Annotated in this window: 45 protein-coding genes; 25 read left to right on the top strand and 20 right to left on the bottom strand. The window is 71.4% G+C overall.

All coding sequences use genetic code 11. The features are described 5' to 3' along the window. Positions 1 to 39: 39 nt before the first annotated feature. A complete protein-coding gene (thrS, locus tag AB0J36_RS20665) occupies positions 40 to 2,049 on the top strand; it encodes a threonine--tRNA ligase (RefSeq protein WP_357173479.1) in 2,010 nt (669 codons plus the stop codon). Positions 2,050 to 2,073: 24 nt separating this feature from the next. Here thrS and AB0J36_RS20660 read toward each other — a convergent pair whose 3' ends face one another. Continuing rightward, on the bottom strand, positions 2,074 to 2,904 hold the full coding sequence (locus AB0J36_RS20660) for a D-Ala-D-Ala carboxypeptidase family metallohydrolase (RefSeq protein WP_357173482.1): 831 nt from the start codon (positions 2,902 to 2,904) through the stop codon (positions 2,074 to 2,076). A 176-nt stretch (positions 2,905 to 3,080) separates the two neighbouring features. On the opposite strand from AB0J36_RS20660, the gene AB0J36_RS20655 reads away from it, so the two are divergent. After that, positions 3,081 to 3,593: an HIT domain-containing protein gene (locus AB0J36_RS20655; RefSeq protein WP_357120750.1), complete on the top strand. Its 513-nt coding sequence runs from the start codon at positions 3,081 to 3,083 to the stop codon at positions 3,591 to 3,593. Positions 3,594 to 3,627: 34 nt separating this feature from the next. On the opposite strand, the gene AB0J36_RS20650 is transcribed toward AB0J36_RS20655, so the two are convergent. After that, entirely contained in the window at positions 3,628 to 4,110 is a 483-nt protein-coding gene (locus AB0J36_RS20650; protein WP_357173485.1) for a hypothetical protein, read from the bottom strand. Positions 4,111 to 4,207: 97 nt separating this feature from the next. On the opposite strand from AB0J36_RS20650, the gene AB0J36_RS20645 reads away from it, so the two are divergent. Further along, the gene (locus tag AB0J36_RS20645; RefSeq protein WP_357173488.1) at positions 4,208 to 5,266 is read left to right on the top strand and encodes an aldo/keto reductase; all 1,059 of its coding nucleotides are present in this window, start codon (positions 4,208 to 4,210) and stop codon (positions 5,264 to 5,266) included. A gap of 510 nt (positions 5,267 to 5,776) precedes the next feature. Here AB0J36_RS20645 and AB0J36_RS20640 read toward each other — a convergent pair. Beyond that, on the bottom strand, positions 5,777 to 7,933 hold the full coding sequence (locus tag AB0J36_RS20640) for an elongation factor G-like protein EF-G2 (protein ID WP_357173491.1): 2,157 nt from the start codon (positions 7,931 to 7,933) through the stop codon (positions 5,777 to 5,779). 251 nt (positions 7,934 to 8,184) lie between these two features. Between AB0J36_RS20640 and pgsA the strand changes: the two genes are divergently transcribed. The 7 genes from pgsA to AB0J36_RS20605 all read left to right on the top strand — a co-directional run bounded on the left by pgsA (position 8,185) and on the right by AB0J36_RS20605 (position 14,321). Then, positions 8,185 to 8,814, top strand: a complete 630-nt coding sequence (gene pgsA / locus AB0J36_RS20635; RefSeq protein ID WP_355053455.1) for a phosphatidylinositol phosphate synthase — start codon at positions 8,185 to 8,187, stop codon at positions 8,812 to 8,814. Between the two features lie 22 nt (positions 8,815 to 8,836). After that, positions 8,837 to 9,766 carry a phosphatidylinositol mannoside acyltransferase gene (locus AB0J36_RS20630; RefSeq protein ID WP_357120747.1) on the top strand — a complete coding sequence of 310 codons (930 nt, stop codon included), beginning with the start codon at positions 8,837 to 8,839 and terminating at the stop codon, positions 9,764 to 9,766. A 16-nt stretch (positions 9,767 to 9,782) separates the two neighbouring features. After that, complete coding sequence (locus tag AB0J36_RS20625; protein WP_357119619.1) at positions 9,783 to 10,943, top strand: glycosyltransferase family 4 protein; 1,161 nt, start codon at positions 9,783 to 9,785, stop codon at positions 10,941 to 10,943. A gap of 83 nt (positions 10,944 to 11,026) precedes the next feature. Beyond that, a complete protein-coding gene (locus tag AB0J36_RS20620; protein ID WP_357119615.1) occupies positions 11,027 to 11,530 on the top strand; it encodes a hypothetical protein in 504 nt (167 codons plus the stop codon). A gap of 143 nt (positions 11,531 to 11,673) precedes the next feature. Continuing rightward, the gene (pdxS, locus tag AB0J36_RS20615) at positions 11,674 to 12,591 is read left to right on the top strand and encodes a pyridoxal 5'-phosphate synthase lyase subunit PdxS (protein WP_357173494.1); all 918 of its coding nucleotides are present in this window, start codon (positions 11,674 to 11,676) and stop codon (positions 12,589 to 12,591) included. 116 nt (positions 12,592 to 12,707) lie between these two features. Further along, complete coding sequence (pdxT, locus tag AB0J36_RS20610) at positions 12,708 to 13,310, top strand: pyridoxal 5'-phosphate synthase glutaminase subunit PdxT (RefSeq protein WP_363661001.1); 603 nt, start codon at positions 12,708 to 12,710, stop codon at positions 13,308 to 13,310. A 258-nt stretch (positions 13,311 to 13,568) separates the two neighbouring features. Then, complete coding sequence (locus AB0J36_RS20605; RefSeq protein WP_139587604.1) at positions 13,569 to 14,321, top strand: YebC/PmpR family DNA-binding transcriptional regulator; 753 nt, start codon at positions 13,569 to 13,571, stop codon at positions 14,319 to 14,321. Positions 14,322 to 14,442: 121 nt separating this feature from the next. On the opposite strand, the gene AB0J36_RS20600 is transcribed toward AB0J36_RS20605, so the two are convergent. Continuing rightward, on the bottom strand, positions 14,443 to 15,459 hold the full coding sequence (locus AB0J36_RS20600) for a helix-turn-helix domain-containing protein (protein ID WP_363661000.1): 1,017 nt from the start codon (positions 15,457 to 15,459) through the stop codon (positions 14,443 to 14,445). A 252-nt stretch (positions 15,460 to 15,711) separates the two neighbouring features. Here AB0J36_RS20600 and AB0J36_RS20595 point away from each other — a divergent pair, with 252 nt between their 5' ends. Continuing rightward, positions 15,712 to 16,752 (top strand): peptidoglycan-binding protein, encoded by a 1,041-nt coding sequence (locus AB0J36_RS20595; protein ID WP_357119602.1) that lies wholly within the window; start codon positions 15,712 to 15,714, stop codon positions 16,750 to 16,752. Positions 16,753 to 16,845: 93 nt separating this feature from the next. Here the strand turns inward: AB0J36_RS20595 and AB0J36_RS20590 are convergent, their stop codons facing one another. From AB0J36_RS20590 to AB0J36_RS20575, 4 genes are all read right to left on the bottom strand, one after another. Continuing rightward, the gene (locus tag AB0J36_RS20590) at positions 16,846 to 17,793 is read right to left on the bottom strand and encodes a permease prefix domain 1-containing protein (protein ID WP_357119599.1); all 948 of its coding nucleotides are present in this window, start codon (positions 17,791 to 17,793) and stop codon (positions 16,846 to 16,848) included. After that, the gene (locus tag AB0J36_RS20585) at positions 17,790 to 18,131 is read right to left on the bottom strand and encodes a PadR family transcriptional regulator (RefSeq protein ID WP_110564981.1); all 342 of its coding nucleotides are present in this window, start codon (positions 18,129 to 18,131) and stop codon (positions 17,790 to 17,792) included. Before AB0J36_RS20585 ends, AB0J36_RS20590 begins: the two co-directional genes overlap by 4 nt. Before the next feature lie 131 nt (positions 18,132 to 18,262). Then, positions 18,263 to 19,282, bottom strand: coding sequence for an RNA polymerase sigma factor (locus AB0J36_RS20580; protein ID WP_357392890.1), 1,020 nt, complete (start codon positions 19,280 to 19,282; stop codon positions 18,263 to 18,265). Positions 19,283 to 19,360: 78 nt separating this feature from the next. Further along, the gene (locus AB0J36_RS20575) at positions 19,361 to 19,981 is read right to left on the bottom strand and encodes an L-threonylcarbamoyladenylate synthase (RefSeq protein WP_357392860.1); all 621 of its coding nucleotides are present in this window, start codon (positions 19,979 to 19,981) and stop codon (positions 19,361 to 19,363) included. A gap of 143 nt (positions 19,982 to 20,124) precedes the next feature. Between AB0J36_RS20575 and dnaE the strand changes: the two genes are divergently transcribed. Next, positions 20,125 to 23,655 carry a DNA polymerase III subunit alpha gene (gene dnaE / locus AB0J36_RS20570; protein WP_357392859.1) on the top strand — a complete coding sequence of 1,177 codons (3,531 nt, stop codon included), beginning with the start codon at positions 20,125 to 20,127 and terminating at the stop codon, positions 23,653 to 23,655. 168 nt (positions 23,656 to 23,823) lie between these two features. Here the strand turns inward: dnaE and abc-f are convergent, their stop codons facing one another. From abc-f to AB0J36_RS20545, 5 genes are all read right to left on the bottom strand, one after another. After that, complete coding sequence (gene abc-f, locus AB0J36_RS20565; protein ID WP_357392858.1) at positions 23,824 to 25,461, bottom strand: ribosomal protection-like ABC-F family protein; 1,638 nt, start codon at positions 25,459 to 25,461, stop codon at positions 23,824 to 23,826. 337 nt (positions 25,462 to 25,798) lie between these two features. Then, on the bottom strand, positions 25,799 to 26,182 hold the full coding sequence (locus AB0J36_RS20560; protein ID WP_357119585.1) for a hypothetical protein: 384 nt from the start codon (positions 26,180 to 26,182) through the stop codon (positions 25,799 to 25,801). Next, positions 26,179 to 26,625 carry a hypothetical protein gene (locus tag AB0J36_RS20555; RefSeq protein WP_357392857.1) on the bottom strand — a complete coding sequence of 149 codons (447 nt, stop codon included), beginning with the start codon at positions 26,623 to 26,625 and terminating at the stop codon, positions 26,179 to 26,181. Before AB0J36_RS20555 ends, AB0J36_RS20560 begins: the two co-directional genes overlap by 4 nt. An 88-nt stretch (positions 26,626 to 26,713) precedes the next feature. After that, on the bottom strand, positions 26,714 to 27,409 hold the full coding sequence (locus AB0J36_RS20550; protein ID WP_357119579.1) for a response regulator: 696 nt from the start codon (positions 27,407 to 27,409) through the stop codon (positions 26,714 to 26,716). After that, the gene (locus tag AB0J36_RS20545; protein WP_357173508.1) at positions 27,406 to 28,986 is read right to left on the bottom strand and encodes a sensor histidine kinase; all 1,581 of its coding nucleotides are present in this window, start codon (positions 28,984 to 28,986) and stop codon (positions 27,406 to 27,408) included. Before AB0J36_RS20545 ends, AB0J36_RS20550 begins: the two co-directional genes overlap by 4 nt. 90 nt (positions 28,987 to 29,076) lie before the next feature. On the opposite strand from AB0J36_RS20545, the gene AB0J36_RS20540 reads away from it, so the two are divergent. After that, positions 29,077 to 30,474 carry a cation:dicarboxylase symporter family transporter gene (locus AB0J36_RS20540; RefSeq protein WP_357392856.1) on the top strand — a complete coding sequence of 466 codons (1,398 nt, stop codon included), beginning with the start codon at positions 29,077 to 29,079 and terminating at the stop codon, positions 30,472 to 30,474. A 108-nt stretch (positions 30,475 to 30,582) separates the two neighbouring features. On the opposite strand, the gene AB0J36_RS20535 is transcribed toward AB0J36_RS20540, so the two are convergent. Further along, positions 30,583 to 33,756 (bottom strand): hypothetical protein, encoded by a 3,174-nt coding sequence (locus AB0J36_RS20535; RefSeq protein WP_363660999.1) that lies wholly within the window; start codon positions 33,754 to 33,756, stop codon positions 30,583 to 30,585. 431 nt (positions 33,757 to 34,187) lie between these two features. Here AB0J36_RS20535 and AB0J36_RS20530 point away from each other — a divergent pair, with 431 nt between their 5' ends. Together AB0J36_RS20530 and AB0J36_RS20525 are read left to right on the top strand one after the other, a co-directional pair. Next, entirely contained in the window at positions 34,188 to 36,407 is a 2,220-nt protein-coding gene (locus tag AB0J36_RS20530; protein ID WP_363660998.1) for a serine/threonine protein kinase, read from the top strand. A 112-nt stretch (positions 36,408 to 36,519) separates the two neighbouring features. Beyond that, on the top strand, positions 36,520 to 38,667 hold the full coding sequence (locus AB0J36_RS20525; protein WP_363660997.1) for an FUSC family protein: 2,148 nt from the start codon (positions 36,520 to 36,522) through the stop codon (positions 38,665 to 38,667). A gap of 10 nt (positions 38,668 to 38,677) precedes the next feature. Here the strand turns inward: AB0J36_RS20525 and AB0J36_RS20520 are convergent, their stop codons facing one another. Beyond that, a complete protein-coding gene (locus AB0J36_RS20520; protein ID WP_363660996.1) occupies positions 38,678 to 42,565 on the bottom strand; it encodes a COR domain-containing protein in 3,888 nt (1,295 codons plus the stop codon). Between the two features lie 152 nt (positions 42,566 to 42,717). Here AB0J36_RS20520 and AB0J36_RS20515 point away from each other — a divergent pair, with 152 nt between their 5' ends. After that, the gene (locus AB0J36_RS20515; protein WP_357119558.1) at positions 42,718 to 43,755 is read left to right on the top strand and encodes an aminotransferase class V-fold PLP-dependent enzyme; all 1,038 of its coding nucleotides are present in this window, start codon (positions 42,718 to 42,720) and stop codon (positions 43,753 to 43,755) included. Between the two features lie 75 nt (positions 43,756 to 43,830). On the opposite strand, the gene AB0J36_RS20510 is transcribed toward AB0J36_RS20515, so the two are convergent. Continuing rightward, positions 43,831 to 45,003 carry an acyl-CoA dehydrogenase family protein gene (locus tag AB0J36_RS20510; RefSeq protein ID WP_357119555.1) on the bottom strand — a complete coding sequence of 391 codons (1,173 nt, stop codon included), beginning with the start codon at positions 45,001 to 45,003 and terminating at the stop codon, positions 43,831 to 43,833. Positions 45,004 to 45,087: 84 nt separating this feature from the next. On the opposite strand from AB0J36_RS20510, the gene AB0J36_RS20505 reads away from it, so the two are divergent. The 3 genes from AB0J36_RS20505 (at position 45,088) to AB0J36_RS20495 (ending at position 48,423) form a co-directional block, all read left to right on the top strand. Beyond that, positions 45,088 to 45,753 carry a TetR/AcrR family transcriptional regulator C-terminal domain-containing protein gene (locus tag AB0J36_RS20505; protein WP_357119552.1) on the top strand — a complete coding sequence of 222 codons (666 nt, stop codon included), beginning with the start codon at positions 45,088 to 45,090 and terminating at the stop codon, positions 45,751 to 45,753. Positions 45,754 to 45,829: 76 nt separating this feature from the next. Continuing rightward, the gene (locus AB0J36_RS20500) at positions 45,830 to 47,284 is read left to right on the top strand and encodes an aldehyde dehydrogenase family protein (RefSeq protein ID WP_357119549.1); all 1,455 of its coding nucleotides are present in this window, start codon (positions 45,830 to 45,832) and stop codon (positions 47,282 to 47,284) included. Next, positions 47,281 to 48,423 carry a zinc-binding dehydrogenase gene (locus AB0J36_RS20495; RefSeq protein ID WP_357173517.1) on the top strand — a complete coding sequence of 381 codons (1,143 nt, stop codon included), beginning with the start codon at positions 47,281 to 47,283 and terminating at the stop codon, positions 48,421 to 48,423. The genes AB0J36_RS20500 and AB0J36_RS20495 overlap by 4 nt, the downstream gene beginning before the upstream one ends. A gap of 62 nt (positions 48,424 to 48,485) precedes the next feature. On the opposite strand, the gene AB0J36_RS20490 is transcribed toward AB0J36_RS20495, so the two are convergent. Together AB0J36_RS20490 and AB0J36_RS20485 are read right to left on the bottom strand one after the other, a co-directional pair. Beyond that, entirely contained in the window at positions 48,486 to 48,773 is a 288-nt protein-coding gene (locus tag AB0J36_RS20490) for a hypothetical protein (protein WP_355053485.1), read from the bottom strand. 109 nt (positions 48,774 to 48,882) lie between these two features. Next, positions 48,883 to 49,875, bottom strand: a complete 993-nt coding sequence (locus AB0J36_RS20485) for an aldo/keto reductase (RefSeq protein ID WP_357119541.1) — start codon at positions 49,873 to 49,875, stop codon at positions 48,883 to 48,885. A 180-nt stretch (positions 49,876 to 50,055) separates the two neighbouring features. On the opposite strand from AB0J36_RS20485, the gene AB0J36_RS20480 reads away from it, so the two are divergent. Further along, positions 50,056 to 50,724, top strand: coding sequence for a TetR/AcrR family transcriptional regulator (locus AB0J36_RS20480; protein WP_357120743.1), 669 nt, complete (start codon positions 50,056 to 50,058; stop codon positions 50,722 to 50,724). Positions 50,725 to 50,751: 27 nt separating this feature from the next. Then, on the top strand, positions 50,752 to 51,288 hold the full coding sequence (locus AB0J36_RS20475; RefSeq protein WP_357173520.1) for an alpha/beta hydrolase: 537 nt from the start codon (positions 50,752 to 50,754) through the stop codon (positions 51,286 to 51,288). Positions 51,289 to 51,294: 6 nt separating this feature from the next. Here AB0J36_RS20475 and AB0J36_RS20470 read toward each other — a convergent pair whose 3' ends face one another. Beyond that, positions 51,295 to 52,041 (bottom strand): aminoglycoside phosphotransferase family protein, encoded by a 747-nt coding sequence (locus AB0J36_RS20470; protein ID WP_357173523.1) that lies wholly within the window; start codon positions 52,039 to 52,041, stop codon positions 51,295 to 51,297. A gap of 112 nt (positions 52,042 to 52,153) precedes the next feature. On the opposite strand from AB0J36_RS20470, the gene AB0J36_RS20465 reads away from it, so the two are divergent. Both AB0J36_RS20465 and AB0J36_RS20460 read left to right on the top strand, forming a co-directional pair. Continuing rightward, complete coding sequence (locus tag AB0J36_RS20465) at positions 52,154 to 52,519, top strand: PadR family transcriptional regulator (RefSeq protein WP_357119532.1); 366 nt, start codon at positions 52,154 to 52,156, stop codon at positions 52,517 to 52,519. Then, positions 52,516 to 53,910 (top strand): permease prefix domain 1-containing protein, encoded by a 1,395-nt coding sequence (locus tag AB0J36_RS20460; RefSeq protein WP_357119529.1) that lies wholly within the window; start codon positions 52,516 to 52,518, stop codon positions 53,908 to 53,910. Before AB0J36_RS20465 ends, AB0J36_RS20460 begins: the two co-directional genes overlap by 4 nt. A 237-nt stretch (positions 53,911 to 54,147) precedes the next feature. Here AB0J36_RS20460 and AB0J36_RS20455 read toward each other — a convergent pair whose 3' ends face one another. Then, complete coding sequence (locus AB0J36_RS20455) at positions 54,148 to 55,005, bottom strand: SPFH domain-containing protein (protein ID WP_357119525.1); 858 nt, start codon at positions 55,003 to 55,005, stop codon at positions 54,148 to 54,150. A 186-nt stretch (positions 55,006 to 55,191) separates the two neighbouring features. Between AB0J36_RS20455 and AB0J36_RS20450 the strand changes: the two genes are divergently transcribed. Together AB0J36_RS20450 and AB0J36_RS20445 are read left to right on the top strand one after the other, a co-directional pair. Then, positions 55,192 to 55,854 carry a transcriptional regulator gene (locus AB0J36_RS20450; RefSeq protein WP_357120740.1) on the top strand — a complete coding sequence of 221 codons (663 nt, stop codon included), beginning with the start codon at positions 55,192 to 55,194 and terminating at the stop codon, positions 55,852 to 55,854. Positions 55,855 to 55,976: 122 nt separating this feature from the next. Then, positions 55,977 to 57,545: an MFS transporter gene (locus AB0J36_RS20445; RefSeq protein WP_357119522.1), complete on the top strand. Its 1,569-nt coding sequence runs from the start codon at positions 55,977 to 55,979 to the stop codon at positions 57,543 to 57,545. Positions 57,546 to 57,671: the final 126 nt, after the last annotated feature.

Raw genomic sequence — 57,671 nt, 5'->3', positions numbered from 1 at the left:
GACTGCCGGCACCGTTTCGTACTGCTTGGAGGAATCACCGTGTCCGCACCCCGTACCCCCGCCGTGGCCGACCCCGTCGTCGTCGCCGCCGGGACGACGGCGGCCGACGCGGTGGCCGCGGCCGGACTGCCCGCGAACGGCCCCAAGGCGATCGTCGTGGTCCGCGACCCGCAGGGCCAGCTCCGCGACCTGGACTGGTCACCGGCCGAGGAGACCGTCGTCGAGCCGGTCAGCCTGGACTCGCCGGACGGGCTGAACGTGCTGCGGCACTCCACCGCGCACGTGCTCGCCCAGGCCGTGCAGGACGTCTTCCCCGAGGCCAAGCTGGGCATCGGGCCGCCCATCGAGAACGGCTTCTACTACGACTTCGACGTCGACAAGCCGTTCCAGCCCGATGACCTCAGCAAGCTCGAGAAGCGCATGCAGGAGATCATCAAGTCCGGGCAGCGGTTCCGTCGCCGCCGCTTCGGCAGCCTCGACGAGGCGCGCGCCGAGCTGGCCGACGAGCCGTTCAAGCTGGAGTTGATCGAGGTCAAGGGCGAGGGCCTGGACACCGACGAGGTGATGGAGGTCGGCGGCGGCGAGCTGACGATCTACGACAACCTCGACGCCAAGGAGGACAAGGTCTGCTGGTCGGACCTGTGCCGGGGCCCGCACCTGCCGACCACCCGACTGATCGGCGCGTTCAAGCTGATGCGCTCGGCCGCCGCGTACTGGCGCGGGTCGGAGAAGAACCCCCAACTGCAGCGGGTGTACGGCACCGCGTGGCCGACCCGGGACGAGCTGAAGGCGTACCTGAAGCTGTTGGAGGAGGCCGCCCGGCGCGACCACCGCAAACTCGGCGCGGACCTGGACCTGTTCAGCTTCCCCGACGAGATCGGCTCGGGCCTCGCGGTCTTCCACCCCAAGGGCGGCATCATCCGCCGCGAGATGGAGCAGTACTCGCGGCGGCGGCACGAGGAGGCGGGGTACGAGTTCGTCAACACCCCGCACATCACCAAGGCGCAGCTCTTCCAGACCTCCGGTCACCTGCCGTACTACGCGGACACCATGTTCCCGCCCATGCAGCTCGAGGGCGCGGACTACTACCTCAAGGCGATGAACTGCCCGATGCACAACCTGATCTTCAGGGCGCGCGGGCGGTCGTACCGGGAGCTGCCGCTGCGGATGTTCGAGTTCGGCACGGTCTACCGGTACGAGAAGTCCGGCGTCGTGCACGGCCTCACCCGGGTCCGGGGCCTAACCCAGGACGATTCGCACATCTACTGCACCCGCGAGCAGATGGCCGGCGAGCTGACCACGCTGCTCAGCTTCGTGCTGGACCTGCTGCGCGACTACGGCCTGGACGACTTCTACCTGGAGCTGTCGACCCGGGACGACTCGCCCAAGTTCATCGGGGCCGAGGAAGACTGGGCCGAGGCCACCGAGGCGCTGCGGACCGCCGCCGAGACCTCCGGCCTCGACCTGGTGCCCGACCCGGGTGGCGCGGCGTTCTACGGGCCGAAGATCTCCGTGCAGGCCCGCGACGCGATCGGCCGGACCTGGCAGCTGTCCACCCTCCAGGTCGACTTCAACCAGCCGGAGCGGTTCGGGTTGGAGTACCAGGCCGCCGACGGCACCCGGCAGCGGCCCGTGATGATCCACCGGGCGCTGTTCGGGTCGATCGAGCGGTTCTTCGGGGTGCTCACCGAGCACTACGCTGGCGCGTTCCCGGCCTGGCTGGCTCCGGTGCAGGTGGTGGGCATCCCGATCCGCGAGGACCACACCGACTACCTGCACGGCTTCGTCGCGGCGCTGCGCGCCGAGGGCACCCGGGCCCAGGTGGACGCGGGTGACGACCGGATGCAGAAGAAGATCCGTACGGCGCAGCAGCAGAAGATCCCGTTCATGGTGATCGCCGGTGACGACGACGTGGCCGCCGGTACGGTCTCCTTCCGCTACCGCGACGGCTCGCAGCGCAACGGCGTGCCGATCGCCGAGGCGGTGACCCACATCCTTGACGTGGTCAGCTCCCGCACCAACATCGGCCCGTCCGCCGCCGCGGAGTAGCGCCCGCTTGTCGCACGCCGCGCGTCATGATCGTGCTCGATCCAGGATGTAGTGGCCTCCCGCGCCAGGGAGGCCACTACATCCATGGTCGAGCGCGATCTTCAGCCGGGAGGCGGGCTTCCCGTCGTCAGATGCCGCAGTTCGGCGCTGACCAGCCGCCGACCGCCGCCACGTGGGTGTGGTCGTTGTGGTCCGGTAGCCGGGGCCGAGGATCTGGCCGAAGCCGTGGTAGCGGGCCTGCTGGGCGAGCCGGCAGAACGAGGGTGAGCCGACCAGGTCGACCGCGTCGCCGTACAGGTGCCGGCTGTTCGACGCCCCGCCGACCGCGCTGTTGCAGGCGTAGCTGCGGAAGCTGCTGCTGATCGCGATGGGTACGTCGCCGAGGGCGTGCCGCAGCGCCTGGAGCTTCCACATCGAGACGAGCGCGTTGGCGCGGGCGGTGCTGGCCGAGACCGCGCCGCCGGACCAGGTGCTGTTGCAGTTGTTCAGCTCGGCATAGCTGAAGTTGGCGGGTGTGCAGTCGTCGTCCTGGAGCGCGTAGAGCCGGTTGAAGGTCTGCGGGCCGGCGATCCCGTCCGCGCCCAGCCCGTACGCCTGCTGGAAGCGGATCACCGCCGATCGCGTGGCCGGGCCGAACGCGCCGTCGATGGTGAGCACGGCGGCGTAACCGGGGTAGCCGGCGACGCGGATCTGCAGTTGCCGGACGTCCTCGCCGGACATCCCCTGGGACAGCGTGCGACCCCAGGTGTAGCAGCCGTCGGCGTGCGCGGCGCTGGAGGTGAGGGTGACCCCGGGAACCGTGGTGACGGCGGCCAGCGCGAGCGCCGCGAGGATTCTGCCGAGCTGACGGATCATGAAGCTCACCTTCCATCGATCTAATGAAATGGATGAATGGAAGTTTCACGGCTGAGTCTCGACTCCGTCAAGAAGTTGCAGCAGCGAGTTTCCGGTCACGGGTGTCGCGGCCCGCCGGCCCGGCTCCGTAGGATCGGCTCGTGACAGGGGCGGAGCGACACACGGAAAGCGGCGGCATGGCGGACGGCCTGGAACGGCTCTGGACGCCGCACCGGATGACCTACATCTCGGGTGAGGACCGCCCCGCCGAGGGCTACGAGAAGCCGACCGGCTGCCCGTTCTGTCTCGCCCCCGGGCTGCCCGCCGAGGAGAGCCTCGTGGTGGCCCGGGGCGAGCACGTCTTCGTCGTGCTCAACCTCTACCCGTACAACCCGGGACACCTGCTGGTCTGCCCGTACCGGCACGTCGCCGACTACACCGACCTCGACGAGGCGGAGACCGTCGAGCTGGCGTCCCACACGCAGACCGCGATGCGGGTGATCCGCAAGGTGAGCAACGCGCACGGCTTCAACCTCGGCATGAACCAGGGCGGCGTCGCCGGCGCCGGCATCGCCGCCCACCTGCACCAGCACGTGGTGCCGCGTTGGGGCGGCGACGCGAACTTCATGCCGGTGATCGGCCGCACCAAGGTGCTGCCGCAGCTGCTGCACGACACCCGCGACCTGTTCGCCCGCGCCTGGCCGTCCTGACCGCGCCGCCCACGCGGCGTCCGCGCCGGTCCGGCTAGTCGGCGCGCAGCAGCGGCAGCAGCTCCGGCCAGCTCTCCACCCGGTGTACGAGCGGCAGCAGCGCGGCGTACTCGGCTACCTGCGCCGGGCGGGGTCGGAATAGGAACCGGTGCGGCACCGAGTCGAGGTAGCCGAGCACCTCGAGCTTGTCGTCCACGAAGTGGGTCAGGCCGAGCCGCCGGGCGATCGGCGCCTTGGCCGGACGGGTCCGGCAGAAGTGCATCCGCTCGACCGGGATCCCGGTGCGGGCCGTGAAGTCGTGGTGCGCCAACCACTGGAGGGTCCGCCGCTCGGTGGACTCGCCGCACTTGGAGACCAGGTGCACCTCGTCGAACGCCGGCCCGAGCGCCGCGAGCGCGTCGAACGCGCCGTCGACCATGGGCGTACGCAGGTAGTGCGCGCCGAAGAAGGAGGTGTCGGCGTCGTCGTCGGCCGGCTCGATGAGCACCCCGCCGATGTCCACGCCCAGTCGTCGCATGGCGACGATCATGCCGTACGCCGTCGGCGCAGGCGTACCGCGTTTCCGCGTCCGTGGTTGCTACACCCCGGCCCGTGGAAGGTGGCACGATCGGCCGATGGCAGTCACGACACGGATGTTGGGGCGCAGCGGCATCGAGGTCAGCGCCCTCGGCATGGGGTGCTGGGCGATCGCCGGCCCCTGGGCGGAGGGCAGCCAGCCGCTGGGCTGGGGCGCGGTCGACGACGACGAATCGGTGCGGGCCGTACGCCGCGCGCTTGAGCTGGGCGTGACCCTCTTCGACACCGCCGACACGTACGGCGCGGGGCACGGCGAGCGGGTGCTGGGCCGGGCGCTCGCCGGCCACCGGGACGACGCCGTGATCGCCACCAAGTGGGGTTACACGTTCGACGAGGCGACCCGGCAGGCCACCGGCGAGGACGCGTCACCGGCGTACCTGCGGCGGGCCGTTATCGCCTCGCTGCGCCGGTTGGGCACCGACCGGATCGACCTCTACCAGCTCCACCTGGCCGACCTGCCCGTGCACCGGGCGGAGGCGTTGTTCGCCGCCTGCGAGGACCTCGTCGCCGAGGGCCTGATCCGGGCGTACGGGTGGAGCACCGACCGCGCCGACCGGGCCGCCGCGCTCGGGCCGGCCGCCCCGGGCGCCGCCGCCGTGCAGCACGCCCTGTCGGTGCTGCGTGACGCCCCCGAGGTGCTCGCCGTCTGCGACAAGTACGACCTGGCCAGCATCGACCAGGGGCCCCTCGGGATGGGACTGCTCACCGGCAAGTACACCGCCGCGTCCACGCTGCCCCGCGACGACGTACGCGGGTTGACGCCGGGCTGGCTGGAGTGGTTCCGCGGCGGCCGGCCGGCGCCGGAGTGGCTGCGCCGGGTCGGAGCGGTCCGTGCCGCGCTGACCGCCGACGGTCGTACCCTCGCCCAGGGCGCGTTGGGCTGGATCTGGGCCCGCAGCGGGCGGGCCATCCCGATCCCGGGTTGCCGTACCGTCGCCCAGGTCGAAGAGAACGCGGCGGCACTGCACCGCGGCCCGCTACCGGCGGAGCAGTTCGTCGAGGTGGAACGCCAACTCGCCGCCCTGCGCACCGCCGCCCTCCGCGACGCCGACCGCCCCCACTGGCCCCGCCCCACCCACCCCCAGACCCACCCCTGACCCACCCACCGAGCCCAGAGCGCACACCTGCCCAGCCTTCGCGGCGTGCCGCCACGTGCCGCCATGTGCCGCCGCCTGCGGCGTCGTGACAGCCCGCGCCGGCCTGGTCTGGTCCTGTACTGGTCGGGTCTGGTGCCGGCCTGGCTCTGTGTTGGCCTGGCCCTGTGCTGGTGTCGTCCTGTCGAGCTGCCCCGAATATGGGACAACCGAACAGCTCCTCGGCCCACCGCGGCCCACCCGCCATGTGCGCGCGGATGCGCGCGTCTTTGGCCGCCCTCCTCGGCTGCGATGCCCCGAATATGGGGCAGCTCGACAGGACGCGAACACCTAGGGCGCCCCTCCGCCCGGGCCCGTGGCCGCGCAGCAGTCAGGGACGGCCCGTGGCCGCGCAGCAGTCAGGGACGGCCCGCGGCCGCGCAGCCGTCAGGGACGGCCCGCGGCCGCGCAGCCGTCAGGGACGGAGCGCGGGCGATCGGGCCAGCCGAAACGCGGGTCGGCGGGAGCGGAGTGTTACGGGGTTTGCTCCTTGCGGGTCTGGTCGGCCAGGTGGGTGGGCATCGGGTCGTGGCGGACGAAGTGGCGGCGGAAGGTGCCGGTGCCACCGGTCATCGAACGCAGCTCGACGGCGTAGCGCAGCAGTTCCAGGGCCGGCACCTCGGCGCGGACCAGGGTGCGGCCGTCGGCGTCCGGGTCCGGCTCGGTGCCGAGCACCCGGCCGCGCCGGCCGGACAGGTCGCCCAGCACAGCGCCCACCGAGCCGTCCGGCACCCGGATGGTCACCTCGTCGATGGGCTCCAGGAGGGCCGGCTGGCCGCGCTCGGCCGCGTCGCGCAGCGCCAGCGCTCCGGCGGTCTGGAAGGCCGCGTCGGAGGAGTCGACGCTGTGCGCCTTGCCGTCGACCAGGGTGACCCGCAGGTCGACCACCGGGTGGCCGGCGACCAGTCCGCGTTCCAGCTGGGCGCGGACGCCCTTCTCCACCGACGGGATGTAGTTGTGCGGGACGGCGCCGCCGACGACCCGGTCGACGAACTCGAAGCCGGCGCCCCGGGGTAGTGGCTCGACCTCGATGTCGCAGACCGCGTACTGGCCGTGGCCGCCGGACTGCTTGACGTGCCGGCCGTGCCCCCGTGCCGGGGCGGTCAGCGTCTCGCGCAGCGACACCCGCACCGGTTCGGTGTCCAGCTCGACGCCCCCGGAGCGCAGCCGGTCCAGCAGGACGTCCGCGTGCGCCTCGCCCATGCACCAGAGCACCAGTTGGTGGGTCTCCGGGTTGCGGTCCAGCCGCAGGGTGGGGTCGCCGGCGACCAGCCGGGCCAGGTTGCGGGCGAGGGCGTCCTCGTCGGCACGGCTGCGGGCGACGATCGCCACCGGCAGCAGCGGCTCCGGCATCTCCCACGGCGCGATCAGCAGCGGGTCGTCCTTGGCCGACACGGTGTCGCCGGTCTCCGCGCTGGGCGACTTGGTGATCGCGCAGATGTCGCCGGCGACGCAGTGCGGCACCTCGCGCAGGGTGGCGCCCAGCGGGGTGTAGAGGTGCCCGACCCGCTCGTCGGCGTCGTGGTCGGGGTGCCCGCGCTCGGCCATGCCGTGCCCGCAGACGTGCACCGTGTCGTCGGGACGCAGCGTGCCGGAGAAGACCCGCACCAGCGAGACGCGGCCGACGTGCCGGTCGACGGTGGTCTTGACGACCTCGGCCACGAGCGGGCCGTCCGGATCGCAGGTCAGCGGCGGGCGGGGCGAGCCGTCCACCCCGGTGACCGCCGGCAGCTCGTGCTCCAACGGTGACGGGAACGCCGCGGTCAGCACCTCCAGCAGCGCGTCCAGGCCGACGCCGGTCTCGGCGCAGACCGGCACCGCCGGATAGAAGTGGCCCCGCGCGACCGCCTTCTCCAGGTCGTCGACGAGCACCTCGGTGCTGATCTCCTCGCCGTCGAGGTAGCGGTCCATGAGGGTCTCGTCCTCGCTCTCGGCGATGATCCCCTCGATCAACTCGTCGCGGGACTCGTCGATGGCCCGCTGGTGCTCCGGGTCCGGGTCGCGGACGTCCGCGGGCAGCCCGGTGGTGTAGTCGAAGACCCGGCAAGTGATCAGCCCGAGCAGACCCTCGGTGGAGACCCCGTCGTCGCCGAGCATCGGCAGGTAGAGCGGCATCACGTTGTCGCCGAAGACCCGCTGGCAGAGCGCGACCGTCTCGTCGAAGTCGGCGCGGGGCGCGTCCAGGCGGGTCACCGCGACGGCGCGCGGCATGTCGACCGCCGCGCACTCCTCCCACAGGGCGACGGTGGCCGCGTCCATGCCGCCGGCGGCGGAGACCACGAACAGCGCGGCGTCGGCGGCCCGCAGACCGGCCCGCAGCTCGCCCACGAAGTCGGCGTACCCGGGCGTGTCCAGCAGGTTGACCTTGATGCCGTCGTGCAGCAGGGGCGCGCACGACAGGCTCACCGAGCGCTGCTGGCGTACCGCCGCGGGGTCGTGGTCGCCCACGGTCGTGCCGTCGACGACGCTGCCGGCCCGGCCGATCGTGCCGGTCGCGGCGAGCAGGGCCTCGACGAGCGTGGTCTTGCCCGCGCCGGAGTGCCCGACGAGCGCCACGTTGCGAACCCGCGCGGGTTCGGTCACCACCGGCGTGCCGCCGGCGGCCCCCTTGTCCTGATGTTTCTGCGCCATGGGGCGCACCTCCCTCAGCCGGTGGTGGGTGGCGACCGCCGCGCGAGGTGGAAGCGGCCCGGGGCGAGTGCGCGGCGATATCCTCCGGTGGTCTGCTGCCCGGTGAGAACTCAACGGGTGGACGGGTGAGCTGGCTCACCTCCCGGCTCGATCTCACACCCGTTGCCGGACACGCACAAGCCTGCCCCGGGCGGGTCGTCCGGACCGGCGTTATGGCCGGAGCTGCGCGGACCGTTATCGTGGGGACCGCCATGGCGAAGATCTTCCAAGTGTCGGCCCGCGCGGGGATGACCCGCGTCGTCGAGCCGATTGCCCGCGCCCTGCTGCGCGCGGGCGTCACCCCTAATGTCGTCACCGTCGCGGGCACCGTTGGTGTGCTCGTCGGCGCGCTCGGCTTCGGTGCCCGCGGCCATCTGGTCGCGGGCGCGTTGATCGTGACTCTGTTCGCGTTGACCGACCTGCTCGACGGGACGATGGCCCGGATGAGCGGCGGCTCCACCCGGTTCGGCGCGTTCCTCGACTCAAGCATGGACCGGGTCGCCGACAGCGCCGTCTTCGGCGCGGTGGCGTACTGGCTGGCCACCCGGGGCGACCACTCGGGCGTCGCCGCCGCGCTGCTCTGCCTGGCCGCCGGCGGGCTCGTCTCGTACGTGAAGGCCCGTGCCGAAGGGCTGGGCATGACCTGCAACGTGGGCATCGCCGAGCGCACCGAGCGACTGCTGATCGTCGGTGTCGGTGGGATCCTCACCGGCGTGGGCGTGAAGCCCGCGTTGGAGATCGCGCTCTGGCTGCTGGCCGCCATCTCGATCTTCACGGTGGGGCAGCGGATGGCGCACGTCTACCGCCAGGCCCAGCAGCTCCAGCCGGATGGCCAGGCGTGAGCGCGACCGGCGGCCGGGCCGCGTGAACCTCACCGAGCTGGGCTACCTCGCCGGCTGGCGGCTGGTCCGCGCGCTGCCCCGGTCGCTGGCGGCGGCGGCCTTCGCGGCGGGCGCGGACCGCGCGTACCGCCGGGGCGGCGGGGGTACGGCCCGACTGCGCGCCAACCTGCGCCGGGTGGTCGGCCCGGAGGTGCCCGAGGCCGAGCTGGACGATCTCGTGCGGCGTGGCATGCGCTCGTACGCCCGGTACTGGATGGAGGCGTTCCGCCTGCCGTCGTTGAGCCGGGCGCAGATCCTGTCCGGCTTCCGGCTCGACGGCGCGGAGCTGCTGGCCGCCGACGTCGCCGCCGGCCGGGGCGCGGTGGTGGCGCTGCCGCACGCCGGCAACTGGGACGCGGCGGGCGCCTGGGTGGCGGCCACCGGCTGGCCGATCAGCACGGTCATGGAACGGCTCAAGCCGGAGGGCGTGTACAAGCGGTTCCTGGCGTTCCGCGGGAAGCTGGGCATGGAGATCCTGCCCACCCACGGCGGCCCGCGTCCGGCGTTCGACGTGCTGCTGGACCGGCTGCGCTCAGGCGCGGTCGTGCCGCTGCTGGCCGACCGGGACCTGTCGGCCCGTGGCGTCGAGGTGGACTTCTTCGGCGCGAAGACGCGCATGCCCGCCGGCCCCGCGCTGCTCGCGATACACACCGGTGCGCCGCTCTACGTGGCCTCGATGTGGTACGAGCAGGACCGGGCGTGCGCGTCGCTCGCCGGCCCGCTGCCGGTGCCCGGCCCGGAGGCGGGGCCACTGGACGCGCGGGTCCGGTCGCTGACCCAGATGATCGCCGACCGTCTGGCGACGGGCATCGCCCGGCATCCGCAAGACTGGCACATGTTGCAGCGGATGTGGCTGGACCAGCGCGGCGCGGGGGGCACGGACCTGCCGGCGTCGACCTCGGGTCGGTCCTGAAGGGGGTGGCTGACGCATGCGGATCGGTATCGTCTGCCCGTACTCCTTCGACGTGCCCGGCGGCGTGCAGAACCACGTCGTGGACCTCGCCGAGACGCTGATCACCCTCGGGCACGAGGTCAGCGTGCTCGCGCCGGCCGACGAGGACGCCGACCTGCCGGGGTACGTGGTGTCCGCCGGTCGGGCGGTGCCGCTGCCGTACAACGGGTCGGTGGCCCGGATCGCGTTCGGCCCGGTCTCCACGGCCCGCGTCCGGCGTTGGCTCACCAACGGTGACTTCGACGTGCTGCACGTACACGAGCCGCTGACGTTGAGCCTGTCGCTGCTGGCGGTGCTGTCGGCGCGCGGGCCGGTGGTGGCCACCTTCCACACGGCGATGACCCGCTCGCGGGTGCTGGCGGCCGCCCAGGGCGTGCTGCAGATCGTGTTGGAGCGGATCACCGCCCGGATCGCGGTGAGCGCGCTGGCCCGCAAGGTGCAGGTCGAGCACATGGACGGCGGCGCGGTGGAGATCCCCAACGGGGTGGCGGTGGCGAAGTTCGCCGACGCCGAGCCGCTGCCGGAGTGGCCGGGGGAGTGTGGGCCGGGCACCGGCGGCACGCTGGGCTTCCTGGGGCGGTTCACGGAGGCGCGCAAGGGCTTCCCGGTGCTGCGGGACGCCTTCGTGGCGCTGGCGGCGACCCGTCCGGGCCTGCGGCTGCTGGTCGCCGGCCCGGGTGACCCGGACGACCTGTACGACCAGTTCCCGGCCGAGCTGCGGGATCGGGTGACGTTCCTCGGTCTGGTCTCCGAGCCGGACAAGGCGCGGATGCTGCGCAGCGTGCACCTGTACGTGGCGCCGAACACCGGCGGCGAGTCGTTCGGCATGATCCTCACCGAGGCGTTGGCCGCCGGCACCACGGTCGTGGCGAGCGACCTGGACGCGTTCCGGCGGGTGCTCGACGGTGGGCGGGCGGGGCGGTTGTTCCCGACCGGCGACGCGGTCGGGCTGCGGGACGCGCTGTCCGAGTTGCTCGACGATCCGGGAGCACGGGCCGCGCTGACGGCCTGCGGTGATCAGGTGGTGGCGAATTTCGACTGGCCTATGGTTGCCCGCCGTGTTCTGGAGGTATACGCAGCGGCGATCGAGGCGACCGACGGGCGGGTCATCGACCAGGAATGGGTGGGGCTGGGCTGAGCCGGAGTGACCGATGGTGCGCCTGGTGACGCCGGTGACGAGCGGCGACGCGCGCGATGGAGGAGAAACGGAGCAGCACTACGATGCCGCACATGTGGTGGGTGGTGGCCGCGAGTGTGCTCGTGGGGGTGCTTGCGGCGTACCTCATCTGGACCGCCGGCCGGGTCGAGCGGCTGCAGGCCCGCGCGGAGCTTGCGGCGCGGGCCCTCGACGCCCACCTGTTGCGCCGGGCGGCGGCCGCCGCGGTGCTGGCCGAGCGGCGGTTCGGCGTCGAGCTGTACGCGGCGGCCCGGATCGCGCTCGACGCCGTGCCGGACGAGCGGGAGGCGGCGGAGAACGACCTGACCCGGCAGCTACGCACGGTGCGGTTGGACCCGGCCGACGCGGACTGCACGGCGGTCATCGCGGCGAGCCGCCGGCTCGCGTTGTCCCGGCAGGTACACACCGACCTGGTCCGCGACGCCCGGTCGGCGCGTAGCCGTCCGCTGGTGCGGTTGTTGCGGATGGGGCGGGGTCGTCAGTGGCCGCGCTACTTCGACATCGACGATCCGACGCTCGTCGTGCCGGCGGACGTGCCGGCGGGCTGACCAGGTCGGCAGCGGTGCCGGCGGACCGTGAGCGGGGCCACAGAGCAGGCCACCGGGGGCCTGATTGGCTGTCGAAGCGGCGTTGCGCCGTGCGTAGCATTTCCGCTGCCACCGCCCGCCGCACGTTCTAGGAGCGCCGATCCGTGTCCGACACCAACGCCTCGACCACCGGTACCGCCCCCGTCGTCGGCACGGCCCGCGTGAAGCGGGGCATGGCCGAGATGCTCAAGGGCGGCGTGATCATGGACGTCGTCAACGCCGAGCAGGCCAAGATCGCCGAGGACGCCGGCGCGGTCGCGGTGATGGCGTTGGAGCGGGTGCCCGCCGACATCCGCGCGCAGGGCGGGGTGTCCCGGATGAGCGACCCCGACATGATCGACGGCATCATCTCCGCCGTGTCGATCCCGGTGATGGCCAAGGCCCGCATCGGCCACTTCGTCGAGGCGCAGATCCTCCAGTCGCTGGGCGTGGACTACGTCGACGAGTCCGAGGTGCTGACCCCGGCCGACTACGCGAACCACATCGACAAGTGGGCGTTCACGGTGCCCTTCGTCTGCGGCGCGACCAACCTGGGCGAGGCGCTGCGCCGGATCACCGAGGGCGCGGCCATGATCCGCTCCAAGGGCGAGGCCGGCACCGGTGACGTCTCGAACGCCACCACCCACATGCGGAAGATCCGCCAGGAGATCCGCCGGCTGTCGTCGCTGCCGGCCGACGAGCTGTACGTGGCGGCCAAGGAGTTGCAGGCCCCGTACGAGCTGGTCAAGGAGGTCGCCGAGAGCGGCAAGCTGCCGGTCGTGCTGTTCACCGCCGGTGGGATCGCCACGCCGGCCGACGCCGCGATGATGATGCAGCTCGGCGCGGAGGGCGTCTTCGTCGGCTCCGGCATCTTCAAGGCCGGTAACCCGGCGCAGCGGGCCGCCGCGATCGTCAAGGCCACCACCTTCCACGATGACCCGGACGTGCTGGCGAAGGTCTCCCGTGGTCTGGGTGAGGCGATGGTCGGCATCAACGTCGACGAGATTCCCCAGCCGCACCGCCTGGCCGAGCGCGGCTGGTGAGCAAAACGCGGCTGGTGTGCAAAACGCGGCTGGTGTGCAAGGAAGGGCACCTTGTTAACGCCTGACGTATAGGAAGGGCACCTTCCTAACGCGGGATCGAGAGGAACGGTGCAAACGTGGCGACACCAGCGATCGGTGTCCTCGCCCTGCAGGGTGACGTCCGCGAGCATGTGGCGGCACTGACCGCGGCGGGTGCGGACGCCCGTCCGGTCCGCCGGCCGGGCGAGCTGGACGCGGTGGACGGTCTGGTGATCCCCGGCGGCGAGTCCACCACCATCAGCAAGCTCGTCGACATCTTCGAGATGCGCGAGCCGATCGACAAGCGGATCGCTGACGGCATGCCCGTCTACGGCTCCTGCGCCGGCATGATCATGTTGGCCACCGAGGTGCTGGACGGCCGCGCCGACCAGCGCGGTTTCGCCGGCATCGACATGACGGTACGGCGTAACGCGTTCGGGCGGCAGGTTGACTCGTTCGAGGCACCGGTGGAGATCACCGGCGTGCCGGGCGACCCCTTCTACGCGGTGTTCATCCGCGCGCCGTGGGTCGAGCGGGTCGGCCCGGCCGTCGAGGTGATCGGCACGGTGAGCGGCGGCCCGGCCGCCGAGCGGATTGTGGCGGTCCGGCAGGGCAACCTGCTGGCCACCTCCTTCCACCCCGAGCTGACGGGCGACCTGCGCCTGCACGCGTACTTCGTCGAGCTGGCACGGACCGCCTGAGCGGCCGACACCGCCGCGCGGGCATGGATCGGGCCCCCGGGCCGTTGGTCTGATGGCCCCCCGACGCCGCGCCGCTGCCCGGGCGGGTCCCGGGTGTGACATGGCGGGGCGTGACCTCGGTAAGATTGCCGCGGTTCGGCAGGGCCGTCGCCCGGCGCGGCACTTCCCGCGGGGCCGACCGGCCGCCGGACCGCCGGATGCGGCGCGGAATCGGTGCGGCAGTCGACGCAGGCGTGCAATGACAGACGGAGGTAGAAGATGTCCGGCCACTCAAAGTGGGCGACCACCAAGCACAAGAAGGCCGTCATCGACGCCAAGCGCGGCAAGATGTTCGCCAAGCTGATCAAGAACGTCGAGGTGGCCGCCCGGACCGGCGGCGGCGACCCGTCCGGTAACCCGACGCTGTTCGACGCCATCCAGAAGGCGAAGAAGAGCTCGGTTCCCAACGACAACATCGACCGCGCCGTCAAGCGCGGCTCCGGCCTGGAAGCCGGCGGCGCCGACTGGCAGACCATCATGTACGAGGGGTACGGCCCGAACGGCGTGGCGATGCTGATCGAGTGCCTCACCGACAACCGCAACCGGGCGGCCACCGAGGTGCGCACCGCGCTGACCCGCAACGGCGGCTCGCTCGCCGACGCCGGCTCGGTGTCGTACATGTTCTCCCGCAAGGGCGTGGTGATCGTGCCCAAGGAGGGCACCAGCGAGGACGACGTCATGATGGCCGTCCTCGACGCCGGCGCCGAGGAGGTCAACGACCTCGGTGAGGCGTTCGAGGTCGTCTCCGAGCCGACCGACCTGATCCCGGTGCGGACGGCGTTGCAGGACGCCGGCATCGAGTACGAGTCGGCCGAGTCCTCCCTGATCCCCAGCATGAACGTCCCGCTGGACGAAGAGGGCGCCCGCAAGATCTTCAAGCTGATCGACGTCCTGGAGGACTGCGACGACGTGCAGAACGTCTACGCCAACTTCGACGTCTCCGACGACGTGATGGCGGCCGTCGACGCCTGAGGTCCGGCCCGGCCCTTGATCGACTCGACTTCATGAAAAGCGGGGTGTCCGCCGCGTGCGGACACCCCGCTTTCCGTGAACCGGAGTCGATCAAGCACCAAGCGTCCCGCCCACGCTGGCGTCAGCCCTCCGGCACCGGATCGATCAGGAACACCTGGTCGGGTTGGCCTGTGCACGGCTCGGCGGCGGCCTCGGCCGGTACCTCCGTGTCGTCGTCGCGGATGCCCACGCACAGGTCACCGCCCGCCGGTCGCAGGCGGTACGCGTTCGGTGCCGACCCGGTCGGTTCGAAGCGGAACAGTTGGTCCCAGGAGTCGGTGCGGCACTCGTGCTGAGGCTCGATGAGGTTCTGCCCGGGCTCCTCGCGGCGCACCGTGAGGCAGCCGATCCCCTTGACCGGGTGCTCCCACCTGACGAAGTACATGCCGTCGGTCACCGGCACCAGGTAGGTCTCCGGCGGTGTGGCGCCCACGCAGGGGCGCTGGACCGCCACCTCGTTCTCGTATCGGGCGCTGCGATCGCGACCCTCGCTGATACAGAGCTGCGGGTCACGGGCGGGATGAATCCGGCTCCGACCGCTGGCCGGCGATCCCTGGCCGGTGCCGGACGCCGTTCCGTTGGCCGAGGCGCTGCCGGTCGGCGACGCGCCGACAGCGGTACGGTCCGACGTCCTGGGCCCGTCGTCGTCCGGCCACCAGAACCAGACGCCGAGACCGACCAGCAGGGTGGCCACGACGAGCAGCGCCAGCGGCCCGGGTCGGGTGAACAAGCCCGATCGCGTCTCGTCTGGGCCGACGGTCAGCACGTCGTCCGCGCGCGCTCCGAACGACGCTTCCACGGGCGGCTCGGCAGAGGCGTACGCGCCCGCGGCCAATCTGTCCCGCGCCCGCAGCCACTCGTCGACCTCGTCAGCGGCGCCGCAGGCGCGCACGAAGGCCGCCAGAACCTCGGGTCGCGGCAGTGTCGACCGGCGCAGGACGTCGGCGGCGGTGCTGCGGGCCAGCACGTCGCCCGCCGCGACCGCGCGCTGTTCCAGTTGCCGGAACGTCAGCCGTGACCGGTCCTTGAGCTGGCGCAGCAGGTCGACGAACTCGGCCGGGTCTGCCGCAGCACGCGGTCGGAGGTCCCCCGTGGTCATCGCCTGATTCTGCTGACCCCGCACGCCTTCGGGCAAGTCGTCGCGGGGTCTGTCCGAGATGGTCGGACACAACCCGGACAGACGGCTCTGAGCTGCGCGGACACCGCATTACCCTGACCAGGGCATTGTCCGCCACGACGCGACTATCTAGCGTTTTCGACGATGACCGCGACGCTCTGCGTCGTGCGAGCCGTCGGGTGGGACCGGGGATCGGTCCAAGCCCGGCCACATCAACGACACGGGGGAGATCCGATGATTGACGCTGTCCGGGATCCGGTGCCGCAGGCGGCCACGGCGGGGGAGTACCTGGTGTCACTTCGGAACGTGCGGAGGCGTTCCGGCCTGACGTACCGGGAGATCTCCCGTCGGGCCTCGGCGGCCGGGCACTGGCTCCCGCCGAGCACACTCGCCACCATGCTGGGGCGGAACACGCTGCCCCGGGAACGGACCGTCGTGGCGTTGCTCGCCGCGTGCGGCACGTCCGCGGCCGAGATCGAACGGTGGCTCGACCTACGCCGTGACATCGAAGCGCAGCTCGGCGAGCCGATGCGCCCCACCGGCCAACCGGCGCCCGACGAGCCGGCATACCCGGCGCCGCTGCCTTCCGCTCCGGTGTCCGCCGAGGCGGCCGGTCCCCGCCGGTCCACCGACCGACCACGGCCGGCGCGTCGCCGGCTGTCACTGGGCGCGCTGGCGCTGGTGGGCGCGCTGATCGTGGGCGCGCTGCTGCCCGGCGGCGACGGAATGATCCCCAGGTCGAGCGGCGCCGAATCGAGCGGCGCGTGCCCCGTCGTCCTCCGCCAGGGCATGTACGGCCCCTGCGTGCTGGATGTCCAGGAGCGGCTGGTGGCGGGTGGGTTGGGCGTACCCGTCGACGGGTGGTTCGGACCCGACACCACCAGCCGGGTGATCGCCTTTCAGGCGCTGGCCGCCCTGGAGGTCAGCGGCACGGTGGACGGGCAGGTGCTCGACGCGCTCCAGGACGGTCCGGTGTCGCCTGTCCGGTGGACGGAGAACCGGATCAGCAAGTACCTCCGGGCGAGGTTCCCGGAAGACCCGTCCGAGGCCGTGTGGCTGGCGCGGTGTCTGTCCGGGCTGGATCCGCTACGGGTGGAGGTGACCACCGACGGGTCGCGGCGCTGGGGCCTGTTCCAGTTCAGCGACATGGAGCTGTCACGGCTCGGTGTTGACCGCCGGACCGCGCTGGATCCTGGTTGGAACATCAGTGCGGCGCGCGACGTCTGGTCGCGTACCGGCGACTTCCGCCACTGGCGGTGTCTCCCGTCGTCCTGAGCGGGCGTCGCCGATGCCGTACGGGCAGGCGGGCTCGCGCAGAACGCCGGCCCGGCGCGGACATCCGCGCCGGGCCGCCGTCCCGGGTGCCGCTCAGGTGGTCCGGCGGCGGGTCTTCAGTGCGGTGTCGATCAGTTCCCACACCGCGATCCCGGCGGTGCTCAGCGCGATGATGACCGCGAGGATCTCGCGATTGTCGGCGACCGCCAGCCAGTCGAGCCGCTCACCGAGGGCCGGATTGAGCAGCCGGTCGGAGAGCGCCAGCCACACCACCGGCACCGTGAACGCCAGGTTGAGCAGCGCCTTGGTCGCGAAGAGCCGCCAGCTCCAGCGCCCGATCCGGTACTTGACGATCTCGAACACCACGTCGAGGACCAGCACGCCGATCAGCGCCGGCAGCCAGAACGACCAGAGAGCCGGGTCGAGGAGCGGGATGTTGTCGCCGTCGGTGTCGCGCACCCAGGACTGGTAGTGCTGCCACGGCAGGTAGCCGATGAACACCACCAGCATCGTCACCGTCGCGATGGTGTCGACGAGCGAGATGTCCCGGTGCGCGGGGACGTCGGGGAGCTGGTCGACGGTCCAGTCGGGCAGGTCGACGGTGGGCTGCGACCGCTCGATGAGGACGAACGTCAGGGTGAGCCAGAAGCAGATGTGCACCGCCACGTGCAGGGCGACGACGAGGCCCGGGCCGATGGCGCCGAAGCCCTTGCCCTCGACGACCGCGACGATCGCGACGACCGTGCCGGCGAGCGCCGGGATGAAGCTGAGCAGCAGCTTCAGCAGCCGCAGCCAGATCAGGTAGTAGGTCGGGCCGAGGAGTTGGAGCCGGCGGTCGGCGTAGCGGGCGGCCAACCGGTCGGGGTTGCCCAACTCGGTGAGCACCTCCCGCTCGGCGGCTGCCGCGTTCGCGCCGCCGCCCGTCCGGTCCTCGATCATGTCCTCGATGGAGGCGCGCAACTCGGTGGCGATCTCGTCGCGGCGCGGGGCGGGCACCGAGCGCAGGGTGGCGGCGAGGTAGCGATCGGTCAGGGTGTTCATCGGTCGACTCCTTGGATCAGCCCGGTGATGGAGGTCTGTACGGCGGCGAGGTCGTCCAGGAGCCGGCTCAGCATCGACTCGCCCTCGTCGCTGGTCCGGTAGAACTTGCGCGGCCGGCTCTCCTCGGTGTTCCACTCGCTGGTCAGCAGGCCCTGGTCCTCCAGGCGGCGCAGCAGCGGGTAGAGCGTGTTGGCGTCCACCGGGAAGCCGTGGTCGGTGAGCCGTTGCAGCAGTGCGTAGCCGTAGTCCGGTCGCCGGAGCGCGACCAGGCTGGCCACCACGACGGTGCCTCGACGCAACTCCTGCAGATGCGTCCGTAGAACGTCCTCGCTAACCATGTGTCACACCATACTGTGTGCCACACAGTGTTGTCTACTGAGACATCATCGTGTGTGCCAAGCCCCGCTCGGGCCGCTGGGACGTGCGGGGCGCCCGGTCGACACCGACGCCCCGCCACGTGGTCACACACTCAGCAGGACGCGCCCTGGCGGAAGTTCCGCTCGACGAAGCTGGCCGGGCCGACCTGGAAGTAGCCGACGTCCACCGTGACGAGCCCGGGCCCGATGCCCTGGATCCGCAGCACCGCACCGGTGGCGAAGCAGAGCGATCGCAGCAGCTCGATCTCGGTCTCGGCGAGTGGCAGGTCGTAGCGGACCGCGCCCTGGCAGGCCGGTGTCGCGGTGGTCGACGGGGGAGTCGTTCGGGGCGTACCCCTTGGTGTGGGTGGTGCGGGCGGACGCCCGCTGGTCGGCGGCGGTCGGGACGGCGACGCGGTGGGCGCGGGGGCTCGCGGAGATCGCCGGGGGTGCCGGCGTCGAACGGGTCGGGCCGGGCGGCTGGACGGGCGGCGGCGAGACGGCGTCGGCGCCGCAGGCGGCGACCCCCACGGTGGCCGCGAGGACGACGGTGAGCCGGCGGAACGATGACGGGATCGTCCGGCGCCGAGCCGTTGCCGGACCTGCCGCCGGGCCAGGTGCAACCGGGACTTCACCGTGCCCACCGGAAGGTCGAGCAGGGTGGCGATCTCGGGGTAGCTCAGCCCGAGCACGTCGCGCAGGGCCACCACCTCGGCGTGGTCGGGGTGGACCGAGTCGAACGCGTCGAGCAGATCGAGGCGGGTGCCCGCGACCACGCTGGTCCGCCGCGGATCGGCCTGATCGGGCACCGGAACACCGCCGGCCTCCAGTCGACAGCGGCGACGCAACCTGCGGTACGTGGAGCGGACCCGATTGGCGGCCAGCCGGTGCAGCCAGGTACGGAACGAGGAGCGACCCTCGAACCGGGTGATGCCGCCGGCCAGCGCCAGGAGCGTGGTCCTGGCAGGCTTCCTCGGCGTCCTGGCGGTTGGGCAGGAATCGGGCGCACAGCCGCAGCGCCTCCGGACGCACCGCGACCAGCAGAGCGTCCAGCGCCGCCGGGTCGCCCTGCGCGGCGGAGCGGGCCAGGGCGTCGAGGTCAGCGGGGTCGGGGATGCCGGCCGGGTGTCCAATGCTCGCCGGTGGTCGATCCTCAAGCGTGCGGCCGTCGGCGCTGGTCCGTCCTCGTCCGGTCCGGCACCCGACCCGGGCTACTCGAAGCGGGACACGTCCCCGGCGCCCCGGCGCAGGATCTCCGGCTCCGGCCCGGACAGGTCGATCACCGTCGTCGGCTCCATGCCGCACTCGCCGGCGTCCAGCACCGCGTCGAGCTGGTGGTCGAGCTGTTCCTTGATTTCCCACCCCTGGGTCATCGGCTCGTCCTCGCCGGGCAGCGTCAGGGTGCTGGACACCAGCGGTTCGCCCAGCTCGGCGAGCAGCGCCTGGGTCACCGTGTGCCGGGGTACGCGGACACCGACGGTCCGCTTCTTCGGGTGCAGCATCCGGCGGGGCACCTCCTTGGTGGCCGGCAGGATGAACGTGTAGCTGCCCGGCGTGGACGCCTTCACCAGGCGGAACACCGCATTGCTGATCTGGACGAACTGGCCGAGCTGCGCGAAGTCCCGGCAGACCAGGGTGAAGTGGTGCCGCTCGTCGAGATGGCGGATCGCGCGGATCCGGTCCAACCCGTCCCGGTTGCCCAGTTGGCAGCCCAGCGCGTAGCAGGAGTCCGTCGGATAGGCGACCAGGCCGCCGCCGCGGACCAGGTCGGCGACCTGCCCGATCACGCGGGGCTGCGGGTTTTCCGGGTGTACGTCGTAGTACCTCGCCATCCGTCGAGCCTAGGCCTGTCCGGTGCGAACAGGAGACGCGGACCACCCTCGGCGCGGACGGTGGAGCCGCCGAGATCACCTCGGTAGGGTAGGTGCCGGTCGGCTCCGACCACCTAGATCCACACCGCCGGGGGGCGCCACGCATGGCTGATTCGTTCGCGCATCTGCACGTGCACACCGAGTACTCGATGCTCGACGGAGCGGCCCGGTTGAAGGACCTGTTCGCCGAGGCCAACCGGCTGGGCATGCCGGCGGTGGCGATCACCGACCACGGCAACATGCACGGCGCGAACGACTTCTACAACCAGGCGGTGGCCGCCGGGATCACCCCGATCCTGGGCGTCGAGGCGTACGTGGCGCCGGAGTCGCGCTACCACAAGGCGCGGGTCAAGTGGGGTCGGCCGGAGCAGAAGAGCGACGACGTCTCGGGTAACGGCGCGATCACCCACAAGACCATGTGGGCGAAGAACGCGCAGGGTCTGAAGAACCTGTTCACCCTCAACTCGCGCGCCTCCATGGAGGGGCACTACGTCAAGTGGCCCCGGATGGACATGGAGCTGATCGCCGAGCACGCCGAGGGGATCATGGCCACCACGGGCTGCCCGTCGGGGGCGGTGCAGACCCGACTGCGGCTGGGGCAGTTCGACGAGGCGCTCAAGGTCGCCGCGAGCTACCAGGACATCTTCGGCAAGGACAATTACTTCCTGGAGATCATGGATCACGGCCTCTCCATCGAGAGCCGGGTCCGCGAGGGGCTCACCGAGATCGCCCGCAAGCTGGACATCCCGCCGGTGGTTACCAACGACTCGCACTACACGCACGAGGCGCAGGCCACCGCGCACGACGTGCTGCTGTGTGTGCAGACCGGCAGCAACATCGACGACCCGAACCGGTTCCGGTTCGAGGGCGGCGGCTACTTCGTCAAGAGCGCCGACCAGATGCGCGCGGTCGACTCGTCCGAGTTGTGGCAGCAGGGCTGCCGCAACACCCTGTTGGTCGCCGAGAAGGTCGATCCGAAGGGCATGTTCGAGTTCCACAACCTGATGCCACGCTTCCCGGTGCCCGACGGCGAGACCGAGGAGTCCTGGTTCCGCAAGGAGACCTTCGCCGGGCTGGGCCGTCGCTACCCGAACGGCATCCCCGAGGGGCACGTCGTCCAGGCGGAGTACGAGCTGGGCGTCATCAACCAGATGGGCTTCCCGTCGTACTTCCTCGTGGTCGCCGACTTCATCCAGTGGGCGAAGAAGCAGGGCATCGCGGTGGGCCCGGGCCGTGGTTCGGCCGCCGGCTCGCTGGTGGCGTACGCGCTGGGCATCACCGACCTGGATCCGATCCAGCACGGCCTGATCTTCGAGCGGTTCCTCAACCCCGAGCGGGTCTCGATGCCGGATGTCGACATCGACTTCGACGAGCGTCGGCGCGGTGAGGTGATCAAGTACGTCACCGACAAGTGGGGTGAGGACAAGGTCGCCCAGATCGCCACCTTCGGCACGATCAAGGCGAAGGCCGCGATCAAGGACTCGGCCCGGGTGCTGGGCTTCCCGTACGCGGTCGGTGACCGGATCACCAAGGCCATGCCGCCGGCCGTGATGGGCAAGGACATCCCGCTCACCGGCATCTTCGACTCGAAGCACCCCCGGTACGCCGAGGCGGGCGAGATCCGGGGCCTGTACGACTCCGACCCGGACGTGCGCAAGGTGATCGACACGGCCAAGGGCATCGAGGGGCTGATCCGGCAGACCGGTGTGCACGCGGCCGGCGTCATCATGTCCGCCGAGCCGATCATCGAGCACATCCCGTTGATGCGCCGCGACGCGGACGGGGCGATCATCACGCAGTTCGACTACCCGACCTGCGAGTCGCTCGGGCTGCTGAAGATGGACTTCCTCGGCCTGCGCAACCTGACGATCATCGACGACGCGGTCAAGAACATCGAGCTGAACCACGGCCTCAAGCTCGACCTGCTGGGTCTGCCGCTGGACGACAAGGCCGCGTACGAGCTGCTGGCCCGCGGCGACACCCTCGGCGTCTTCCAGCTCGACGGTGGGCCGATGCGCTCGCTGCTGCGGTTGATGAAGCCGGACAACTTCGAGGACATCTCCGCCGTCCTGGCGCTGTACCGGCCCGGACCGATGGGCGTCGACTCGCACACCAACTACGCGCTGCGCAAGAACAACCTCCAGGAGATCACGCCGATCCACCCGGAGCTGGAGGAGCCGCTGCGGGAGATCCTGGCGCCGACGCACGGCCTGATCGTCTACCAGGAGCAGGTGCAGCGCGCCGCGCAGATCCTCGCCGGCTACACCCTCGGCCAGGCGGACCTGCTGCGCCGGGCGATGGGTAAGAAGAAGAAGGAGATCCTCGACAAGGAGTTCATCCCGTTCCGGGACGGCTGCCGCGAGCGCGGCTACTCCGACGAGGCGATCCAGGCCGTGTGGGACGTGCTGGTGCCGTTCGCCGGGTACGCCTTCAACAAGGCGCACTCCGCCGCGTACGGCCTGGTCTCCTACTGGACGGCGTACCTGAAGGCGCACTACCCGGCCGAGTACATGGCCGGTCTGCTCACGTCGGTCGGCGACGACAAGGACAAGATGGCGCTGTACCTGTCCGAGTGCCGCCGGATGCGCATCCAGGTGCTGCCGCCGGACGTGAACACCTCGGCGGGCCCGTTCACCCCGGTCGGCAAGGACATCCGCTTCGGCCTGGCGGCGGTCCGCAACGTCGGCGCGAACGTCGTCGCCTCGATCATGCGGTGCCGCGCGGAGAAGGGCGAGTACACCGACTTCTACGATTTCCTGTCCAAGGTGGACGCGGTGGTCTGCAACAAGAAGACCATCGAATCGCTGATCAAGGCGGGCGCGTTCGACTCCATGGAGCACCCCCGCAAGGGCCTGCTCGCGGTGCACGCCGACGCCATCGACGCGTACGCCGACGTCAAGCGCAAGGAGGCCGTCGGCCAGTACGACCTGTTCGGCGCCGGCTTCGGCGACGCGGACACCGGCAGCACGACGGTGATGCCGGTGATCGGCGACAGCGAGTGGGAGAAGCGCGACAAGCTGGCCTTCGAGCGCGAGATGCTCGGTCTGTACGTCTCCGACCACCCGCTGTTCGGCCTGGAACACATCCTGGGCGCGGCGGCCGACACCACGATCGCGTCCCTGGCCGAGGACGGCGCGGTGCCCGACGGGGCGGTCGTCACCCTCGCCGGCATCCTCTCCGGCGTCCAACGGCGGGTCACCAAGCAGGGCCGGGCCTGGGCCTCGGCCACCCTGGAGGACCTGGCCGGCGGCGTGGAGACGCTGTTCTTCCCGAACACCTACGAGGTGATCGGGCAGTACATCGCCGAGGACGCCATCGTGGTGGTCAAGGGCCGGGTGGACCGCCGCGACGACACCCCGCGCATCATGGCGATGGACATGTCCATGCCGGACGTCAGCACCAGCGCCACCAACAAGCCGGTCACCCTCACCATCCCGGTGCACCGGTGCACCCCGCCGCTGGTGGAACGGCTCAAGGAGACCCTGGTGCTGCACCCCGGCGACACCGAGGTGCACGTGAAGCTGCTCAACGGCGGCCGTACCACCACCCTGCGGCTGGGACCGTTCCGGGTGGCGGCGACGACCGCGCTGATGGGTGACCTCAAGAGCGTCCTCGGCCCAGCCAACGTGAGCTGACCCGCCCTCGGCCCGCCCTCGGCCCGTCCTCGGCCCGTCCTCGGCCCGCCCCGCCGATCAAGGAGTTGTGGTGGGTGGCAAAGCGCCCATAACCGCGCTTTGTGGGCACCACCACTCCATGATCGACGGGGCGGTCGGGCCAGGGTCGGGCCAGGGTCGGGCCAGGGCTCAGCCCTGGTCGGGGGCGGCGATCTCGCGTAGCTGGCCGTCGGTCAGGCGAAGCCAGCGCTGCACGCCGATCTCGGCCAGGAACCGTTCGTCGTGGCTGACCACCACGAACGCCCCCTGGTACGCGGTCAGCGCGCTCTCCAACTGGGCGACGCTGACCAGGTCCAGGTTGTTCGTCGGCTCGTCGAGCAGCAGCAGTTGCGGCGCCGGCTCCGCGCAGAGCACACAGGCCAGGGTGGCGCGCAGCCGCTCACCGCCGGAGAGCACCCCGACGGGCAGGTTCACCCGGGCGCCCCGGAACAGGAACCGGGCCAGCAGGTTCATCCGCTTGGCGTCCGGCAGGCTCGGCGCGTACGCGGCGAAGTTCTCCGCCACCGTCCGGTCGGGGTCCAGCAGGTCGAGCCGCTGCGACAGGTACGCGATCCGCCCGTCGGCCCGGCGGATCTCGCCGCCGGCCGGTTCGAGGTCGCCGTTGACGAGGCGCAGCAGCGTCGACTTGCCCACGCCGTTCGCCCCGGTGAGCGCGATCCGCTCCGGACCCCGGATCACCAGGTCCGCGCCGTCGCCGCCGAACAGGTCCCGGTCGTCGAAGCGGGCCCGCATCCCCGTACCGGTGAAGACCGTCCGTCCGGCCGGGACGGTGGTGTCCGGCAGGTCCACGACGATCCGGTCCTCCTCGCGGACGGCCCGGCCCGCCTCGTCCAGTCGGGCCTTGGCCTGACCGAGGCGGGCGGAGTGCGTGTCCTGGGCCCTGCCCGCCGACTCCTGCGCGCTGCGCTTCAGCCCACCGGCGACGATCCGGGCCAGGCCGGCGTTCTTCAGGTTCTTCGAGGCGTTGCTGGCCCGCCGGTCGGCCCGTTCCCGGGCCTGCTGCATCTCCCGCTTCTCCCGCTTGACCTCCTGCTCGGCGTTGCGCAGGTTGCTCTCGGCCACCTCGCGCGCCGCCCGCACCGCCTCGGTGTACGCGGTGAAGTTGCCCCCGTACCAGTGGATCTCGCCGCGTTCCAGCTCGGCGATCCGGTCCATCCGGTCCAGCAGCTCCCGGTCGTGGCTGACCAGCAGCAGACACCCGGTGAAGTCGGTGAGCACGTCGTAGAGCTGGTGCCGGGCCGCCAGGTCCAGGTTGTTGGTCGGCTCGTCGAGCAGCAGCACGTCCGGGCGGCGCAGCAACTGCGCCGCCAGCCCGAGGGAGACCACCTGGCCCCCGCTGAGCGTGTGCAGCGGCCGGTCGAGCGACAGGTCGCCCAGGCCGAGCCGATCCAGCTCGGCGCGGGTGCGCTCCTCGATGTCCCAGTCGTCGCCGATGGTGGCGAAGTGCGTCTCGCTGGCGTCGCCGCCCTCGATGGCGTGCAGCGCCGCGATGCGTTCGGCGACGCCGAGCACCTGCGACACGGCCAGGTCGCCGGCCAGCGGCAGGGTCTGCGGCAGGTACCCGAGCAGACCGTCGACCGTGACGCTGCCGCCGGTGGGCCGCAGCTCCCCGGCGATCAGCCGCAGCAGGGTGCTCTTGCCGGCGCCGTTGGGCGCGACCAGACCGGTGCGACCGCCGGGGACGCTGAAGGACAGGTCGGAGAAGACCGGAGTGTCGTCCGGCCAGGAAAAGGACAGGTTCGAGCAGACGATGAAAGCGTCAGACATGGTGAGTGACCTCGGAGGGTGGGTTGGGCGCGCGTGAGCGGCCCGACGACGAACGGGACCGGTGGAGCGACGGCATGGCCACGACGGCTGCGCCTACGCGCGCCGAACCGATGGCCGAACATGTCCGGTCTCACCCGGAGATGTCGTCGTCACCCGCCATGTCTGGTCTCCCTGGTCGTGTCACTGACCCAACTCGGCCAAGTCTAACAACGGATCTTCCGTCCGCCACCGGGTTCCGACCCCACACCGCCGCACGGCGTCGCCAGTCGACGAGCTCTGACGACGGCCTTGATCACGGTCGGGTTGATGATCCAGGCCAGGGTCTGGCCGACCGGAATCACCGAGCCCGCCACGCCCCGAGCATCGCCACGACCCCCGTGGCCGCGGCAAACACCAGCCCGAGCGACATCACCACATTGCCCGCGACAGTCCCCGCGTTCTCCGATCGGAAATTCGGCGTCAGCTGGCCGGCCGCCCACCCGCCGAGGACGATCCACAATGAGATCAGCACCGAGAACACCGGTGCCCACCAGCGCGGAACGGTGAACACCACCAAGGCACCGCACACCACGATGAAGACGATCCCCGGTGGGAACGGGGGGAACTTGCCGGGATCCGCGATCCATTGGATGAGCAGTCCCAGGATGCCCACCACCAGCCCCCACAGCGACAACCTTGTGCTTCTGCGGGCCGCCGTCACTCTCGCCACGATCGCGCTCACCGTCGAGGTCCCTCCGTCTCAGTGTCCTGTCGTCTGTCTGCATCCGCTGTCCGGGCCGGCCCGGAACCATGCACCCAGACGGCGGCGATCCCGAACGCCACAGCCGCGGCGAATCCGGCCATCTGAAGCCATCCCGCGTAGAACTGGACGGGTTCCGTCGGGGTACCGAGCCGACCCACGAAGGAGGCGTCGGAGAACCCGCCGAAGAGAAACAAGACGCCCGTCACCACCGCCAACAACGGCGTGAAGCGCCACCTGAAGGCCGCCACCATGGCGGCCACTCCGAGGTAGATCAGCGGCCCCGGCCCGTCGTAACCGGCGACCAGGCTGCGGGACTCGATAATCTCGGGACCAGCGTCGCCGATCGCCGCCACGACAAGCGCTACGCAGGTCGCGATGGCCCAGCGGCGCCGTTCCGCCTTCACCATGGATTGATCCGTCACGGCTCGACTATCCGCAGTCCAGCCGGGATTGGCGTCAGCCCACGGAAGGCTCTGGCTCTACGCAAATCTGCGTAGAGCGGCGCCCCGCTCACCGGGGCCGGTATTCAACCTCCGGGCGGCCGGGGGTGCCGTAGCGGGGGTGGCGGACGGCGCTGTCGATCGTCACCAGGTACTCCAGGTAGCGGCGGGCGGTCACCCGCGAGATGCCGGTCGCCGCGCTCACCTCGGTCGCGGACAGCCCCGCCCCGGGAGTGGACCCGTCGGCCAGCGCGGCGCGTACCCGGGTGAGGGTCTGCGCGTCGAGCCCCTTGGGCAGGCTGTGCCCGGTCGCGCCGCGCAGCGTGGCGAACATCCGGTCCACGTCGTGCTGGGCGGCCACCTCGCCGTCGGCGAGCGCCTGTGCCCGGTAGTCCGCGTAGCGGTCCAGCTTGTCGCGGAACGCCGCGAACGTGAACGGCTTGAGCAGGTAGTGCGTCACCCCGAGGGAGACCGCGGTGCGCACCACCGCGAGGTCCCGCGCGGACGTCACCGCGAGGACGTCGACGCTGCTGCCGGCCGCGCGCAGCGCCCGGCAGACGTCCAGGCCGTGCAGGTCGGGCAGCCGAAAATCCAGGAGTACGAGGTCCACGTCGCCGCCGTCGTTGGCGCGCAGGGCCGCCATCGCCGCCCGTGCGGTGTGTGCCACCCCGACCACCGCGAAACCGGGCACCCGCTCGGTGTACGCGGCGTGCGCCTCGGCCAGCAGCGGCTCGTCCTCGACCACGAGCACCCGGATGTCGTTCACGGCCGGGTCCCCGGGAGTCGCACGGTGAACAGGCTGCCGCCGGCGTCCGAGCGGGTCACCTCGGCGCTGCCGCCGTGCCGGCGGACCACCTGCCCGATCAGGGCCAGCCCGAGCCCCCGCCCGGTGCTCTTGGTGGACCAGCCGCGCCGGAAGGCGTCCGCCACCCGCTCCTTCGCCAGCCCGGGTCCGCTGTCGGCGACCCGAACCACGAGTTCGTCGTCGACGGTGCCGACGAAGACCCGCACGGTGCGCGGCGGGGGCGTACCGGCGACGGCCTCCAGGGCGTTGTCGACCAGGTTGCCGACGACGGTGAGCAGGTCGTTGGTCGGCAGCGGGCTGTCGTCGAGGTGGCAGTCCGGCTCGATCACCAGGTCCACGCCGCGCTCTCCGGCCTGCGCGGACTTGCCGAGCAGCAGGGCGGCCAGGGCCGGCTCGGTGACCGCGTCGACCACCCGGTCGGTCAGTTGCTGGGCGAGGGCGAGGTCCCGGGTGCCGAGCCGGACCGCCTCGTCGGCGCGGCCCAGCTCCACCAGCGTGAGGACGGTGTGCAGCCGGTTGGCCGACTCGTGCGTCTGCGCCTGCAACGCCTGGGTGAGCGCGCGCACCGAGTCCAGCTCGCTGGCCAGGGTCCGTAGCTCGGTCTGGTCGCGCAGGGTCAGCACGGTGCCGAGCGCCGCCCCCTCGAAGCGGGCGGTCCGCTGGTTGGCCACCAGCACCCGGTCACCGGCCAGCAGGGGCTCGTCGAGGGCGTCGCGACCGGCCGCGAGCAGCTCGGCCACCGCCGGTGGCAGGTCGACCTCGGCCACCGCCTGGTCGGTGACCGGCTCGTCGGCGTCGAGGCCCAGCAGTCGCCGGCCCTCGTCATTGATCAACGCCACCCGCCGGTCAGTGGTCAGCACCACCAGACCCTCGCGCACCGAGTGCAGGACCGCGTCGTAGTACTCGTACATCCGGGTCATCTGTGTCGGTCCCAGGCCGTGGGTCTGGCGGCGCAGGCGGCGGCTGAGCAGCCACGAACCGGTCGCGGCGAGCGCGAGCGCCGGTACCGCGACGCCGAGCAGCACGGGGAGCTGGCGCAGCAGCTTCCGGTTGATCGCGCGGGTGGTGATGCCCACCGAGACCAGGCCGACGATGCGCCCCTGCTGGTCGTACACCGGGACGACCGCGCGCACCGACTCGCCGAGCGTTCCGACGTTGGTGGTGGTGAACGCGTGGCCCGCCAGGGCGGGCCCGATCTCCCCGACGAACGGCTCGCCGATCTGCTCCGGCGTGGGATGGGAGAAGCGGGTGCGGTCGGGGGCCATCACGACCACGAAGTCCGTCCCCGTGGCCTTGCGGGTCGACTCGGCGTACGGCTGCAGGGTGCGGGCGGGGTCGGCGGTCGTGAGGGCCGCGCGGACGTCGGGGGAGCCGGCGACGGTCTGGGCGACCGCGAGCACCTCCTCCTGCGCGGCCTGGCGGGAGTCGACGCGGGCCAGCCAGACGGCGCCCGCCGCCCCGGCCAGCACGAGCAGGGTGACCACCACCGCCTGGAGGGCGAAGAGCTGCCCCGCGATGCTCCACTGCCGTCGGGCCACCTCCGGCACCTCCTCGGACTTCTCCCGGTGAGCGGTGAACAGAATGACCGCAAGGCTGTCAACGGGTGAGACGCGCTTCACATTGTCGACATGGACACCACCGCATCCACCACCACGGCGGAACCGTCGGCCCGTCGGGACCGTACCCGTTACCTGTACCTGGCCGTCATCGTGGCCGTGCTCGCCGGCATCGTCGTCGGCCTGGTCGCCCCCGATTTCGGCAAGGAACTCAAGCCCATTGGCACGGGCTTCGTCAACCTCATCAAGATGATGATCAGCCCGGTCATCTTCTGCACCATCGTGCTCGGCGTCGGCTCGGTCCGGCAGGCCGCGAAGGTCGGCAAGGTCGGCGGCCTGGCCCTCGGCTACTTCCTGACCATGTCGACCGTGGCGCTCGCCATCGGCCTGGTCGTCGGCAACCTCATCCACCCCGGCTCCGGCCTCGACCTGGGTCAGGACCTCGCGGGCGCCGGCAAGGCCGCCGCCGGAGACGAGGCCGGCGGTACGACGGAGTTCCTCCTCGGGATCATCCCGACGACGCTGCTCTCCGCGCTCACCGAGGGCGAGGTGCTCCAGACGCTGCTGGTCGCGCTGCTCGTCGGCTTCGCCGTCCAGGCCATGGGACGGCGCGGTGAGCCGGTGCTCGGCGCGATCGCCGTCATCCAACGGGTCGTCTTCAAGGTCCTCGCGATGATCATGTGGCTGGCGCCGGTCGGCGCGTTCGGCGCGATGGCCGCCGTGGTCGGCGCGACCGGCGTGGACGCCCTCAAGAGCCTCGCCCAGATCATGCTCGGCTTCTACGCCACCTGCCTGATCTTCGTGCTGGTGGTGCTGGGCGCGCTGCTCTGGTTCATCGCCCGGATCTCGATCTTCTCGCTGCTGCGCTACCTGGGCCGGGAGTTCCTGCTGATCCTGTCGACGTCGTCGTCGGAGTCGGCGCTGCCCCGGCTGATCGCCAAGATGGAGCACTTCGGCGTCAGCAAGCCGGTCGTCGGCATCACCGTGCCGACCGGGTACTCCTTCAACCTCGACGGCACGGCCATCTACCTGACCATGGCGTCGCTGTTCATCGCCGACGCGCTGGGCAAGCCCCTCGCGGTCGGGGAGCAGATCTCGCTGCTGCTGTTCATGGTGATCGCGTCCAAGGGCGCCGCCGGTGTCACCGGCGCCGGGCTGGCCACGCTGGCCGGTGGCCTCCAGTCGCACCGCCCGGACCTCGTCGACGGGGTCGGCCTGATCGTCGGCATCGACCGCTTCATGTCCGAGGCGCGGGCGCTGACCAACTTCGCCGGCAACGCGGTGGCGACCGTGCTGGTGGGCACCTGGACCGGTGAGTTCGACCGGGAGCGGGCGGCCGAGGTCCTGCGCGGCGACGATCCGTTCGACGAGGCGACCATGCTCGACCACCACGACGACGAGGAGTCCGGGTCGGCGGCGCGGCGACCCGCCGACGACAAGACGGTTAGTGCCGCCGGCGTGGGAGCCTGATCCGGAGCTTGGGAGCCCTCTGCGGTCGCCTGCTCATCGCTGACGAGGACGTGACCGCGTTGCGAGGCGAGCGGCGCGACCGCAGGGGGTTCCACCGAAGCCGACCATCTATCGGGAGGGCCGGTCCGGGAGCGCGAACGGATCCGCCAGGCCGAGCATCCGGTGCAGGTGAGTGACCTGCTCACGGGCGGGCCCGATCGGTTCGGTAGGTACGCCGCGCTGAACAGCGCGCAGCAGTCCTTCCGCGAGCGTTAGCCCGTCATCCTCGCGCGCCGCCACTGTGGTCACGATCCGTTCGCTCTCCGTCGGGTTGCTCACGAGGTCGTCCATCCTGAGGCGTCCGAAGATCTTCCTCAGGTTCGCCGCGGAGAATCCCGGAGCATCGTCGACCAGTTGCCGGATGAGCAGGCTCCGCTGCCGTGGCAGGGGCGTGAGCGCGAAGGCCCAGGCGTACTGCTCGGCCCGCATGTCGCGCCGCTGCGGATCCGGTGGCGACAGCAGTAGTTGCAGAAAGAGTGCCGCCTCGGACACCAGGAACGGCTCGCCGTCGATCTGGTGCAGACCGGGAACGCCAGCTTCTTGCCAGTACGGCATCAGGTCGTAGAGGCATTCCCGAACGTCGTGTCCGGTCTGCACGAACGCCGACCGACGCAGGGACCGCCCGATGCGGCTGTCCGCCGCGACGAACACGTCCGGCGCCATGGCAGCTACCCGACGATCAAGCGGCTGGGTGTTCGGACGGGTATCCGGTGGCCAGGGCAGCGACTCGTAGACGCTGATCTCGGCGCCGTCCTCGGGGCGTACCTCCAGGCGGGTGGGAGACACATCCAGCCGCCAGGCCACCCGAAGCGTCTGCCATATCCGCTTGCGGTCCTCGGCGTCGAGTTGGCTCTGCCACAGCAGCGCCTGCCGTCGCCAGTTGTCGACAACCGGCTCCCCGACCAACTCGACCGCGTCCACGGGGCCGTCCGACAACAGCAGCACGAAGCAGGCCAGGTTCGCCGAGAACGCCGCCTGCCGCACGGCGGCCGGTGTCCGCCGAGGTTCGTATTCGCCTCTCGTCCAGGTGGGGTGGGGGTATCCGACGTCAGGCAGGAGCTCCAGGGCCAGCTCGCGGCAGATCCCACGCCGCCGTGGGTCCAGTCGCCCGAGCATTCCCCGGCAGAACTCCCACAGCGGAGTTCGCCGGGTGATGGTGACGAATGATGTCGCCCCGTACAACGGGCCGGGATCGATCACACCCTGACGCCGTCGCTGATGGACGCGTTCTTCGGCGAGATCGACAAGGGCGGCGACAATCTGTCGGGCGGCCAGAAAATCGCCGAAGGTGGCGTGCAGGAATTCGAAGCTGCGTTCCGGTCCGCTGGTGTCCCGGGACGCTCGCGACTCGTGGATGAAGAAGAACCGACCGACCATCAGCTGGCTCATGGTGAGCGCCCGGTCGGCAGCCTCGGCCGACGGCGAGCGCAGGTCTTCTTTCCACAGCAGGTGCGGGATGTCAGCATCCAGTTCGGCTTCCAGGATCACCTCACCGCTTCGGTTCAGGATGGCGATGGCGACCGCCATCAGACGGCGCCATTCCGCAGCGATCTCGTGGGCGCGTTGGTCGTCGGTGTGGCCGCGCTCCTGTTTGTCGACCTCGCGTTCGACGAAATCAGCGAAGAGTCGTTCGTAGAGTTCCACGCGGCGCATGTCGCCCTCGGCGTTCTGCAGGCCGTTGTCACCCGCGTCATAGAGCGCCAGCAGGAGAAGCAGCAGTGGCTGACTCGCCAACTCGCCATGTGCGAGGGCTGTTTCGGCGGACAACGGCCGCAACCCCCGGGCGGTGAGGCTGGCACCGTTGTGGTCGTTCCACACGTCGAGCCACGCCCGGATCTGCGGTTCTCCGAACGGTTCGAGTCGCAGCACCACGGACTTGTCCGGGAACCGCGCTCGGTCGGCGACCACGGTACGGCTGGTGACGAGCACGGCGACCGGACGGTCAAGTTCCTCCTCGCGCTGCTGAAACAGCCGGATCTGGTCGAGGTAGTCCGCGTGGTTGATCCCGGTGGCTTGCAGCAACTCGTCGAAGCCGTCCAGGATGACGACGGGCAGCGCGTCGCCCGCGCGGCGGGCGAGGTCGGGCCAGGAGACCCGTTCGCCGAGCATCTGCACGAGCGCCTCCTCAATCTGCCCCTGGATCGAGGAGTCAGCGGGAACGTTGCGTAGTTCGACTCGGATGACCAGGAAGTCGGCCGGAGGAAGCCGGGCGGCGAGAACCCTCGTCATCGCGGACTTGCCTGAGCCGGGTTGGCCCAGTACGACGAGCGGGCTCTCGACGGCGTTCGGTCCGGTCAGGTGCGCCAGCAGGAAGGCGTGGACGTCATCGAGGCGGGTGGACCGTGACCACCACGTCTCGGTGGCGGGAAGATCGTAGGGCCCGGCCACCGCGACCCGGCCGTGCGGGTTGACGTAGCCCTTGCCCAGGCTGGGAAGCACGACGTGGCGAGGCGCATGCGCGGAGGCCAGGATGGCTCGGTCCAATCCGGCCCGGTACCGCCGGCCGAGACCGGCCAGGACGGCGTCGACGGCGGTCGCAGCCGACACGGCGCGCAGATCGGCAAGCTGTCTGGACAGGTCGGCGACCGAGTCCCGCAGCAGCGCGCGGGTGGCCTCGGTGTCGACCATGCTCGCCCAGACCCCGAACTCGGGGGCCTGCGTGATGAGTGCCCGGTACGCCTGCGTATACCGGTCAATCGCGATCCGCCGTACGTCTCCTTCGATGGCCGCGATGGTCTCGGTGACCCGGTCGTCGCGTCCCTCGAAGGCGCTGAGACCGTGCAGGAAGTCCCGCAAGGCTGCCGCCGCTGATCCGAAGTAACCGCCGAGCGCGGCGATCGTCGCCTCGAAGGGTTGGTGCGGCGCGGGCATCGGAGGCGGTGTGTCGATGAGCACCCGCACCAGGTCGGCGTAGCGGTCGACGACCGCCGTCGAGGTGGTGATGGCGACCTGTTCGCCGGCGGTCAGTGCGGCATCGGCCAGGTCGACCTCCGGATGGTCGGCCAGGGCGATCTCAAAGGCCTCGTAGAAGGCGGTGACGACGATGATCGCGTGGGCGGCTACGAGACGTTGCGTGCGGTCGAAACGCCGTAGGCCAGCGATCCGCTCGTGCAGGCCGGCCATTGCCGAGTTGCCCCAGGTGATCAGTTCGCGGCCCAGGGAAAGGAGGTCGGCTCCGCCGAGGCCAGCCGCGGTCAGGCCGGCGGCAGCTACGCCGCTCGTCGCGCCGACGGCTCGTATCACGGGATTTTCCGGGCTGCCAAGCAGACGAGCCGCATCGGCATAGCACAGCGGGCGGGAGCGCATGTGCCGCACCGTAGTGCAGCGACTACGGGCGGGCAACGCCTACCTTTCCCGCTTTGGGATGTTTCCATATCTTTTGAGAGTTGGTTGAGGGGCCGAATCCTTCAGCGGCAATCGATGCCCGATGCCTCATCTCCACTCCGGCGGTAGTTGGGCGCTCGGCCTAGCTGAATTTGAATTCATGACTAATTTGCGACACTGCCGATATACGTGTCGGTAACGTTGCTCTGGGCGACTGGGCCAGGTCAACGGCGCATATGTATCGAATGGCGGATGGTTGTCACCGGAAGCCTTATGTGAAAAAGCCAACTGCCGCTTATTGACGGTCCCGAGAAATTGGGTGTGTAAACAACGCCCGGTACCTTCCTGACGTGCCCGATGCCCCTCGACAGTTGATCGCCGATCGTTACCGGCTGGTCCGTCCCCTCGGCCAGGGCGGGATGGGCCGCGTGTGGCAGGCCCGCGACGAGATGCTTCAGCGCGACGTCGCCATCAAGGAACTGGTGGCACCGCCCGGCCTGCGTGACGACGAACGCCGGGAGCTGCGCGAACGGTCCATGCGCGAGGCGCGGGCCGTCGCCCGCCTGGGCCACCCCAACGTGGTACGCGTCTTCGATGTGCTGCACTCAGGCGGCGACCCCCTGATCGTGATGGAACTCGTCCCGTCCCGGTCGCTGCACCAGGTGCTCGAAGCCGACGGGCCGCTGCCGGTGGACCGCGCCGCGCGGATCGGGCTGGGCCTCCTGGGCGCGCTGCGGGCCGCACATCGGGCCGGCGTGCTGCACCGCGACGTCAAGCCGGCCAACGTGCTGCTCAGCGACGACGGCAGGGTGGTGCTGACCGACTTCGGTCTGGCCACCCTTCCGGGCGACCCACGGATGACCCAGACCGGGATGGTGCTCGGCTCGCCGGCGTTCCTCGCGCCCGAGCGGGCCACCGACGGCGACGTGGGGCCGGCCGCCGACCTGTGGTCACTCGGCGCCACCCTCTACGCGGCCGTCGAGGGGCGCACCCCGTACCACCGCTCGTCGCCGCTCGCCACGCTGGCGGCCCTGGCCACCGAGCCGCCACCGCCGGCCCAGCGAGCCGGTCGGCTGACCCCGCTCCTGGAAGGACTGTTGCGGCGGGATCCGGACCAACGGATCGGCGCGGACGAAGCCGAGCGACTGCTGCGTCAGGCCACCGCCCCCGACACGCTCTCCACCCCCGCAATGCCCGCCGTGGCCGTGCCTGCCGTGGCGGTGCCCGCGGTAGCCGTGCCTGCCGTCCCGGCGCCGGATGCCGGCGCCCCCACCGTGCCGGTGACCAGCGCCGATGACATGGCCGGCAACGACGCCACCGACCCGGTGTCCCGTCCGGCGATCGTGCCCGAGTTCGTCACCGCCGACGGCCCGGCCGCGTCGTCGACGGTCCACGACGAGCCGTCGCCAGGACCAGCGCGCCGTCGTCGGGCTCGGTTGATCGGGTCGCTGGCCGCCGCGCTGCTGCTCGTCCTGGTGGTGACGACGTCGCTGCGGTACGGCGGAATGCTGGGCGGTGCGGGCGTCCTCGGATCGTCGGACCCGAGCGCCAACCCGAACATCGCGGAGATGCCGGTGTCCCGGGTGCTGCCGCCCGCGCCCGCCGGATGGCGCTACTACCGCGACGACCCCCGCTTCCTCGTGCCGGTTCCAGACGGTTGGCAGGCGCGCCGCGACGGCGAGCGCGTCGTCTTCCGCGAGCAGGACGGCAGCCGGGTGCTCGTCATCAACGAGCTTCGGGCCGTCCCGGCGGACCTGGTCGCCGCCCTGCGGCAGCGCGAGGACGCGGAACGCGGGCGGTACACCCAGTACCGGCCGGTCCGGCTCGCTGCGCTGCGCTACCAGGCGCGGGCCGCCGAATGGGAGTGGACGTACACCGACCGGGACGACACGCCGACCCGCATGGCGAGCCGGCTGTTCGTCGGCCACAACGGGCACGCGTACTCCATCGACTGGACCACCTCCGCCGCCGAATGGTCCGCCAGCACGCCCGTGTTCGCGCTGATCACGGATGGTTTCCAGGGCCTGCCGGCGGCGACGGCTCCGCCCCGGTCCCCCGGCCCGCCACCGTCGATGAGCGTCGGGCCGCCGGCGTCCACCGGGACCGGCAGCGGCACGACCACCGCACCGCGGAACCAGGCGCAGCAGCCGTCCGCTCCGCCGTCCCCGACGAAGTCCAGCGCGCCCGCCGGCAAGCAGATCTCCAGCTTCGCCAGTGACCGCTGCATCGACATCCAGGACGGCAACCCCTACGCGGGCGCGCGACCGCAGATCTGGGACTGCCGGCGCACCGCCAAGCAGCTGTGGACCTTCCCGTCGGACGGCACGGTCCGGTCCATGGGTATGTGCCTGGACGTCGCGGGCCACTCCACCCAGGACGGGGCCGCCGTCATCCTGGCCGAATGCTCCGGAGCGTCATCGCAGAAGTTCACCCTCAACAAGGCGTACGACCTGGTGAACACCAAGGCGGACAGATGCGTCGACGTGGTCGAATCGAACCCGGACAACGGCGCCCAGTTGCAGATCTGGCAGTGCACCGGCAACGCCAACCAGAAGTGGCGGGCCACCTAGCCTCTGGATCCTGAGCACGGCGGTGAATTGCCGCGAAACCCATCGCCCCGGGCGGGTCGCGGGGAGAATGGTGGACCGGACAGGGGCGCTGCGACGAACCGGGAGAGCGGTCGTGCTCGGAACCAGCCTCCTCGGTCGGCTTCGCCGCCGTGACCCGGGTGACGCCGTCCTGCGGCGCGCGGCCCGGCTGACCCTGGTCGCGTCGGTCCTCTTCTACGCCTGCCGCTACGGCGTGGGCAGCCCGCTGCTCGCCACGTACGCGCTGTTCGGCACGATCGCCGCCGGGGCGTTCGCGCAACTGCCCGGCCCGGCGTCACAACGGGCGCGGATCCTCGTCACGTCGCTGCCGGCGGTCTGGGCGTTGATCGCCGCCGGCACGCTCCTGGCATGGAACACCTGGGCGGCGGCCGGCGGGATGCTGGTCATCGGGTTCGTCGTGGCGTTCGCCGGGGTCGGTAACCCGCGACTGGTGGGTCTGGCCAGCGCGTTCCAACTCTTCTACATCCTGGCGTCGTTCCCGCCGTACCAGCCGGACAGCCTGCCGCAGCGCCTCGGCGGGGTCACCCTCGCGATCGTGCTGCTCGCCGCGGCCGAGGTGGTGCTCTGGCCCGACCCGGTGTCCGTCTCCTACCGGCAACTGCTCGCCCGAGCGGCGGACAGCGTCGCGGCCTTCCTCGACGCCACGGCCGACGCGATGGCCGCCCCCGGCCCCGGTGCTCGGGACGGGCGTCGCGAACGGGCGTACGACCTCGTGGCACTGCTCGGGCTGGGCCGCAACTCCCCGGAGTCGGCGCCCACGGCCGCCGGAGCGCAGGACCGGGCGCTGCGGACCTCCGCAGCGGCGCTGCGGGAGGTGCTGGCCACGGCGGACCGGCTCGCCACGGACGCCCCCTCGACGCCGATCCCGGACCTGGCGGCGGCGCGGCTGCTGCGCCCGTGCGCCGACGCGATCCGGGCCGCCAGCCGTAGCCTGCTTTCCGACGCGCCCCAGGCGGATCTGCGCGACCTGGACGCCGCGATCGGCGCGGCTGAGCCGTCGGTGGGATCGGGCCCGCCGGACGTACCCCGGATGTGCCGGGACGCGACGGCGCTGGCCCTCGCCGACCAGGTACGGATCTTCGCCCTCGGCACCCGGATCGCCGCCGGGGCGCGCGTCGACGTCGACGCCTACCCCCGGCTCTTCGAGTACGCGCGACACGGCGCGTGGACGCTGTACTGGCGACAGTTCGGCGCCCACCTCGCGCCCCGCTCCGCGCACCTGCACAGCGCGCTGCGACTGGCGGTGGCGCTGGCGGTCGCCCGGGTGGCGGCCGGGGTGCTGCACCTCAACCACGGCTTCTGGGTGCTCCTGGCGACTCTCACCGTCCTGCGCACCTCGGCCGCCGACACCCGCACCGCGCTGCGACCCGCCGTGCTCGGCACCATCGCGGGCGTGGTCGCGAGCGGCCTGCTGGTGCTCGTCGTGCAGGAACCGGTCGTGTACGCCGTCGTACTGCCGGTCTCGTTGCTGCTGGCGTTCGGAGTCGGTCGCCTGCTCGGCCCGGTGTGGCAGCAGGCGCTGTTCACCCTGCTGCTGACCGTCGTGTTCACCCAGCTCAGCCCCGAGGGGTGGCGACTCGCCGAGGCACGGCTGGTCGACGTCGGGCTCGGCGCGGTGATCGGCGTGCTCGCCGGTGTGGCCATGTGGCCGCGCGGCGCCGGCCACGACCTACGGCACAACGCCGCCCGCTACCTGGCGGCCAGTGGGACGGCGGTCGAGCGGACGGTCGAGGCGGTGCTCGGCGACGGGCGGCCACCCGAGCACGACTTCGACCAGGTCGGCCGGCGGGTGATCCTGGTCGACTCGTCCTACTGCCAGTACCACTCCGAGCGCCACGACCCACGGCGCGTTCAGCTGAACTGGGACGCCGCCCTGAGCGCCGGACACCACCTGGTGCCCGGCGCCGAGTCGTTGCTGCGCCGGAACCCGCCCGGCTGCCTGGCCGGCTGGCCGGCGGCAGCAGCACTGCTGCGGGACACAGCCGGGCACCTGCGGTCGGCGTACGACGACCTGGCCGGCGAGGTGACGAACGGTCGGGCGGCCGGGCCGATGCCCGTACCGATCGACTGCGTCGACGAGGTGGACCGGCTCCGCCCGCTTCTCGGCGACGTCGACTCGGCCGCGGTGCGGCACCTGGTGGAGGTCGACAGGTGGCTCGCCGGGCTCGCCGACAGCCTCAGCCGGATCCACCCGGACGCCGACGCGCCCCGGCGACCCTGAGCCGGCCCGGTTAGGGGATGACGGGCAGGCCGCCGTGGTACAGGTGCTCGAACTGGCGGTGGACCCAGAGGATGCGGCCGTCCGGGCGGACGACCTTGCGGAGATCGGCGATGGTGACGTCCTGGGCGCGCAGCGCGGCGTGCAGCGTCCGGAGGGTGGCGCCCTCGGCGATGACCGGCACCGGCGGTGCGCCCGGGGCCCGCTCGGCCAGGCCGGCGCTGTGGTCGTCGGCGGTGAGGTGGTCGGCGGCCTCCGCCGCGGCGTTCAGTGTCTCGTTCGCCAGCGAGACCTGCTCTTCCACCGCCTTCCACTGCTCGTCGCTGAACTCGAGTTTGAGCTCGGCCACCCCCACGCCGAGCAGGGGCTTCAGGAGCATGGAGGTTGCCTTCAGGAGCGGGACGGCCCGGACCCACCACTCCCGGGAGACATCTATCGAGTAGACGCCGGCGTCGCGTCGAGAGGGCTCCAGGACGTGCACGGGCTGGAGCGAGTGCTCGCAGTACAAGGTCAGCCGCATCCGGATGGAGGTCCACTGCGGATTGCGCAGGGACGCCCCGACGGGGGTGAGGGTGAAGAGGCGCGGCCCGTCCGCGGCCTCGTCGTTGAGCTGCCACATCAGGGCCGTCAGCCGTGCGTGCACGCCCGCGAGGTTGGCCTTGACGGTGTCGCTGAGCTCGGTGACCCGCCGACTCAGGCCGCGGACCTGCCTGTCCACCAGGGCCATGCCGTCCTGCAGCACCGCGAGCGCGTCGTGCCCGGCGTGCGAGCCGCCCAACAGCGCGTCGATGGCGGGGAAGGCATCGCAGCTGGAGACGGGACACTGCGCCACGCTCTGACCGTGCGCGTCGCGCAGCTTGACGAGCTTGTCGACGTCGAACAGGCCCGCGCCCGGGGTGGGCAGGCCGCAGCCGTGCCGGCAGGCGACGAGGGCGACTGTGGTCAGGCCGGGCCAGAACCGTTCGATGCAGTAGCGGATTTCGTCGGTGACCTGTCGCAGGTAGGTGACGGCATCCGGGCCACGGACCTGGACCTGGACACCGACTCCGGTACGCACCGTGAGGAGCGCGCGGGCGCCGTACCGGCTCTGCAGGATCACACCCTGCTGCCAGTGCACGCCCTGCAACGAGTCGGGCTCCGTGTAGCGCTGATGGTGCAGACGCACGATGAGCCGGTACATCAGCGACTCGGGAATGACCACGGGACCCGCCGGGCCCTCCGAGATCCGGCACACCTCCAGGTACTCGCGGTCGCCGGAACGAAAGTCGACCCAGGCGCTGCGCAGGTCCGGCTGCGCGGCGGGGACGAGTTGCGCGATGAGGCTCACCGGCTCGGGCGAGGCGTCGAGCGAGACCTGGTACGTCAGCTCGAAGCGCCCCATGAGCGCCAGGAACAGTCGCTGTTGTTCCCTCGTGTAGAGCGTGCCGTCGGGCGCCTGCCCGGCACCCCACAGGCTGCCGAGCATACGGTGTGAAACGAGACCGAGGGCGTCGACGGCGTCTCGACTGTCGAGGACGGCGGCGATCGCGACGTTGAGCCAGTCCGGTTGGAGGATCACGAACGCGGCCAACGCGTCGTCGTCCGCGTAGTAGATCCACTTTCCCAGGTGGTGGGCGTTGCTGGCCAGCGCCCGCGCCTGGGCAACGGTCAGTCCCTGCGCCTCGGCCATCGCCTCGAAGTCGCGGTAGTCGATCACCTGCTGACCGTCGGCGGTGACGGCCTCGATCGTCCGCTGCCAGCTCGCCGGATAGTTGCGGTGCACGTGCGGGAGCGTGCCGGCGGCCACGGAGATCGCCTCCCGCAGCGCCTCCAGCCGGTCGTCCGGGACGGCGCTGTCGACCTCGTAGAAGCCGATGATCAGGTCACCGAAGCGCTGCTTGAGATGCCGTTCGTCGATGGCGTCCGCCCGCGAGGTCGGCCCGCCGTGCGACGCGACCACGAGCACCCGGGCGTCCGGGGCCCGGTGGGCGATCATGGCGATCCAGGATTCCACCATGCCGGCCGCGACACCCGGACGCGGTTTCCAGACGACGACGTAGACGGCCGGCGCGCTGAAGAACAACTGGTGCGCCGGCTGGTAGGCTTGCTGACCGCCGAAATCCCACCCGTTCAGGGTGATCTCCCGACCGGCGTGGGTCACCACCAGCGACTTGATGTCCATGCCCTGCGTCTGGTGACGATCCCGCCACGGCTCGCCGCGCAACGCTCCGAGCAGCGAGCTCTTCCCCGCCTCGCCGGCGCCCACGAACAGGAGCTTCGCCTCCGAAATCGGTATCCCGTCGGCGGCGACGTTCCGGAGAAACGCCAGCAGCGCTTCAGTGCCCTCCGCCTCAGCGGCCAGCACCTCGGGCGGAAGTGGGTTGTCGTCGACGACGAGCGTCCGGAGCTCTGCGAGCCGACCGATGGCGTGGGGCAGGGTGGTGAGCTGATTGCTTTCCAGGTAAAGGCCGGTGAGGGAGGTCCAAGCGGCGACGGCGTCGGGTAGCGCGGTGAGCCGGTTGCCGGCTAGGTAAAGCCCGGTGAGGGAGGTCCAGGCGGTAACGGCGTCGGGTAGCGCGGTGAGGCGGTTGCTGTCGAGGTTCAGCTCGGTGAGGGCGGTCCAGGCGGCGACGGCGTCGGGTAGTGCGGTGAGCTGGTTGCCTTCCAGGTGCAGCTCGGTGAGGGAGGTCCAGGACGCGGCGTCGTCGGGCAAGGCGGTGAGCTCATTGTTCTGGAGGTAAAGGCTGGTGAGGGCGGTCCAGGCGGCGACAGCGTCGGGCAAGGCGGTGAGTTTGTTGCCGGTCAGGTGCAGCTCGGTGAGGGAGGTCCAGGCGGCGACGGCGTCGGGTAGTGCGGTGAGCTGGTTGCCTTCCAGGTACAGGACATTGAGGCAGCTCCAGGCGGCGACCGCGTCGGGTAGTGCGGTGAGCTGGTTGTGATCCATGTCGAGCCGGGTGAGGGCGGTCCAGGCGGCGACGGCGTCGGGTAGTGCGCTGATCTGATTGTTATCCAGGTTGGACTTTGTCATGGCGGTCCAAGCGGCGACGGCGTCGGGTAGTGCGGTGAGCTGGTTGTGATTCAGGTGCAGGACATCGAGGAAGGGCCAGGCGGCGACGGCTTCGGGTAGTGCGGTGAGCTGGTTGCTGTCCAGGTGCAGGTCGGTGAGGGCGGTCCAGGCGGCGACCGCGTCGGGTAGTGCGGTGAGCTGGTTGTTCTCCAGGTACAGCCCGCTGAGGGAGGTCCAGGCGGCGACGGCGTCGGGTAGCGCGGTGAGTTTGTTGCTGGCCAGGTTCAGCTCGCTGAGGGAGGTCCAGGCGGCGACGGCGTCGGGTAGTGCGGTGAGCTGGTTGCCTTCCAGGTACAGGACATTGAGGCAGCTCCAGGCGGCGACCGCGTCGGGTAGTGCGGTGAGCTGGTTGTGATCCATGTCGAGCCGGGTGAGGGCGGTCCAGGCGGCGACGGCGTCGGGTAGTGCGCTGATCTGATTGTTATCCAGGTTGAGCTTTGTCATGGCGGTCCAGGCGGCGACGGCGTCGGGTAGCGCGGTGATTCTGTTGTCGATCAGGTTCAGCTCGCTGAGGGAGGTCCAGGCGGCGACGGCGTTCGGCAGCGCGGTGAGCTGGTTGTTGTCCAGGATGAGCCGTTCCAGGGTGGTCCAGGCGGCGACGGCGTCGGGTAGCGACGAAAACCGGTTGCTACTCAGGTCCAACAGGGTGAGGGACGTCCAGGCGGCGACGGCGTCCGGCAGCGTGTCCAGCTCGTTGCTGGCGAGATCGAGGCTGACGACCTCGGCGAAAGCCCAGGTGTCGCGCAGCAGTTCGGTGAGGTCTTCTGAGGTGAGATCGAGACCGCTCAGGTCGACATGCCCAGTGGTGGCGGTATCAATGCGCTTCCGGGCCTCGACAAGCCTGCCGTCGTCCATGCCCGAGCAGCGTAGTCTCCCGTGCACAGTCGGTACGGCCGGCGCGGTCCGCCCTACTGCGTCCGGGTCGCGAGCAGGGATGCCCGCTGGCAGGCCGCCGATTGCCGATTGGCCGTGGCTGACCGTCGATGACCAGGCCTAACGTCGGTGGTATGGAGATCGCGCAGGCGCAGCAGTTGTGGAAGCCGGAGCCCGGCTGGTTGAACACCGCCTCCTACGGGTTGCCGCCCGAGCCGGGCTGGACGGCGTTGCAGGACTCCCTGGCCCAGTGGCGTGTCGGCAGCACCTCCTGGGAGGGCTGGGGCGACTCGGTGCAGCGGGCCCGGACGACGTTCGCCGGTCTGATCGGGGTGCCTGACGTCGACGTGGCCGTCGGCGCGACGGTCTCCCAGATGCTCGCGCCGGTGGCGGCGGCCCTGCCGGCCGGCGCCACCGTGGTCGTTCCGGACATCGAGTTCACCTCGAACCTGTTCCCCTGGCTGGTGCAGGAGGAGCGCGGCGTCACGGTCCGCACCGTGCCGGTGGACGGGCTCGTCGACGCGATCGACGCCGACACGGACGTGGTCGCGTTCAGCCTGGTGCAGTCGTCCGACGGCGCGGTCGCCGCGTACGACGAGATCGTGGCCGCCGCCCGCGCGCACGGCGCGCTGGTGGTGGTGGACGCGACCCAGGCGTGCGGGTGGCTGCCGTTCGACGGCAGCCGGGCCGACGTGGTGGCCGTGGGCGGTTACAAGTGGCTGATGAACCCGCGCGGCACCGCGTACGCCTATCTGGCCCCCGCCCTGCGCGAGCGGCTGCGCCCGGACGCGGCCGGCTGGTTCGCCGGCCAGGACCCGCACGCCTCCTATTACGGCCTGCCGTTGCGGCTGGCGGACGATGCCCGCCGGTTCGACATCTCGCCGGCCTGGTTCAGCTGGGTGGGCGCGGCCCCCGCCATGGAGCTGGTCGCCGAGATCGGCGTGCCGGCGATCCAGGCGCACAACGTGGCGCTGGCCAACCGGTTCCTGACCGGCCTGGGCCGGCCGGCGGGGGACAGCGCCATCGTCGCCGTTGACGTGCCCGACGCGGAACAGCGCCTCGCGGCAGCTGGCATCCGGGCGGCGGTCCGGGCCGGCCGGGTCCGCGCCTCGTTCCACCTCTACTCGACCGAGGCGGACGTGGACGCGGCGCTGACGGCGCTCGTCGGCTGAGGCCGGAAGGCCGGCCGCGCCCCGCAATGGGGCACGGCCGGCCTGCGCTCAGGAGCAGAGGACTGACATTCGGGCTCAGGCCAGGTGACCGCCGATCTTCGTGTACCCGCGCAGCAGGTCCCGGGAGATGATGAGCCGCTGCATCTCGTCGGTGCCCTCGAAGATGCGGTAGAGCCGGACCTGCCGGTACCAGCGTTCGATGGGCAGCTCCCGGGTGTAGCCCATACCGCCGTGGATCTGGAGCACCCGGTCGACGACCCGGTTGACCATCTGCGCGCCGTACAACTTGCCCATCGACGACGCGTGCCGGGGGTCGAGGCCCTGGTCGACGGTCCACGCCGAGCGCAGGATCAGCCAGCGGGCCGCCTCCAGTTCGGTCTCCGAGTCGGCGATCATCCACTGGATGGCCTGGTTGGTGCCGATCTTCGCGCCGAAGGTCTCCCGGGTGTTGGCGTACTCGATGGCCATCTGCAGGACCCGCTCGGCGATGCCGACGGCGTGCGACGGGATGGTGTAGCGGCCCTTGCCGATCCACTCCATGCCGAGGGTGAAGCCCTGCCCGATCTCGCCGAGGATGTTGCGGTGTGGCACCCGTACGCCGTCGAAGATGAGGGACGCCGGGCCGCCCTCGCCCATGGTCTGGATGAACTCCGAGCGCCAGCCCATGGCCCGGTCCACCAGGAAGGCGGTCGCGCCGCCGTTGCGGGCGCCCTTCTCCCGGTCGGTCACCGCGACGACGATGGCGAAGTCGGCGTCGTGACCGCCGGTGATGAAGGTCTTCTCGCCGTCGAGGATCCAGTCGTCGCCGTCGCGGCGGGCGGAGAGCCGGATGTTGGCGGCGTCCGAGCCGGCGCCCGGTTCGGTGATCGCGAAGCAGGACCGGCGCTCACCCTCGATCGTCGGGATGAGGAACTCCTGCTTCTGCTCCTCGGTGGCGTGGAACAGGATGTTGTCGGCCTCGCCGCCGAAGCGGAACGGCACGAACGTGTGGCCCAGCTCTGTCCAGATCAGCGACTGGAGGACGGCCGGCAGGTTCATCCCGCCGTACTCCTCGGGGGTCGCGAGACCCCAGAAGCCGAACTTGCGGGCCTTGAGTTGCAGCTCGCGGACCTCGGAATGGTCCAGACTCGGCTGGTGGGCCCGCTCCCGGCGAAGCACCTCCGCCTCCAGCGGCATCACCTCGCGTTGGATGAACGACCGGGCGGTGTCCCGCACCGCCCGCTCCTCGTCGGTGAGCGAAAAGTCCACGATGGTCCTCCTGGCGTCGGCGCGGCCGGTCACCACTAAACTAGCGGTGTAAGTTTTGCTGAGTCCAGTCCCGCGAGGAGCGTTGTGCCCCGACCCCGCCAGCCCCGGCTCACCCGGCAGCTGATCGTCGAGACAGCCACCGCGCTGATCGACGCCGAGGGCCTGCCCGCCTTCTCCACCCGCCGGCTCGCCGCCGCGTTGAGCGTCCAGGGGCCCTCGCTCTACAACCACTTCGCCACCAAGGACGAGATCCTCGACGCGGTCGCCGACGGGGTCACCGGCGCCGTCGACACCAGCGGATTCGCCAGCCGTGACTGGGCCGCCGCGCTGCGCGATTGGGCGTGGTCGTACCGGCGGGCGCTCACCGCGCACCCGAACATCGTGCCGTACCTGGCGCAGGGGCCGGGTCGACGTCCGGCCGCGCTCGCCATGGCGGACGCGGTCTACGGCGGTCTCGTCCGCGCCGGCTGGCCGCCGGCCCGCGCCACCCACATCGGCGCGGCGCTGCGCTACTTCGTGGCCGGGTCGGCGCTCGGCTCGTTCGCTCGCGGCTTCGTCGAGGATCCCGAGCTGTACGCCGCGCACTACCCGCACCTGGGCCAGGCGCACCGGCTCGCCGAGCACCAGCAGAGCGTCGACGAGGGCGCCTTCGCCCTCGGCCTGGACGCGCTGCTGCACGGGCTGGCCGCCGAGTACGACCGCGCCGTCGGCCCCCTCGGCGCGGTGGAGTCCGGGCAGTCCAGCGGGTAGCGTCCAAACTCCCAGCGCTAGTTTCATCGTCCGTCCGCCGCTGAGCCGCCCGTCGCCCACCCCCCGAAGGGACGCCATGGACCTCGCCGCACCGCCGTCGCCGCTCCCCGACACCCTGCGCCTCCGGCGTCACCTGCACATCGGCGGCGAGTGGACGCCGCCCGCCGGCGCCGACGTGCTCGACGTGGAGAATCCGAGCACCGGGGACACCGTCGGCCAGGTCCCCGCCGGCACGGCGGCCGATGTGGACGCCGCCGTCACCGCAGCCCGCGCCGCCTTCGCGGGCTGGGCGGCCACCGCGCCCGCGGAACGCTCCGCGCACCTCGACCGGCTGCACACCGCGCTCGCCGCCCGTGCCGACGACCTCGCCCGCACCATCGCCGTGGAGCAGGGCTCGCCGCTCAAGCTCGCCACCCGCGTGCAGGTCGGGCTCCCGCTGACGGTGCTGCGCGACCACGTCGCGCTCGCCGCCCGTCCGCCGGTCGAGGAGAGCATCGGCAACTCTCTCGTCGTCCGCGAGCCGATCGGCGTGGTCGGCGCGATCACCCCGTGGAACTACCCCCTGCACCAGGTGATGGCCAAGGTGGCGTCCGCGCTCGCCGCCGGCTGCACGGTCGTGCTCAAGCCGAGCGAGCTGACCCCGCTGACCGCGTACCTGCTCTTCGACGCGGTCACCGAGGCCGGCCTGCCGCCGGGCGTGCTCAACCTGGTCCCCGGCACCGGCGCGGTGGCGGGCGAGGCGCTCGCCGGGCACCCGGACGTCGACCTGGTGTCGTTCACCGGCAGCACCGCCACCGGCAGCCGGATCATGCGACTCGCCGCCGACCGGATCACCCGGGTCGCGCTGGAGCTGGGCGGCAAGTCCGCCAACGTGATCCTCGGCGACGCCGACCTGGCCACCGCGGTCAAGGTGGGCGTGGGCAACGCCCTGCTCAACTCCGGGCAGACCTGCACGGCGTGGACCAGGATGCTGGTGCACCGTGACCGGTACGACGAGGCGCTCGACCTGGTCGCGGCGGCGGTCTCCGGTTACCGCCTCGGCGACCCGTTCGACCCGGCCACCCGGCTGGGCCCGCTCGTCTCCGCTGCGCAGGCGCAGCGGGTACGCGGTCACGTCGACCGGGCGCTCGCCGACGGCGCGCGGCTGGTCGTCGGCGGCCCGGACGCCCCGGTCCCGGCGCGCGGGCACTTCGTCGCCCCGACCGTCTTCGCCGACGTGCGTCCGGACAGCGCGCTCGCCCAGGAGGAGGTCTTCGGCCCGGTCCTCGCGGTCATCCCGTTCGACGACACCGACGAGGCCGTGGCCATCGCCAACAACTCGCGGTACGGGTTGGCCGGCGCGGTCTGGTCCGCCGACACCGACGCGGCGCTCGCGGTGGCGCGACGCCTGCGGACCGGGGCCGTCGACATCAACGGCGCGCCGTTCAACCCGCTCGCTCCCTTCGGCGGCTACAAGCAGTCCGGCCTCGGCCGGGAGCTGGGCACGCACGGGCTCGCCGAGTTCTGCGAGGTAAAGGCGATCCAGCGATGACCGGCCCCGAGCTGACATCGGCCGCGCCGGGCGGCGCCGCCGAGCCGGCGTCCGCGCCGGTCGTCGTCCGCGCGCTGGTCGCCCGCGAACGCGGGGCCGAGCTGCGGGTCGAGCGGGTACGACTGCCCGCGCCCGGCCCCGGCGAGGTGCGGGTGACGATCCGGGCGGCCGGTGTCTGCCACTCCGACCTGTCCATGGTGAACGGCACGATCGCCGCGAGGTTCCCGCTGGTGCTCGGGCACGAGGCGACCGGGGTGGTGGCCGAGGTCGGGCCGGGCGGCGGGCTGACGGTCGGCACACCGGTGGTGCTCAACTGGGCGCCCGCCTGCCGGGCCTGCTGGTGGTGCCGACGCGGCGAGCCGTGGCTGTGCGCCGACACGACGGCCCCGACCGTGCCGCGGGGCGAGACCGAGGACGGGGTTCCGCTGCACCTGACCCTCGGTCTCGGCGCGCTCGCCGAGGCGGTGGTGGTCCCGGAGAGCGCTGTCGTACCGATCCCCGTCGGCCTGCCGGTCGAGCAGGCCGCGCTGCTCGGCTGCGCGGTGCTCACCGGCCTCGGCGCGGTCCGGAACACCGCCCGGGTGGCGTCCGGCGAGTCGGTCGCCGTCGTCGGGCTCGGCGGGGTCGGGCTCGCCGTGCTCAGCGCGGCACGCCGGGCGGGTGCCACGACGATCCTCGCCGTGGACGTGGCCGAGGCGAAGCGTGACCTGGCCCTGGCCGCCGGAGCCACCGACTTCCTGCTCTCCGACGATCGGCTCTCCAAGGAGGTGCGGGCTCGCACCGAGGGGCGCGGCGTCGACCACGCCTTCGAGTGCGTGGGTCGGTCCGCCACCATCCGGGCGGCCTGGCGGCTCACCCGGCGCGGGGGCTCGGTCACCGTGGTCGGCATGGGCGCGAAGGACGACATGGTCAGCCTCGGCGCGCTCGACATCTTCCACTCCGCCCGTACGCTGCGCTCCTCGGTGTACGGCTCGTCCGACCCGGACCGTGAGGTGCCGGTGCTGGCCGCCGAACTGGCCGACGGTGCACTGGACCTGCGCGTGCTGGTCAGCGGCACGGTCGCGCTGGGCGAGGCGCCCGCCGCGTTCGACCGGCTCGCCCGAGGCGAGGGTGCCCGCTGGGTGGTGACACTGGACTGAGCCGAGCAGGCTCACCCGCTGGCGATCTCCGGCCGGCGGCACCGGCCGGAGATCGGCTTCGCTCAGAAGGGTGGTGCGTCCTCGCCCATCAGCGCCAGTACGACGCCACCCCTTCCGCTCTTGAGGCTCTGGACGACGACCTTGCCGGTGCTGCCGTCGGGCAGCTCCAACGTGAAGGTCTTGCCGATCGCGTTCTTGGGACCATTTCCGGCGCTGTTGGCGGGACGGAAGTCGCCGGCCCACGGCCGGGTCCCACCTTTGCGGGCGGGCTCGGCGAAGAGGGCGGCGGTGCCAGGGGTCCTGGTGCCGTCCGAGGAGAGAAGCACTGAGGCGCTGCGATAGGTAGCCATATGCGCCAAGGCTATCCCGGAGTGCCGCGGTCGCGGCAGATGACGGCGCGGGTAAACGTCGACCGCCGCCGGCCCGGACGCCTTTGTCGCTGGCCGGCGGCCACCGGGGTCACGCGGCGGCGCCGAGCACCCACTGTCTGGTCTCGGCGATGAAATCGGCCGGGAAGCCGAGACGGAACCCGGTGGCCGTCTCCAGCCGCAGGGCCAGTTCCGGCGGCAGCGTGACCGCGGTGCAGCCCAGGTTGTCCCGGAGTTGTTCCACGGTCCGCGCGCCGATGATCGGCAGCACGCCGCTGCGGAGGCGGGTCCAGGCGAGGGCCACCTGCGCCGGGGTGACGCCCAGCTCGCCGGCGACCTCCTGCACGACCTGCGCCACAGTGAGGTCGCGGTCGCCGATCGTGTCCCGGCTCAGCCGCGTCCTCTCCTGCGGCGGGCCGGCGTTGTACTTGCCGGACAGCACGCCGCCGCCGAGCGGGCTCCAGGCCGTCACGGTCATGCCGTACGCCTCGGCCATGGGCAACAGTTCCCGCTCGGCGTCGCGGTTGACGAGGCTGTACGGCACCTGGAGGCCGGCGAACGGGCTCCAGCCGCGCCACTCGGCCAACGTGTTCGCGCGGGAGACCACCCAGGCAGGGGTGTCCGACACCCCGACATAGAGGACCTTGCCGGCGGTGACCGCGTCGTCGAGTGCCCGCATGGTCTCGTCGATGGGCGTGCGCTGGTCCCAGATGTGCACCCAGTAGACGTCGACGTGGTCGGTGCGCAGCCGGCGCAGGCTGGTCTCCAGCGACAGCCTGAGGTTCTTGCGGTGGCTGCCACCACCGTTGGGGTCGGCCGAATCACGGGTCACCGTGTACTTCGTGGCCACGACGAACCTGTCGCGCCGCCCGGCGAGCAGCTCGCCGAGCATCTCCTCGCTGGCGCCGCCGCGGTAGTTGATGGCGGTGTCAACGACGTTGCCGCCGGCCTCGGCGTAGGCGTCGAGGATGCGGCGGCACTCTTCGATCGGCGCACCGACGCCACCCTGTTCACCGAACGTCATCGCGCCGAGCACCAACTCGGACACTCGCAGCCCGGTCCGCCCGAACGTCGTGTACCTCATGCGAACTCCGTCGCAACGAACTCGGCAGCGACGTCGCTCAGGTGCCGGTGGGGTGCCCAGCGGTGCTCGGGCGGGTCGAGGAACTGCGCGGTGCGGTCGGTAACCTCGGTCATGCGCCCGACCATACGCCCTGTCTGGTCACAGTGTCCAGATGCTCTATCAGGTAGGCTGCGGCCTGTGATGGCCCGCCGTGACGACCCGCAGCAGAGCCGCGCCGAGCTGCGCGAACGTGTCTTGAACGCACTTCGTGAACTGCTGCGCGAACGCACTTTCGACACGCTCAGCGTGGCCGACATCATCACCGCCGCAGGCGTCTCGCGGGCCAGCTTCTACTTCTACTTCGCCGGCAAACAGGCGGTGCTGGCCGAGCTGGTACGTCGGGCGGTCGGTGCCGGTCACGAGGCCGCCCAACCGTGGGTGCAGGCGGCCGCCGACCCGCGCGAGACGCTGCGAGCGGGCATCGACGCCGGTGCCGAACTCTGGCTCGCCAATGCCGCCGTGCTGCGCGCGATCGTGGAGACCTGGGCGTCCGACCCGCAGTTGCGCGAGCTGTGGCTGGGCCAGATGGCGACGTTCACCGACGCGACGGTCGCACGGATCGAGGCCGATCGTCGGGCGGACCCCGCTGTCTCGGCCCGGCTCGACGGTGTCGACGTGCACGCGCTCGCCGCAACGCTGACCTGGACCGGCGAGCGGCTCTACTACCTGGCCGCGTGCGGGGTGCCGCCGTTCGACGACCGGGCGGTGCTGGTCGACACGCTCACCCGCCTGTGGGTGTCGGCGCTGTACGACCAGCCCGTACCGACGACCGGGAATCCCTCTCGTCCTGCTGGCGGTCAGGTGGTTTGATCACGACGTCGATGCGGAGGGGGCACGGTGGGACGGAACGCGATCATCTTCCACGGCACCGGCGGTAACCCGGACGTCGTCTGGTACCGCTGGCTGGCCCGGCGGCTGGAGGCCCGGGGTTACGCCGTCGAGGTGCCGCACCTGCCGGGTGTCAACGTCGAGCCGATCGCGACGTTCCTGCCGACGGTGCTGGCCGGGCACCACTTCGACGAGGAGACGGTGCTGGTGGGCCACTCCGGCGGCGCGGCCCTGCTGCTGGCGCTCCTGGAGCACGTCGAGGTGACCGTGGCCCAGGCGATCCTGGTCGCCGGCTACTGCACCAGGCCCAACACGAGCGACGAGCCCGTCCTGCAGGAGCGCTACGACTGGGCCGCGATCCGGTCGCACGTGCGGGACATCTACTTCGTCAACTCGCGCAAGGATCCGTACGGCTGCGACGACCGGCAGGGACGCGCGATGTTCGAGCGGCTCGGCGGCACCCAGATCGTGCGCGACGACGGCCACTTCGGCGACTACGACCAGTCGTACGAGCGGTTCGAGCTGCTCGACCGCCTCATCCCCTGACGCTCGTCACATCCGCGCCCGCAGCACGTCGACCTCGCAGCCGGGCGCCGACGGGTCGAAGCCGTGCTCGGTCAGCCAACGGATCACCACCAGGCTGCGCCACGACCACCACGCCCGGATCACGTCGAGGTCGACGTCGGCGCCGTAGCCGGCCAGGACATCACCGAGGCGCTCCTCGTGGCCGAGCGTCAGCGTGGCGAGGTCGAACAGGGCGTCGCCCCGGGCCGCCTCGGACCAGTCGAGGACGCCGGTGACCTCGTCACCGTCGACGAACACGTGGCCCACCTGCAGGTCGCCGTGCGTGAAGACCGGCGTCCACGGCCGGAGCGCCGCCTCGGCGATGTGCCGGTTGCGGGTGACCAGGTCGGTGGGGAGAGCGCCGTTCGCGACGAGCCAGGCGCACTCGCGGTCGAGCCGCGTGGCCAACTCGTCGAGACTCCGACCGGGCCAGGGCGGCAGCGGCGCGTCGTGCAGCCTCCGTACGGCGGCGCCCGCCGCGACCCACGCCGTGGCCGGCGCGGTCGACGGCTCGCCCAGGCGGCCGAGCGCCCGCCCGCGCAGGGCGGCGAGCGCGAGCACGGGCGGGTTGTGCCAGAGGACCTGCGGGGTCGGCACGGGCGCCAGCGCCATCGCCGCCACCTCGACGTCCGCGTGATCCGGATCAGCGTCGATCTTGAGAAACACGTCCCCGGCACGTACGGTCGCCCGCTCGGAATGGGCGACGACGACCTCGATCTCCGGCACGTCGGCCATTGTCGCGGGATCGGCCGCGACCTTCGACGGGTTTTCGGTGGCGGAGTCGTTGCGGCGGGAAAATACCTAGCAGTACTATGCATCGTACTTCTAGGGTTGGACGGGAGGTCCCGTGAAGGTCGCCAAGGATCTGGTCGCCGCGTCGGCGACGCCGATGGTGCTCGGCATCCTGGCCGAGGGGGACAGCTACGGCTACGCCATCCTCCGGCGGATCAACGAGCTGTCCGGCGGTGAGCTGGACTGGACCGAAGGGCTGCTCTATCCGTTGCTGCACCGGCTCGAACGTCTCGGCTTCGTGGAGTCGAGCTGGCAGGCGGTCGCCGGCGAGCGCAGGCGCAAGTACTACCGGATCACCGACCGGGGCCGGGCCGAGCTGGCCGAGCAGCGCCGGCAGTGGGACACGGTCGTGGGCGCGCTCAAGGCGGTCTGGCACGACCGCGCGCCGCTGACGCCGCGTCCGCTGGAGGGTCTCGCATGACGGTGTACGACGGTCCCCACGAGCACGAAGGCCCGCGCGAGTTGGAGGCGCAGGTGACGCAGTGGCGTCAGTACGTGCTGCGCCGCGGGACGCTGAGCCCGGCCGACGCCGACGAGCTGGAGGACCATCTCCGCGGTTCCGTCGACGCGCTCGTCGCGGCGGGCCTCAGCGCGGACGAGGCGTTCCTGGTCGCCGTGAAACGGATGGGCAGCCTCGACGAGTTGTCCCGGGAGTTCGCCCGGGAACACTCGGAGCGGCTCTGGAAGCAGCTCGTGCTCACCGGCGACTCCGGCGCCTCGGACGCCGGCACGCGTTCCCGACGGGACCTGTGGGTGATGCTCGGCGCGGCGGCCGGCGCGGTGGCGTCGGTGAAGGTGCCGGCGCTGTTCGGGCTGACCTTCGACGGCGACGGCTCGTTCTACACGCGTAACTTCACCCTGTTCGCGCTGCCCTGGCTGGCGGCGTTCCTCGCCTGGCGGCGCCGAGCCCGGCCGGCGGTGGTCGTGGCGCTGGTGGCGCTGTTCGTCCTCGGCGCGCTGGCGGCCAACGTCTACCCGCTGGCGGGCGACTCGCAGTCCATCGTCGTCACCAGCGTCCACCTACCGATCGCGCTGTGGCTCGTGGTCGGTCTGGCCTACGTCGCCGACGACTGGCGCTCGACACGTCGACGCATGGACTTCATCCGCTTCACCGGGGAGTGGTTCATCTACTTCGTGCTGATGGCCCTCGGTGGTGGAGTGCTCGCCGCCTTCCTGTTCAACACCTTCGCGGCCATCGGCATCGTCCCGGAGGCGTTCGTCTCGCAGTGGCTCCTACCCTGCGGCGCGGCGGCCGCGGTCGTCGTGGCCGGGTGGCTGGTCGAGGCCAAGCAGAGCGTCGTCGAGAACATCGCGCCCGTCCTCACCCGGCTGTTCACCCCGCTGTTCACGGCCGCGCTCCTGGCCTTCCTCGTCGCCGTCGTCTGGACCAGCCACGGCATCGACGTCGAGCGCGAGGCGCTGATCCTGTTCGACCTGCTGCTGGTCGTGGTGCTGGGGCTGCTGCTCTACTCGTTGTCTGCCCGCGACCCGCTGGCCCCGCCCGGCGCGTTCGACAAGCTCCAGCTGGCGCTGGTGCTCAGCGCGCTGGCCATCGACCTGCTGGTGCTGTTCGAGATCACCGGGCGGATCACCGACGACTACGGCGGTACGCCCAACCGGGCGGCGGCCCTCGGCGAGAACGTGGTCCTGCTGGTCAACCTCGCGTGGTCGGCCTGGCTCCTGCTGAGCTTCGTCCGTCGGCGTACGCCGTTCGCGGCCCTCGAACGCTGGCAGACCGGCTACCTGCCGGTGTACGCCGCCTGGGCCTGGATCGTGGTCCTCGCCTTCCCTCCGCTGTTCCGGTACGCCTAGCGAGCTGCGGGACAGGAGGCGTCCGGCCAGCGCGGCGGCGAGGCCGGCGATCCCGGCCGCCGCGAAGCCGCCGGCCGGTACGGAGAGGTCGATCGCCACGCCGACGAGAGGGGACCCCAGGGCGAACCCGGCGCTCTGCGCCGACGACTGCAGACCTGTCGCCGGCGACGGAGGGTGATCCGTTGTCGGACGCCGTGGAAGACGCGCTGCGTCGGATGGTCCGAGCCCCGCCCCGGGTCACTTGCCGGTGACGATGCCCGGGTTGATGCACAGGCCCGGGTTCGCGCCGTTCTTCTCGGCGATCTCCAGGCATCGGGTCACCTTGTCGACCTTCGCGTTGGTCTCGGTGATCTGCTTGGAGATCTCGGCGTTCTTACGGTCCTGCTCCAGGTTGCGGGTCTGCGCCAGCTTGTCCTGGAACGCCTTGATGTTGCCCTCGGTCTTGTCGTCGTGGTTGACCCGGGTGATGGTCACCGACAGGATGTCGACGTCCGTGGCCAGGCGGCTCTCCGCGCTGGTCTTGATGTTCGCCGCGAACGGTTTGAGGTCCACGTTGAGGTCGCCGGTGCGCGCGTCGATCTTCTCCAGCGGGTTGTACGCGGCGAACGCGTCGTTGACCGCGCTGTCGAGCTGCACGCCCACCCGCTGTCCCCGGAAGCTCACGAAGTCGCCCTTGTAGTCCATGAACTGCTTGGGGGCGTTCTCCGGTTTGACCTGCCACTCGATGAGCACCTCGACGCAGGCGTCGGCGAGCGTTCCGGTACGGACCCGGACGCAGTCGTCGCCGCCGATGTGGTCGTACTTCTGCCGGCCCGCGTCCCACTCGCCGACCTTCTGCCAGGGGGCCACCCACTTCAGGCCCGAGCCGGTCACCTCGCCGGTCGGCTTGCCGAAGCTGGTCACGATGCCGACCGAGCGGATCGGCACCGAGTGGGCGCTGGAGGCGATGCCGACCACCAGGCTGAGGGTGAGGAAGCCGAGCGCGGCGAGGGCGGCCACCCGCTTCAGCGAGCGGGCGGGGGCGACGAGCGCGGCGACGGCGCTGACGACCAGGGCGACGGCGAGGATGATCGCCATGGTGAAGCCGACGGGCATGGGGTGGGGGCCTTCCGCTGGGCTGTGTGGATCTTCACGCTAGGAGGTCCGGTCAAGTCGGGCCGCGCCGGTCGGCGTCGGCCCGCCGCCGGTAAATTCCGCGCCGGGCGCATCCGCCGCGCCCGGTCGCGGCGAACCCTGGGTAGCGAACACCGACCCGGGGGTACGTCTGTGCTGACCGATCCGATGCCGCCTGTGCTGACCGATCCGATGCCGGCCGACGCCGTGCAGACCGCGCTCAAGCGGGTCTCGCTGGCGGCCGAGGACCTGGACGGTAACCGGGTCGCCACGCTGATGCTGGAGTTGGCGGCCGAGTGGGGCGTGCCGGCGCTCTGGGAGCAGGTCTGCCAGCCGCTGCTGGCGCCGATGTCGGGGCGCGACGTCGGCGAGATCGCCGTGGAACACGCCCTGTCCGAGGGCGTCCGGGTCGGGCTGGACGTGTATCGCCGGGATCCCGGGCGGTCCCTGCCGACCGGCGGGGTGCTGCTGGCCGGCGCCGAGCGGGAGGCGCACTCGCTCGGTCTGCACGCCCTCGCCGCGGCCCTGCGGGAGCGGGGGCGTGGCTGCCTGCACCTGGGACCCGCGCTGCCGTGGTCCGCGCTGAGCGGCGCCGTGCGCCGCGCTCGCCCGTACACCGTCGTGGTGTGGTCGCAGACGCCGGTCACCGGGCGCGCGTACCGGCTGGTGCGTTTCGCCCGTGATTTCCCCGGCCTGCGCGTCTACGGCGCCGGGCCGGGCTGGATCGAACCGCTCGCCGCGCCCGCCGTCCACCTGAGCGCGCTGCCGGCCGCCGTGGCCGCCTGTCTGAACGTGCCGGAGCCGGGGGAGCGGCGTCGCGCCGAGACGTGACGCCGACCACTTCCGATACGAAACAGTTCCGTATCGTTAATGGCTGGTCGTAGTCTGTTCGCCGTTACGAGTCTGGCCCGTATCGTATTGCGGAACGGGTGCAACCGGGGGGAGAACCGGGCATGGAGCTGCACGAGAACACAGGACACCCGAGGAGGTGGGCGATCCTGGGGGTGCTGGTGATCAGCCTCCTCGTCGTCGTCCTCGACAACACGATCCTCAACGTCGCCCTCCGCACCCTGGCCGACCCGGTACACGGTCTCGGCGCCAGCCAGGGCGAGCTGGAGTGGGCGATCAACTCCTACACGCTGGTCTTCGCCGGCCTGCTGTTCACCTTCGGCGTGCTCGGCGACCGCGCCGGCCGCAAGCGCTTCCTGATGATCGGGCTGGCACTGTTCGGCCTGGCGTCGCTGCTCTCGGCGTACGCCGACAGCCCCGCGCAGCTCATCGGCGCCCGCGCCCTGATGGGGGTCGGCGGCGCGGCCATCATGCCGGTGACGCTCTCGATCATCTCCAACGTCTTCGACCCCCGCGAGCGCGGCCGGGCCATCGGCGTCTGGGCCGGCGCGGTCGGCCTGGCCGTGGCGATCGGCCCGATCCTCGGCGGCACGCTGCTGGAGCACTTCTGGTGGGGCTCGGTCTTCCTGATCAACGTCCCGGTGGTCGTCGCCGGCGTGATCCTGGTGGCGCTGCTCGTCCCCGAGTCGCGTGACCCGCGCCCCGGCCGCGTCGACCTGCTCGGCGTCCTGCTCTCCGTGGTCGGCCTGGTGGCCCTCTCCTACGGCATCATCGACGGTGGCGAGCACGGCTTCGACCGTCCGGTGGCCTGGGGTTCGATTCTGGTGGGCATCGCCGTGCTGGCCTGGTTCGTGCGGCACGAGCTCCGCTCCGACCACCCGTCACTGGACGTCCGCCTGTTCAAGGTGCCCCGTTTCGCCGCGCCGGTGGCCATCGTCGGCCTGGTGTTCTTCGCCGCGATGGGCGTGATGTTCTTCAGCTCCTTCTACCTGCAGCTGGTTCGCGACTACAGCCCGCTGCAGACCGGTCTGCTCTTCCTGCCCTTCGCCGGGGCCCAGCTGATCTTCGCGCCGCGCAGCGCCGCGATGGTCCGCCGCTACGGCGGCCGGGCGGTCGCCGCCGTCGGGCTGGGGCTGACCGTGGTGGCGCTGGCCGCGTTCGCCTTCATCGACGCCTCCACCCCGATCTGGATGGTGCTGGTCGTCTTCTTCCTCCAGGGCGTCGGAATGGCCAACATCATGCCGCCGGCCACCGAGTCCATCATGTCGGCGCTGCCGCGCGAGAAGGCCGGCGTCGGCTCCGCGGTGAGCAACACCGTCCGCCAGGTGGCCGGCGCGCTCGGCGTGGCGGTCCTCGGCTCGGTGCTCAGCGCGGTCTACCGCAGCGACGTGGGCGACGCGCTGACCGGCCTGCCCGCCCAGGCGCAGGACGCAGCCAACGAGTCGATCTCCGGGGCGTACGCAGCCGCCGGACAGCTCGGCCCGGCAGCGCCCACGCTGATCTCGGCGGCCAACGATGCCTTCGTCACCGCCATGCACTGGGCGGCGGCGCTGTCCGCGATCGTCGCGGCTCTCGGCATGCTGGTGGTGCTGCGGTGGATGCCGGGCCGCGACGCGCTGGCTCCGGCGTCGGCGGCCCCCGCCGCCGAGCCCGAGTTGGCCGGGACGGCCTAGGTTCGGGGACGATGTCCGACATGACCTCCACCGCAGATGCTCCGCGGGGGGCCGGGGCACCGCCGAGCAAACGCGCCGCGGCGGCGGACAACGTGGCGCCCCGCGACCGGCGCGGCCCGGGGAGGC

This window comes from Micromonospora sp. NPDC049662, assembly GCF_040675055.1.
GTDB lineage: Bacteria > Actinomycetota > Actinomycetes > Mycobacteriales > Micromonosporaceae > Micromonospora.
This window is presented reverse-complemented; position numbering and strand designations above follow the sequence as displayed.

What these genes read in the sequence shown, in the direction of transcription:
- AB0J36_RS20625 (WP_357119619.1), top strand. Translation starts at nt 9,783, where the DNA reads ATGCGGATCGGTATCGTCTGCCCGTACTCCTTCGACGTGCCCGGCGGC.
- AB0J36_RS20495 (WP_357173517.1), top strand. Translation starts at nt 47,281, where the DNA reads ATGACCGGCCCCGAGCTGACATCGGCCGCGCCGGGCGGCGCCGCCGAG.
- AB0J36_RS20460 (WP_357119529.1), top strand. Translation starts at nt 52,516, where the DNA reads ATGACGGTGTACGACGGTCCCCACGAGCACGAAGGCCCGCGCGAGTTG.
- AB0J36_RS20660 (WP_357173482.1), bottom strand. Translation starts at nt 2,904, where the DNA reads ATGATCCGTCAGCTCGGCAGAATCCTCGCGGCGCTCGCGCTGGCCGCC.
- AB0J36_RS20640 (WP_357173491.1), bottom strand. Translation starts at nt 7,933, where the DNA reads ATGGCGCAGAAACATCAGGACAAGGGGGCCGCCGGCGGCACGCCGGTG.
- AB0J36_RS20655 (WP_357120750.1), top strand. Translation starts at nt 3,081, where the DNA reads ATGGCGGACGGCCTGGAACGGCTCTGGACGCCGCACCGGATGACCTAC.
- AB0J36_RS20490 (WP_355053485.1), bottom strand. Translation starts at nt 48,773, where the DNA reads ATGGCTACCTATCGCAGCGCCTCAGTGCTTCTCTCCTCGGACGGCACC.
- AB0J36_RS20590 (WP_357119599.1), bottom strand. Translation starts at nt 17,793, where the DNA reads ATGAACACCCTGACCGATCGCTACCTCGCCGCCACCCTGCGCTCGGTG.
- AB0J36_RS20470 (WP_357173523.1), bottom strand. Translation starts at nt 52,041, where the DNA reads ATGGCCGACGTGCCGGAGATCGAGGTCGTCGTCGCCCATTCCGAGCGG.
- AB0J36_RS20515 (WP_357119558.1), top strand. Translation starts at nt 42,718, where the DNA reads ATGGAGATCGCGCAGGCGCAGCAGTTGTGGAAGCCGGAGCCCGGCTGG.
- AB0J36_RS20595 (WP_357119602.1), top strand. Translation starts at nt 15,712, where the DNA reads ATGATTGACGCTGTCCGGGATCCGGTGCCGCAGGCGGCCACGGCGGGG.
- AB0J36_RS20520 (WP_363660996.1), bottom strand. Translation starts at nt 42,565, where the DNA reads ATGGACGACGGCAGGCTTGTCGAGGCCCGGAAGCGCATTGATACCGCC.
- AB0J36_RS20450 (WP_357120740.1), top strand. Translation starts at nt 55,192, where the DNA reads ATGCCGCCTGTGCTGACCGATCCGATGCCGGCCGACGCCGTGCAGACC.
- AB0J36_RS20605 (WP_139587604.1), top strand. Translation starts at nt 13,569, where the DNA reads ATGTCCGGCCACTCAAAGTGGGCGACCACCAAGCACAAGAAGGCCGTC.
- AB0J36_RS20455 (WP_357119525.1), bottom strand. Translation starts at nt 55,005, where the DNA reads ATGCCCGTCGGCTTCACCATGGCGATCATCCTCGCCGTCGCCCTGGTC.
- AB0J36_RS20650 (WP_357173485.1), bottom strand. Translation starts at nt 4,110, where the DNA reads ATGCGACGACTGGGCGTGGACATCGGCGGGGTGCTCATCGAGCCGGCC.
- AB0J36_RS20620 (WP_357119615.1), top strand. Translation starts at nt 11,027, where the DNA reads ATGCCGCACATGTGGTGGGTGGTGGCCGCGAGTGTGCTCGTGGGGGTG.
- AB0J36_RS20575 (WP_357392860.1), bottom strand. Translation starts at nt 19,981, where the DNA reads ATGGCGAGGTACTACGACGTACACCCGGAAAACCCGCAGCCCCGCGTG.
- AB0J36_RS20445 (WP_357119522.1), top strand. Translation starts at nt 55,977, where the DNA reads ATGGAGCTGCACGAGAACACAGGACACCCGAGGAGGTGGGCGATCCTG.
- AB0J36_RS20500 (WP_357119549.1), top strand. Translation starts at nt 45,830, where the DNA reads ATGGACCTCGCCGCACCGCCGTCGCCGCTCCCCGACACCCTGCGCCTC.
- AB0J36_RS20540 (WP_357392856.1), top strand. Translation starts at nt 29,077, where the DNA reads ATGGACACCACCGCATCCACCACCACGGCGGAACCGTCGGCCCGTCGG.
- pgsA (WP_355053455.1), top strand. Translation starts at nt 8,185, where the DNA reads ATGGCGAAGATCTTCCAAGTGTCGGCCCGCGCGGGGATGACCCGCGTC.
- AB0J36_RS20485 (WP_357119541.1), bottom strand. Translation starts at nt 49,875, where the DNA reads ATGAGGTACACGACGTTCGGGCGGACCGGGCTGCGAGTGTCCGAGTTG.
- AB0J36_RS20480 (WP_357120743.1), top strand. Translation starts at nt 50,056, where the DNA reads ATGGCCCGCCGTGACGACCCGCAGCAGAGCCGCGCCGAGCTGCGCGAA.
- AB0J36_RS20585 (WP_110564981.1), bottom strand. Translation starts at nt 18,131, where the DNA reads ATGGTTAGCGAGGACGTTCTACGGACGCATCTGCAGGAGTTGCGTCGA.
- AB0J36_RS20645 (WP_357173488.1), top strand. Translation starts at nt 4,208, where the DNA reads ATGGCAGTCACGACACGGATGTTGGGGCGCAGCGGCATCGAGGTCAGC.
- dnaE (WP_357392859.1), top strand. Translation starts at nt 20,125, where the DNA reads ATGGCTGATTCGTTCGCGCATCTGCACGTGCACACCGAGTACTCGATG.
- abc-f (WP_357392858.1), bottom strand. Translation starts at nt 25,461, where the DNA reads ATGTCTGACGCTTTCATCGTCTGCTCGAACCTGTCCTTTTCCTGGCCG.
- AB0J36_RS20600 (WP_363661000.1), bottom strand. Translation starts at nt 15,459, where the DNA reads ATGACCACGGGGGACCTCCGACCGCGTGCTGCGGCAGACCCGGCCGAG.